We start from the raw sequence: 54822 nt of genomic DNA, 5'->3' as shown, positions 1-54822 counted from the left end.
CGGCTCGGAGGCGCGACGCAGCACCCGGCGCTCCGGATCGTTCAGGATGCCCAGACCCTGGTCCGAGACTTCCAGCGGGGCCTCGGCTGCATAGCCGCCGTCGGCGCTGCGCGGATAGGCGTAGTCGCGGGCGCCTAGGAAGACGAAGTGGTCGCTCTTGGCCCAGCGCAGGAAAGCGATGTTCTCTTCCAGCACGGCCGGATCGACGGCGGCAGGCGGCGAGGCCTCCAGTTGGGCGACGGCGTCGCGCATCAGTTGGACCATGGCGCCGTGGTCGGCCACGGCGGCGCGGACGTCGGCCATGGCCTGGGCCAGGCCTTCACCCAGGGCGTCGCGGCGCTCCTGCGGCAGGGGATCGATGACGACGATGATCAGGGAATCGCGACGGCCGGCCTCGACCTCGACGATCGGGTGGAACAGGGCCCGCACGGTGACGCCGGCCTCGGCCAGTTCGCCCAGAACGCTATCGACCAGGAAGGGCGCGTCGTCCTGCAGGATCAGGACGCTGTCATAGCCGGTCGGAGCGCCGTCGGCGCCGACCAGGGGGCTGACGCTGACACGGGCCGGCTCGCCCGCCTTGCGGTTCTGGGCCGAGCGCCAGGCCAGGCCCAGCAGGGCGGCCAGGTCGTCGCCGCCCAGTTCAGGGGTCTCGTCAGCCGCGTAGTCGTCGAAGGCCTGAGCCAGCAGAGACTTTTCGGCGGCGCCCGGCGGGCCGTCGACAATCCGCGCATAGGCCGCCTCCAGCGCCTCCAGATCAGCTGGGATGGCGGAAACGATGCGCGAAGCGGCGGACATGATGAAGTCTCGAACAGCACGGCGTGAAAGCCGCAGGATTGCCGCGCCACATTAGCGCGCCCGGCGCGACTGGCTAGGCCGTCCGAGGCGCAGAACGCCCTGTTTCTTCTGTGTGCGGCGCACCATGTTGCGCGAATGGCCCACAGCAAGGGTGTGATTTGGCGTCAGGCCCCGGGCCACAGGGACATTCGCCCCATTTCCGCCCCGTTCACGCATGCGAAGATGAGGTGAATTTCGCCCCAGAAACGAACAAGGCCGCCGGGCGAAAACGCTCGGCGGCCTGCTTCGGGTCCGGCGCAGGAGGGGGGAGGGAGCGCCGGTCCTCTGGACTTCGCGGCCGGGAGGGGGAGGGGAGGCCGCGTCGTCTGATTGGGTAGATAGTGGCCACTTATGGCGGATCAAGGGCAGGATCAGTCTTCTTTTCCGCCTTTTTCATGCGACCGCTTGCCGCGCCCCTTTAGGAAATTGAACCAAGACTTGCGTTTTTGTTCCGCCCGCGGATCAGACTTGCGCGGCGCATAGGGCTCTCCGTCGCCGGACAGCAGGACGGCGATCCAGCGCGAGCCCTTGAATTCCGCCAATATGGCCATGGCCATCACGGCCAGGGGCGTGGACAGGAACATGCCCGGCACGCCCCACATCTTGCCCCAGAGCGCCAGGGCCAGGAGGACGACCACCGGGTCGATATTCTGATTGTCGCCCTGCATGCGCGGCTGGATCATGTTGCCGACGACGAACAGCAGGACCTGGAGCCCGATCAGCAGGATGAGCGCCGGCCAGTAGCTCTCGAACTGGACCAGGGCGAACAGGGGCGGGGCGCAGCCGGCGATAGCGCCGCCCAGCACAGGAATGAAGCCGACGATGAAGATGACGAAGGTCCAGAACTCGGCGTTCTGAAGGCCCACGGCCCGCATCAGGATCCAGGCCACCAGGCAGATCATGGCCCCGGTCACGGCCTGGACCCACAGATAGCCCTCGACCCCGCCACGCACCCGGTTGAACACCTCCATCGCCTCGTTGCGGGCGCCCCGTTCGGGGAACATGGCGACGATCTTCTTGCGGAAGCCCGCCTGGGAGGCGAGCAGGAAGCCCAGATAGACCATGACGAAGAAGGCGCCCGAGGCCACGCCCTGAGCCTGCATCGCCGCCTGGGTCAGCCAGCCGCGCACGTCTATGCCGGCGATCAGATCCTGAAGCGTCGGCGGATCGGCCACGCCGACCAGGGCGCTGGCGTCATGAATGATTTGGTCCAGTCGAGGGCCGATGTTGGCGGAAACGCCCGAGGCGTCGGTGAAGAAGCCGGCCGCGCCGTCGACGATGATCCAGATCGACAGCAGGAAGCCGAGCACCACCAGGATCAGGGCCGCCGTCCCCGCGAACCGTGACGGCACGGGGGTGCGAGTCTCGATGGCCCGCTTCACCCCGTCAATCATGATCATCAGAAAGATGGCCATGGCCAGGGGCGTCAGGATGTCCCGCAGCCAGTAGAGGGCCGCCCCGCTCGCCACGACGGCGATCAGGACCAGGGCGTTGCGTGCGACCGATGAGGTCGGAACCGTGAGAGGCAGTTTCATGATCGGGACTGTCGTGGGCGTCGGCGACAGCGTCAATCGCTGTAAAGCCGCGCGGTTCCGCCTTGCGGCCCCGGCCCGGTCGGATAAGCATGCGGTCAGACGCAGGAGACCGCCCCGCATGACCGACAATCCCGCCGCCCTCTTCCTCGGCCAGTCCTTCGAGGGCGCCGCCGAAAACCTGCTGTTCAAGCGCGCCAACCGGCACGGCGTGGTGGCCGGCGCCACCGGTACCGGCAAGACCGTGACCTTGCAGATCATGGCCCAGGGCTTTTCCGATGCGGGCGTCCCCGTCTTCTGCGCCGACGTGAAGGGCGACCTGTCGGGCATCAGCCAGCCGGGCGATGTCCAGAAGTTCGGCGAACGCGCCGGCAAGATGGGGTTGAACCTGATGGGCAAGGCCGCGCCGGTCGTCTTCTGGGACCTGTACGGCCAGAAGGGTCACCCGATCCGCGCCACCATCTCCGACGTCGGCCCGACCCTGCTGGCCCGGATGCTGGAGCTGAACGACGTGCAGGAGGGAGTGCTGACCGTCGCCTTCCACGTCGCCGACAAGGAGGGCCTGCTGCTGCTGGACCTCGAGGACCTGCGCGCCCTCCTGGCCTATGTCGGCGAGAACGCCCAGACCATCGGCCGCGAGGTCGGCAACGTCTCGCCCACCTCGATCGCCGCCATCCAGCGCGCCCTGCTTCAACTGGAACAACAGGGCGGCAAGGCCTTCTTCGGCGAACCGGCCCTGCGGCTGGAAGACATGATGCGGACCTCGCTGGACGGACGAGGCCAGGTGAATGTCCTGGATTCGACGCGGCTGATGAACAGTCCCCGCCTCTACGCCGCCTTCCTGCTGTGGCTGCTTTCGGAACTGTTCGAGCAGCTGCCCGAGATCGGCGACCCGGAGAAACCGCGCCTGGTCTTCTTCTTCGACGAGGCCCACCTGCTGTTCAACGACGCGCCCAAGGGCCTGCTGGAGAAGGTCGAGCAGGTGGTCCGCCTGATCCGCTCCAAGGGCGTAGGCGTCTATTTCGTCACCCAGAACCCGGCCGACATCCCCGACACCGTCCTGGCCCAGCTGGGCAACCGGGTGCAGCACGCCCTGCGCGCCTATACCCCCGCCGAGCAGAAGGGCCTGCGCGCCGCGGCCCAGAGCTTCCGCACCAATCCCGCCTTCGACACCGCCGAGGCCATTCAGGCCCTGGGCGTGGGCGAAGCCCTGGTCTCGACCCTGGACGACAAGGGGGCTCCGACCGTGGTGGCCCAGACCAAGATCCGTCCCCCGGACTCGCGCCTGGGTCCGGCGACCGACGCCGAACGCGCGGCGATCATCGCCGCCAGCCCCGTGCGCGGAACCTATGACACGGCGATCAACCGCGAGTCCGCCGAGGAGGTCTTGAAGGCCCGTCGCGCCCAGGCCGACCGTATCGAGGCCCAGGCTCAGGCCGACGCCGCCGAGGTCAAGGCCACCGAAAAGGCCGCCCGCTCAGCCCCCGCTCCGGCGCGCGAACGCGCCCCGGCCCGCCCTCGCGCCTCCAGCCGCCAGACGCCGATCGAGGCCCTAACCAAGTCCGTCCTGCGCACCGCCGGCTCGACCATCACCCGCGAACTGCTGCGCGGCGTGCTCGGCAGCCTGAAGAAGCGATAGAGGATCTCAACCCAGGTCGACGGGACGACCTTCCTTGTAGACCTGGGACACCTTGATCCCGGCCAGGCGGTCGGGATCGATGCGGATCGGATCCGAGTCCAGCAGCACGAGGTCTGCCAGCTTGCCGACCTCAAGCGACCCCTTGCGGTCGTCCTCATAGTGCTGCCAGGCGGCCCAGAGGGTCATGGCCTTCAAGGCCGTCTCGACCGGAACGCGCTCGTCCGGCCCCAGGATGTCCCCCGAGCGGGTGCGGCGCGTGACCGTGGCCGACAGCACCCGCATGGCGTCGGGATTGGCCACGGGCGCGTCGTGATGGGTGGTGAAGCGCATGCCCCGCCTCACGGCGGAGGCGCAGGGCGAGATCAACTCCGCCCGACGCGGTCCCAGGACGGACTCCCTATGCCAATCGCCCCAGTAGAAGGTGTGCATGGGGAAGAAGGAGGGGACGATCCCCAGCATCTTCAGGTCGTCCAACTGGTCCAGCCGCGTCGTCTGGCCGTGGATTAGGACGGGACGACGATCCTTGACCCCGTGCCTGCGGCTCGCCTCGCGCACGGCGGCGATCAGGAGATCGACGGCGGCGTCCCCATTGGCATGGACCTCGATCTGCCAGTCGTTGCGGAAGGCCAGGTCCACGGCATCCAGGGCCTGCTGCTCCGTCACCGCCGGATAGCCGCGCCAGGACGCCGGCTGGCCTTCGGGCGGTATGAAATAGGGCTGGGACAGCCAGGCCGTCTTCGCCTGGGGCGAACCGTCCAGCGTCAGCTTGACCCCGCCTATGCGGAATCGACCCTCATAGCCCCGCCGATGCAGGGGCGTGGCCATAATGTCGGTGGACGTCAGGATGTCGGGGAAGGACAGGATGTCGATCGGCAGGGCGCCGGCCTCAGCCAGTTGGGCGATCATGCGGCAGGTGTCGGTCGACGATCGCCCGTCCTGAGCCGTGGTATAGCCGAACCGGGCGTAGAAGCGCGCGCCCTCGACGATCATCTGGCGGTTGGCCTCCGCGTCCAGGCGCGTGAACAGGGCGCCCATGACGGCGAAGAGGGCGGTCTCCTCCATCACCCCGTTCGGCTCGCGCGAACCGTCGCGACGCCGGAAGACGCCGCCGCTGGGATCAGGCGTGTCGGCGCCGACCCCCGCCGCCGCCAGAGCCGGCGTATTGGCCGCGCCCATGTGACCTGACTGATGCAGGAACAGGATCGGCACGACGTCGGAAACGGCGTCCAGTTCATCCCGCGTGGGATGACGCCGCTCCTTCAGTTGGGAATCGTCATAGCCGAAGCCGATCACCAGCCCCGTGTCGCGGACGAGCGCTTCATGACGGCTCATCCAGTCGCGCGTGATCCCCTGCAGGGCCGAGACGTCGGCGCCTTCTCCGTCCGGCGCCGGAAGAAGATTGGCGTAGCGCGCCTGCAGCCCGACCATGGAGACATGGCCGTGCGGGTCGAAGAAGCCCGGCAGCAGGGTCCGGCCCTCCAGATCCGCCGCCCGAGCGCCGCGCCCAGCCGTCGCTCGCACCTCGTCCAGGGAGCCCGCCGCGAGAATGCGGTCGCCGCGCACCGCGACCGCCTCCACGGCCGGACGGGCGTCGTCCATGGTCAGGATCGGCCCGCCGGAAAAGACCGTCACGGGTTCGGCGCGAGCCATGGCCTTGCCGCCGACGGCCAGTCCGCCGATCGCCCCGGCCACGAACAGACGACGATCCAGCAGGTTCGGCAGGAAGGATCTCATTGGGAGTCCGATGCTGAAGGCTTCAGCACCTCAATCCCTCGCCCGGAGCCGGGTTCCTCAGCCCCGGGGGACCAATCGCCACATGCGCAAGGGATGGCGCACCGCGCCTGCCTCATGCCCCGCCGCATCGCCGCGGCCGATATAGAGGTCGGCGCGGACAGGACCGCGGATGGCCGAGCCGGTGTCGAGCGCCATGACCAGGCCGCGATAGCTGGCCCGGGCGCCGGCCAGGTTTCCGCCGTCAGCCTCGATCCAGACCGCGTCGCCATAGGTCCAGCGCGAGGGATCGACGGCGATGGAACGACGCGCGGGCAGGGGAACGCCCGCCGCCCCGGTCGCCTCCTTGCCGTCGTCGGGGGCGACACCGAAGAAGATGTAGCGAGGGTTCAGGGCCATGATCGCCCGCGCTTCCGGCCCGCGATGCGCCGCCAGCCAGGCGCGGATGGCCTCGCCCGAGGTTCCGTTCTGGGGCAGCAGCCCACGTTCGGCCATTGGCCGGGCGATGCCGACGAACCGCGCCCCGTTGTCGGCGGCGTAGGCGGCGCGCAGGCGAGCCCCGTCCGGGAAGGTCAGGGTCCCCGAACCCTGGATCTGCAGGAAGAAGAGATCCTCGGCCCGCATCCAGGCCAGGGCGGAGGACTGAGCCGAGCCGGCCTCGATGGCCGCGCGGTCGCCGAGTTGTCCGGGATTGGCCGGGCGGCTGAGGACCGGAGCGTCGAACTCGGCGTCGGGAACGCGGCGCGCCTCGTACTCCGGCGCGAAATAGGCGGTCAGCAGACCCGCGCGCCCGTCGTCGGTTCGCGCTTCCGAGGCGACGAAATGGGTCTCGAGGAAGGTTCGGGCGTCGCTGGGCGAGGGCCGTCGCGCGGCCAGGGCCTGAGCCCGGGCGCAGGTCGCATCAGCCGTCGCGCCCCTGGCCGGGCGACAGCCGGCCGCATAGGCCTGGAAGGCCGCCAGGTGATCCTCTTCAGCCCAGCCGGGCAGGGCACTGAGGCTGATTTCGCCCCATGAGGGCGGAGGCGGAACCGAGGGACCGACGGGAGGGCCAACCGGCGGTCCGGGCGGAACCGGCGTGACAGGCGGCGTCGAGGCGCAGGCCGCGACGAACAGCAGAAGGAAAAGACCTCCGATCCTGGCCGCGCCCATCGGCTCGACGGGCGACGGCGACGAGCGGATGCGGCCGAGCATCAGGCGCTGGCCGGCTCGACGCGTGCCAGGGCCCAGTTCGGGTCGGCGGCGCCCAGGACGCGCTCGAAGGTCCAGACCTCGGCCGTGCGGCGCTCCTCGGTCACGGCCTCGCCGGCGGCCGGGGTCACGATGTTGCGCAGCTCGGCCAGGAAACGGACCTTGGCGACCGCACGGTCGTCGCGGACCGTGGCCAGTTCGAGGTCCGCGCGAGGGGTGTGGAGGAATTCGGTCTGCTCGCGGTCGCCGCGCGCCTCTCGCGCCGTGATGCCCGCCTCGAACGAGGTCATGACCGCCGGGGTCAGCAGCGGGCGCAGGGCGTCGCGATCGCCGGAGGCGTAGCCGCGCACGATGGTCTCATAGGCCTGGCGCGCGCCTTCCAGGAAACGGGCCGGATCGAAATTGGGATCGCGCGCCTTCAGCCCCGCCACGGCGGCGGCCGTCGCGGCGTCCAGGGCGGGGACGGAGACCGGCGCCTGTCCGCCGGCGGGGGCGGCCTGGGGCAGGCGGGCGTCCTCCTGCGGCTGACGACCGACCTTCTTGCCCAGCACATTGTAAAGCATGAACAGCAGCACCGCGGCGACGATGGCGAACATGACGATCTGGAATTGAACGGGCACGAGGCTTTCCTGAGGCGGCAGACGCCCCCGAAAACTTGCGAGGCGTCTTTGTAACCTCATGAGGATTAGGGGGCGATCCTGTCCGGCGCAAGGCGAGGGACGCTCCGAACGCCGGTCTCGACGTTGCGGCCTATAGCCTCGCCGTGGTAGTCGCCGGCCCTTCACCCCGGGCCGGGAGCGGTCCGGCGTCCCTGTTTTCCAGACTGACGGCTAACCTTCATGACCGACGCCACCGCCCCCGCCGACACCGCCGCCAACGGCCAAACCGAGCCGATGGAAGGCCAGGGCCAGCCCGCCGGTCCGGGCTTCCGCATCCTGGCCCAGTACGTCCGCGACCTGTCCTTCGAGAACCCGCGCGCGCCGGAAAGCCTGCGTATCGACGGCAAGCCCGCCATCGACATGGGCGTCGAAATGAACGCCGCCGGTCGTCCGGACGGCCTGTTCGAAGTGGACCTGAAGCTGTCGGTCAAGGCCACTGGCGACGACAAGAACGCCGTGTTTCACGTGGAACTCGTCTACGGCGGCCTGTTCGCCCTGAGCGGCGTCTCGCCCCAGGACATCGAGCCCCTGCTGCTGATCGAATGCCCGCGCTACCTCTTCCCCTTCGCGCGTCAGATCATCGCCCAGGCGACCTCGGACGGCGGCTTCTATCCGCCCTTCATGGTCGACCCGATCGACTTCGCCGCCATCTACGTCGCACGCCAGCAGCAGATCGCCGCAGCCCCGGCCGAAACCGGCCAGGCGTAATTCGCAGAGTAGGCGAGGCGCACGGCGCTTCGCTGCTTGAGCGGAAATTGGGAGGGGCGTCCGTTGGGGCGCCCCTTTCTCGTGTGGAGCATGAAATGCTGAAGGTCATCGCCGAGGACTTCATCAGACCGGAGCAGGTCAAGGACGTCATGCCCCTCTATGCCGAGCTGGTGCGGTTGACGCGCCAGGAGCCCCTCTGCCTCGCCTATGATCTTTTCATCGACCGCAAGCAGCCGGGCCATTTCATCTTCATCGAGGAATGGCCGGACCAGGCCGCGCTCGACATCCACTGCGCCAGCGAACATTTCCGTCGTCTGGTTCCTATGATCGACGCCTGTCAGGCGCAACCCGGAACCTACATCCTGATGGATCAGGCCTTCTGAGAGATCAGGCGGCCTCTTCGCCCTCGGTCGCGACCGTCACCCCATAGGCGGCCCAGAGACCATGTTCCTTCAGCGTCGCCTTCAGGAAGGCCGTATGAGCGGCCTGTTCCGCCTCGGTCGAACGCGGGGGTAGGGGGGTGGGCCGAGCGCCGTAGGCGACTCGTGCCGCCCCCGCGGTGGTCGTCTGGGTCGTGCGGGCCGTGGTGAGGTCAAGGGCGCGCTCCTTGCCTCCCCGCAGCTCAAGATAGACCTCGGCCAGCAGGCGGGAGTCGATCAGGGCGCCGTGAAGGGTCCGGTCGACCAGAGAAATCTTGAAACGCTTGCACAGGGCGTCCAGCGAGTTGGGCATGCCCGGGAAGCGCTTCTGCGCCAGCTGAAGCGTGTCGATCCACCGCTCCTGCGGCGGCGGCTTCTGACCGATGCGGTTGTATTCGAAGTCGATGAAATTGCGGTCGAAGTTGGCGTTGTGCGCGATCAGGGGCGCGTCGCCTATGAACTCTAGCAGGTCGGCGGCGATCTCGTGGAACTTGGGCGCGTCCTTGACGTGATCATCAGTGATGCCGTGAACCTTAATGGCCTCCGGCGGGATCAGGCGCTCGGGATTGACCAGGCGGTGAAAGGTCCGCCCCGTCGGCAGCAGATCGTGAATCTCGATGCAGCCGACCTCGATCAGACGATCGCCTGTCTTGGGATCGAATCCGGTGGTTTCAGTGTCGAGAACGATTTCGCGGGCCATGTCCCTTAATGCCGGGCTTCGGTTCTCTGCGAAAGGCTCAAGCCGCGTTCAGAGCCGCCTGAACGGCGCGACCCACAGCCAGACTGCGTTCGGCCTCGGCGACGTCGCCGTCCTCCAGATGCCAGGCCGCCGACAGGCAGGCGTGACAGAAGCCGTAGCCGAGGACCGTCGCGACGGGTCGCCGCACCGCCGGGCCCAGGACCTCGGCCAGGCGACGCGCCCGTGCGGGATCCGTGCGTAGATCCTGACGCTCCAGCGGATTGTACAGCAGGTTGGCGGCGTCATAGGCCGGATCGCCCAGGACGCCGTGCGGATCGATGGCCAGCCAGCCGCGCTCCCCGAACAGGATGTTGTCGTGGTGCAGGTCGCCGTGCAACGGCTGAACCGGGCCGCCGGCCAGGGTTTGCAGACAGGCGTCCGCCTCGGCGAACAGACCGCCTTCACGTCGGGCCGCTGACGTCAGGTCGGCGAAGCGATCCGTCATGGTCTGAAGGCCTTCCGCACCGCGAATCGAGGGCGAGTGCAGAAGACGCAGGACTTCGGCGGCGATGAGGGTCGCGGCGGCGTCTCCCTCGTGATCCAACACATGGGTCAGGGTTCGCGCGCCGACATCCTCCAGCATCTGCCAATCGCCTTCAACGCCCAGCAATCGCGCTGCGCCCAGACCCCCTCGCCAAGCGAGATAGGCCATGGCATGGGCGGCGTCCGACGCCGCCAGAGCGCTGACCCGCTTCACCACGACCCGTTCGCCGTTCAAGCGGCGCGCCCGCCAGACCTGGCCGCCGATCCCCTGAGCCAGAAGCGTGGTCTCAACGACGGCCCAGGTTTTCGGCAGGTCCGACGGCGTCATGATTTGCTGGGGGAGGGCTTGGTCCAGCCCGGCGATAGAACAGCCTCTACGATCCGGCGCACCTGTTCGCGCGCAGCGTCCAGCCCACGGCCGGTATCGACCAGGAAATCGGCGCGGCGGCGCTTCTCGGCGTCCGGCGTCTGGCGGTCCAGGATGGCCTCGAAGCGTTCGCGGGTCATGCCGGGGCGAGCCAGGACACGGGCGGCCTGAATCTCGGGATCGGCGGTGACCACGACCACGGCGTCCACGAAGGCGTCGCCGCCGGTCTCGAACAGCAGAGGGATGTCCAGCACCGCCAGCCGCACGCCTTCGGCCCGCGCCGCCGCCAGATCCTCGGCCCGATCCTGAGCCACCAGGGGATGGACGATCCGCTCCAGCCGTTTGAATGCGTCTTCATCGCGACCGAGCGCCTCGGCCAGACGGGTGCGGTCCACGACGCCGTCGACCACCACGCCGGGGAAGGCTTCGCCCAGGGGTTCGACCGCCGCCCCGCCACGCCCATAGAGGCGGTGCACGGCGGCGTCGGCGTCCCAGACCAGCGCGCCTTCGTCGGCGAACATCCGCGATGTCGTCGACTTGCCCATGCCGATCGAGCCGGTCAGGCCGAGAATGATCATGCGCCTTCCCCCAGATGGGCCAGCAGCAGGGCGCGTAGGTCCAGAGGCGGAGGCGGGCGACGAAACAGGGCGGTGAAGGAGGGCGCCGCCTGCCCGATCAGCATGGCCAGACCGTCCACCGTGGTCAGGCCGCGTGCGCGCGCCGCCGCCAGAAAGGGCGTCGTCACAGGCTTGTAGGTCATGTCCATGACCACGGCGCCCGGCTTCAACACCGACAGGTCGATCTCGGGCCGCACGCTGAGGGCGTTGATCACCAGATCAGCCGAGACAAGGGCGTCGGCATCGGCGACGCCGACCGCTGCCCCTAGATCGGCGGCCAGGGCCTCGGCCCGGTCCCGCGTGCGGTTCAGGATGCGGATGCGCGCGCCCGCGTCGATCAAGGCGCCGGCGCCGGCCCGCGCCGCGCCGCCCGCGCCCAGCATGACGACCTCGGCGCCCTTCAGGTCCAGATCCGGCGCTTGCTCGGCCAGGGCGTAGAGCACGCCGACGCCGTCCGAACTGTCGGCTCGCACGCGTCCACTCTCGAAGACCAGGATATTGGCCGAGCGGGTCGCCTGGGCGGCCTCGCTCGCCTCGTCGGCCAGGGCGAAGGCCTGTTCCTTGAAAGGCGCCGTGACGTTCAGGCCCAGGATCAGACCCGCTCGTCCAGCGGCGATCAGGGCTTCAAATCCGTCCGCGTCCTTCGGTGCGAAAGGGGTGTAGACACCGTCGATACCCCCCGCCGCCAGCCAGGCGTTGTGGATCACGGGACTCAGGGAATGGGCCACCGGCTGGCCGGCGATCCCGGCCAACAGGGCGGCGCCAGTGACGCGGTTGCGTACAGGGGAGGGTTTCATGAGACGATGGCCCCCGCTCGTCGCAGTTCGGTCAGGACCGGCCAGAGCGGCAGGCCGAGGACGGTGAAATAGTCCCCGTCCACCGCCTCGAACAGCTGGGCGCCCAACCCTTCCAGCCGATAGGAACCGACACAGGCCAGCAGGGCCTCGCCTTCGGCCGCCAGATAGGCGTCGAGGAAGGCGTCGGAAAAGTCGCGCATGCGCATCTGGGCCGTATCCACGCCGGACCACACCACTTGGCCGTTGCGCGCCAGGGCGACGCCGGAATGCAGTTGATGCGCACGGCCGCGCATGGCTGCCAGACGCTCCCTCGCCGCCGCCAGACTGGACGCCTTGGACACCAGGCCTCCGTCAAAGGCCAGGGTCTGGTCCGCGCCCAGAACCCAGGCGTCGGCATCATGGCGCGACACGGCCAGGGCCTTGGCTCGCGCCAGTTCGACCGCCAGCGCGATCGGATCGACGCCCGGAACCTTCAAGGCCTCCTCGTCCACGTCGGCGACCTGGACTGTGAAGGGGACGCCGGCGTTGGTCAGAACCGCCCGTCGAGCCGCGCTCTTGGAGGCCAGGATCAGGCGTTCTCCATCTGTCGTCACATCAGGGCTCCGGGTTTGACCGTTGAAGCGTCCTGGCGGCGGCTGCGCCTTTCGCTCAACAGGTTGATGATGGCCGCCGCGGTCTCCTCAACCGAGCGACGCGTGACGTCGATGGTGGGCCAGCCGCGTCGTTCGAAAGCCCGACGCGCCTTGACCGTCTCCTCACGAACGGCGTCGTGATCGACATAGTCAGAGGCCCGGCTGGCGTTCAGCCCTTCCAGACGATTGCGACGGATCTGCACCAGGCGATCAGGCGAGACCGTCAGTCCCACTACCAGGGGGTTCTTGAGGGCCGTCAGGCGTTCGCCGTCTTCCTGACCCGGAACCAGGGGCACATTGGCGGCGCGAATGCCCCGGTTGGCCAGGTAGATGCAGGTCGGGGTCTTGGAGGTTCGACTGACGCCGCACAGGACGACGTCCGCGTGTTCCAGTTGTTCCACCGTGCCCTGTCCGTCGTCATGGGCGATGGCGAAGTCCAGGGCGCCGATGCGGTTGAAATAGCCATGGTCCAGGGCGTGCTGGGCGCCGACACGGGTCGAGATATTGGTCCCCAGATAGCCCGACAGGGCGCCGACCAAGGGATCCAGGGCGCCGATCTGCGGCGTCTGCAGCCGGCGACAGCCTTCTTCCAACTGTTCCCGCAATTCCCGATCCACCAGGGTGTGCAGGACGACGCCTGGCGCGCCTGCGATCTCTTCCAGCACCCGCTCCATCTGCTTGGGCGAACGGACCAGGGCGTAGATGTGCTCGATAGGAATGACGCCGTCGAAACGGGCGATCACCGCCTTGGCCATGGCGTTGAGGGTTTCACCCGTCGAATCCGAGACCAGGTGGACGTGAAAATAGGTGGCCAGGCGGCTCGATCCGGGCAAACGGGCGGGACTCATGCTCTGGTCGTCTCCTCAACGCGGCCGCGAGGCGGTCGGACTCTTTCCCCGACACCTGTGCAAAAGCCAGGGCGCCGTTCGTCACGGACTGGGCGCCGAATCCTCTAGCAAGCTCAGGCGACGGTCGCGAGCGGGGATCACGGGCGCCGATGGCCGAACGGCGCCTGGAGTCGTTCATGCAGGCGCCGAATTTCTATCCTCACTGGGGGATAAGGCGCCTTGTCCAGAATTGGCGCCCGGCGCCTTTCCCACAAAGGCGCCCAGATCGGACTCCCGTCACAGCGGACTCAAAGCCGGTTATCCCCACAATCAACACACCATGACTGAGATCGCCAGATTCGTTCGCCCGAAATCGGGGAGAAACCTGTCGATCGACGGTATGACCGGATTCTGTCCCCGCATTCCAAGGCTCTGCTTCCATCCTCCAATTTTCTTTCAATTCTTAAATCTGAATAGGGATTGAGGCTTGGGGGTGTGCATCCTAAAGCCGAAGGGATGAGCACCCCTCTTCTGATCCAGGCTCTTCAGGGCCAGACTACGACCCGTCCGCCCGTGTGGTTCATGCGTCAGGCGGGGCGCTACCTGCCGGAGTACCGCGAACTGCGAGCCAAGGCGCCGGACTTCATCGCGTTCTGCATGAACCCGGAAATGGCGGCTGAGGCGACGCTTCAACCCATGCGCCGGTTCGGTTTCGACGCCGCCATCGTCTTCGCCGACATCCTGCTGATCCCGGGCGCCCTGGGACAGAAGGTCTGGTTCGAAGCCGGCGAGGGTCCGCGCCTGGGCGCCCTGCCGTCGGTGGAGTCCATGCGGGAGTTGGCTTCCGGGGCAGGGGAGGCGTTGAAGTCGGTGGGCCAGACCCTGAGCCTGGTGCGCGCCGAACTGGATCCGGCCAAGGCCCTGATCGGTTTCGCCGGGGCGCCCTGGACCGTAGCCACCTATATGCTGGACGGCGAAGCTCGCACGATCGGCAAGGGCGAGCGCGCCGCAGCCAGAACCTACGCCTATGCCGAGCCGGAGAAGGTTGCGGCTCTGCTGGAGGTTCTGGTCGAGTCTACCGCCCATTATCTGAAGATGCAGCAGGACGCCGGCGCCCAGGTGCTGAAGATCTTCGAGAGCTGGGCCGAGGGCCTCCCCGACGATCTGTTCAAAAGCCTGGTTCTGAAGCCTCACCAGGCGCTTGTGGCCCGCGCCCGGGCCCTTGGGGTCACCGTGCCGCTCATCGGCTTCCCAAGGGGCTCTGCGGCGCTTGCAGAGCGTTATGCGGCGGAGTGCGACGTTCAGGCCGTGGCGCTGGACACCGCCTGTCCTCTGGAGGTCGGCAAACGGGTTCAGGCCATCAAGCCGATCCAGGGCGCGCTCGACCCGCTTCTGTTGCGCGCTGGCGGCGATGCGCTGGACCGCCGCGTCGATCAGCTGATGGAGGCCTGGGGGCAGGGGCCGTGGATCTTCAACCTGGGTCACGGCATCCTGCCGGACGTGCCGATCGCCCATGTCGAGCAGGTCCTGCGCCGGATCGGCGCGCAATGACCATGACCGCCGAGACCAGTCGTCCGAACCGGCGTGTGGCCGTGGTGCTGACCAATCTCGGCGGGCCAGACGGACCGGACGCGGTCAAGCCCTTCCTGTTCAATCTGTTCAACGACCCGGCCATCATCGGATTGCCGGGCATCGTTCGCACGCCCCTGGCCCGGCTGATCTCCTCGCGGCGCGAGAAGTCGGCTCAGGCCAACTACGCCCTGATGGGCGGAGGATCGCCTCTGCTGCCCGAGACGCTGAAACAGGCGGCGGCTCTGTCAGACGCCCTCGCCGACGCGGCGCATGGCGACGAGACCGAGGTCTTCATCGCCATGCGCTACTGGCATCCTCTGACCGAGGACACGGCGCGCGCGGTGGCTGAGTTCCAGCCCGATCACGTGGTGCTGTTGCCCCTTTATCCGCAGTTCTCGACTACGACGACGGCGTCTTCGCTCAAGGCATGGCGCGAAGCCTACAAGGGACCGGGCGAGGTCCACGCGGTCTGCTGCTACCCCGACGCCGACGGCTTGATCGAAGCCCAGGTCCGATTGATCCGCGAGACCATGGACAAGGCTGAAGGCCGGCCAGTACGCGTGTTGTTCTCGGCGCATGGCATCCCGGAAAAACTGGTCGCGGCCGGGGATCCCTATCAGGCCCAGGTCGAGGCCACGGTCGCGGCTGTCGTCGCCCGGATGGGTTTGTCCGACTGGGCCGTCTGCTACCAGAGCCGGGTGGGGCCACTGAAATGGCTGGGGCCGTCGACGCCCGAAGCCGTTGAACAGGCTGGCCGGGACGGGGTCGGCGCCGTGGTCGTGCCGATCGCCTTCGTCTCGGAGCATATCGAGACCCTGGTCGAACTGGATCACGAATACGCCGAGCTGGCTGCTTCGGTCGGATGTGCGCCCTATCTGCGGGCACCGGCCGTGGGGGTGGAGCCTGCCTTCATCGCCGCCCTGGCGCAGGCGGTCGAGGCCGCGTTGGAAACTTCGGGCACAGCGCCGCAAGGCGCCTCCAAGGGTGGACCATGCGCCCACTTGAAAGCCTGCTCCGGCGGATGTTCAAAGGCGGCCTGATCGGCCGAGGGGGAGCGTCATGGACTATTACAATCTGGCCCGCGGATTTCACATCCTGGCGGTGATCGCCTGGATGGCTGGCATGCTCTTCCTGCCGCGCCTGTTCGCCTACGACGCCGAGCAGAACAACAAGCCCGAGCTCTTGCGCGGCGAGATGCAGGCCTTGCTGCGCACCTGGCAGACGCGCCTGCTGCGCATCATCATCAATCCGGCCATGATCCTGGCCTTCATCTTCGGCGGCTGGCTTTTGTGGCTGCGCAGCGGCGAGGGCGCTGATTGGTCCTTCGCCCACCAGCCCTGGATGGTGACCAAGTTGACCGGGGTCTTTCTCCTGGCCGCCTGGCACGGCTTCCTGGCCGGTCAGCGTAAGAAGATCGCCGCCGGGACCTCGAAATACTCGGGCCGCTTCTGGCGTATGACCAACGAGATTCCCTTCTTGCTGGCCATCATCATGGTCCTGTCCGTTACGCTTGAGTGGACTTTCTAGGGGGCGCTAACGCGTACCGCGGTCGCTTGCCGCTTGAGCGCTGGCCTTTCTGATACCACTTTGCTTGACGGCGCCCCGTCATTCGTGGTTCCGCTGACGGCGAACCGTTCGGCGTGATCCCATTGCGATCCGCAGGACGGTCCCTCTCTTCTCGCGACGCCTGCCGGTTCGATCCTGCGGGAGCCCGTCGCCTTCCCTCTGGCCGCAAGGCCGCGACATCGACAGACGAACCGCCCTCGACGCCTCATGGTGTCCGAGCGCGTGAGCGAGCACGCCATGACCGATACGCCCGAAAACAAAGACCAGAACCCAGAAGTCATTGAAACTGTTACGGAACGTCCCCGTAAAACCCTGACTCTGGGGGGCTCGCGCGCCGCCGCCGAGCGGACGCCGGAACCGGAGGTCGAGATCGAAGCGGTCGCGGAAATCGTCAACGACGACACCGGCGTCGACACCACGGCCGACGACGAGGACGAGGACGGCGAGCCGATCGTCCCCAACGGCCGCATCACCCTGCAGGAACTGAACGAGAAGACGCCGGAAGATCTGGTCGCCTTCGCCGAGGGTCTGGACATCGAGAACGCCGGCAACCTGCGCAAGCAGGACCTGCTGTTCGCCATCCTGAAGACCCTCGCCGACGAAGAGGTCGAGATCATCGCCTCGGGCGTGCTGGAGATCCTGCCGGACGGCTTTGGCTTCCTGCGCAGCCCCGACGCCAACTATCTGCCCGGCCCGGACGACGTCTATGTCTCGCCGTCGCAGATCCGCCGCTTCGGCCTGCGCTCGGGCGACACGGTGCACGGCGCCGTGCGCGGCCCGCGCGAGGGCGAGCGCTACTTCGCCCTGCTGAAGGTCGATACGATCAACTTCGAAGATCCGGAGATGGTCAAGACCAAGGTCCTGTTCGACAACCTGACGCCGCTCTACCCCGAAGAGCGCCTGCACATGGAAATCCAGGACCCGACGCTGAAGGACCGCTCGGGCCGGGTCATCGACATCGTCGCCCCGCTCGGCAAGGGCCAGCGCTGCCTGATCGTCGCCCCGCCGCGGGTGGGTAAGACGGTCATGCTGCAGAACATCGCCAAGTCGATTGAGCGCAACCATCCGGAAGTCTTCCTGATCGTCCTGCTGATCGATGAACGCCCGGAAGAAGTCACCGACATGCAGCGTACGGTGAAGGGCGAGGTCGTGGCCTCGACCTTCGACGAGCCCGCTTCGCGCCACGTCGCCGTCGCCGAAATGGTGATCGAAAAGGCCAAGCGCCTGGTCGAGCACAAGAAGGACGTGGTGATCCTGCTGGACTCCATCACCCGCCTGGGCCGCGCCTACAACGCCACCGTCCCTTCGTCGGGCAAGGTGCTGACCGGCGGCGTCGACGCCAACGCTCTGCAGCGGCCCAAGCGCTTCTTCGGCGCCGCGCGCAATGTGGAGCAGGGCGGTTCGCTGACCATCATCGCCACGGCCCTGATCGACACCGGCAGCCGGATGGACGAGGTTATCTTCGAAGAGTTCAAGGGCACCGGCAACTCGGAAATCGTGCTGGACCGCAAGGTCGCGGACAAGCGCATCTTCCCGGCCATCGACGTGCTCAAGTCTGGCACCCGCAAGGAAGACCTCATCACGCCGAAGGATCAACTGGCCAAGACCTATGTCCTGCGCCGTATCCTCAACCCGATGGGCCCGCAGGACGCGATCGAGTTCCTGCTCGACAAGCTGCGCCAGTCCAAGAACAACGGCGACTTCTTCCAGTCCATGAACACCTGATAGTGTCCCTATCGCCTCGCACGTGGTGCGAGGTTGCTTGAGGGACGTTCTCGCAAGCAGCCGCACGCCGCGCGTGCGGCGGTAGAGAGCCAGGAATGTGTTTCACGTGAAACAGGAGAGGGCGTCATGAAGCTGAACATCGAGATCGACTGCACCCCGGCCGAGGCTCGCGCCTTCCTGGGCCTCCCGGACGTGACGCCGCTCAATGACCACCTGGTCGCCGAGATGCAGAAGCGGATGGACGCCAACATGGCGGCCATGCAGCCCGATGAACTGATGAAGACCTGGACCTCCTTCGGGGTCCAGGCCCAGGACCAGTTCCGCCGCCTGATGGAAGCCGCCGTCACGGGCGCCTCCAAGCCTTGAGCCTGACGGCGTGAGCGAGACCATTTTCGCCCTCGCCACCCCGCCGGGGCGGGGGGCCATCGCGGTGCTGCGTCTCTCGGGGCCGGCCACGGAGACCGTGCTGGCGACGCTGGGGGCAGGGGAGCTGACGCCGCGTCTGGCCTCGGTGCGCGGCCTGCGCCATGAGGGCCGTCTGATCGACGAGGCCCTGGTGCTGCGCTTCGTGGCTCCGCGTTCCTATACGGGCGAGGACTCAGCGGAACTGCATTTGCATGGAGGGCGCGCCGTGGTCGAGGCGGCTAGCTCGGCCCTGATTGCTCTGGGCTTGCGCCCCGCCGAGCCGGGCGAATTCACCCGCCGTGCTTTCCAGAACGGCCGCATGGACCTGGCCCAGGCCGAGGCTGTCGCCGACCTGATCGACGCCGAGACCGAGGCTCAGAAATCTCAAGCCTTGGGTCAACTCGACGGCGCCCTGTCGGCGGCCTACGCCGGGTTCCGTCGCGATCTGCTGAAGGCCTTGTCTCTGGTCGAGGCCGAAATCGACTTTCCGGACGAGGAAGTGCCAGACAATCTGGCCCGCACAGCCGGGCCGGTTCTGGATAGCTTAGCCGCTGACCTGCGCGCGGCCCTGGCTGATTCCGATCGTGGGCGGCGCGTGCGCGAGGGCTATCGCATCGTCCTGATCGGCGAGACCAATGCAGGCAAGTCGTCGCTGTTCAACGCCTTGGTCGCCCGCGAAGCGGCCATCGTCACCCCCATCGCCGGGACGACGCGCGACGTTCTGGACGCCGACATCATGATCGGCGGTTACGCCGTCACTCTGTCGGATACGGCGGGTCTGCGCGAGAGCGACGACCCGGTCGAGGCTGAGGGCATCCGCCGCGCCCGCCTGCGGGCCGAGGGGGCCGATCTGCGGCTATGGGTCCGTTCGCCTTCGACTGACAGCGTCGAGGATCCGGCCTCCGCCTTCATCCGCACTTCTGATCTTCAGGTGCTGAACAAGGCCGACCTGGGCGTAGTGACAGAGGCGCCGGATCTCGAAGCCCTGAGCGTCAGCACGACCACAGGGCAGGGTCTGACCGAACTGCATGACTGGATTGCGGCTCGGCTCGCGCGCGACCTGTCCGGCGCGGACTTCCCTGCGGTGACGCGTGAGCGCCATCGCCGCCGTCTGGCCGAGGCCCTAGCGGCTGTTGAAGACGGGCGCCGTGCCCTCGATCTGGCGCCGGAGATGGCGGGCGACGATCTGCGTCGCGCTGCCGACGCCCTGGCTCGGGTCACCGGCGCCATCGGGGTGGAGGACATCCTGGGCGAAGTCTTTTCCTCCTTCTGCATCGGCAAATAGGCCCGGCTTTCGCCTGTTTCACGTGAAACAACGGCCTCGGCGCCGGTGGTGATTTCGGCCCGGATGGACTATGTGGACGCCATGAGTTCGACCCCCGATCATACCTTCGACGTCGTCGTCATCGGCGGCGGCCACGCCGGTTGCGAGGCCGCAACGGCGGCTGCGCGCGCCGGTGCTCGCACCCTGCTGCTGACCCAGAAGCTCGAGACCATCGGCGAGATGAGCTGCAACCCGGCCATCGGTGGTCTGGGCAAGGGTCATCTGGTGCGCGAGATCGACGCCCTGGACGGCGTGATGGGCCGCCTGGCCGACGTGTCGGGCATCCAGTTCCGCCTGCTGAACCGCTCCAAGGGCGCCGCCGTCCGGGGGCCTCGCAGCCAGATCGACCGCCGCCTGTACCGCGAGGCCATGCAGGCCAAGCTGGCCGACTATCCGAATCTTAGCCTGATGGCGGGCACGGCCGAAGGCCTGATCCTGAACGGCGACCGCGTCGTCGGCGTGACGACCGGGGCAGGGGAGACGATCCGCGCCGGCGCCGTGGTGCTGACGACCGGCACCTTCCTCAATGGCGTCATTCATCGTGGCGATCTGCGCATTCCGGCGGGTCGCTACGGCGAAGATCCGTCGACTGGTCTGGCCGGTGATCTGCACGCGGCCGATCTGATGATAGGGCGGCTGAAGACCGGCACGCCCGCGCGTCTGGACGGCCGCACCATCGCCTGGGATCGATTGGAGATGCAGGCGGCGGACGATCAGCCCGTGCCTTTCAGCTTCCTGACCGACAGGATCGAAGTCCCGCAGATCGCCTGCGGCGTCACCCATACGACCGAAGAAACCCACCGCATCATCGCTGACAACCTCGGCGAGAGCGCCGTCTATGGCGGCAGGTTGTCGGGTCGGGGGCCGCGTTATTGCCCCTCGATCGAGGACAAGGTGGTTCGCTTCGCCGACAAGACCAGTCACCAGGTCTTCTTGGAACCGGAGGGGCTGGACGACCCCACCGTCTATCCGAACGGCATCTCGACCTCGGTGTCGGATGCGACCCAGCTTGCCTTTCTCCATACCATGCCCGGACTGGAGCAGGTCGAAGTCTTCCGCTTCGGTTACGCCATCGAATACGACTATGTGGATCCGCGCGAACTGACCCCGGCGTTGGAGGTCAAGAAGCGGCCCGGCCTCTATCTGGCCGGTCAGATCAACGGCACGACCGGCTACGAGGAGGCAGGCGCTCAGGGCCTGATCGCCGGCCTCAATGCGGCCCGTGCCGCCGCCGGCTCCGACCCCCTGATCCTCGGCCGGGACCAGGCCTATATCGGCGTGATGATCGACGACCTGGTGACACGCGGCGTCACTGAGCCCTATCGCATGTTCACCAGCCGAGCCGAGTATCGTCTGACCCTGCGGGCCGACAACGCCGATCAACGGCTGACGCCGATCGGCCTTGCCGCGGGGATCGTGGGGGCTGATCGCGAGAAGGTATGGCTGGAGAAAGCCGACCAGTTGGACCGGGCGAACCATGTTTCACGTGAAACACAGTTCACGCCCAAGGAGGCGGGCGCCCTCGGCATTACGGTCAACGCCGACGGCCAGCGCCGCTCGATCCGGGATCTTCTGTCCTTCCCCAATGTGACCCTGGATCAGTTCATCGTCGTTCGACCAGAGATCGCCGACTGGTCGCCGTCCGTGCGGGAGCAGGTCGAGATCGACGCTGTCTACGCCGGCTATCTGGATCGCCAGGTCCAGGACGCCGAGGCGCTGCGTCGGGAGGAGGGACTGGCTCTGCCTGCTGACCTCGACTACGCCGCCATCGGCGCCCTGTCGAACGAGGTGCGTGAGAAGCTGGCGATGATCCGGCCCCTGACCCTGGGCCAGGCAGGGCGCATCGAGGGCATGACCCCGGGCGCGCTGACAGCCTTGCTAGCTCATGTGAAGAAGGCGAAGGGCGTGGCGGCCGATCTGGCGGCGGTCGTCGCCTGATGTCAGTCGCCATCGAGACCTTCCGCGTCCAGACGGGCGCGAGCGACGCCAACATCGCCGACCTGACGACCTTCCTCGCCATGCTGACCGAAGCGAACGAGGTGATGAATCTGGTTGGACCGGACACCATCCCGGACTTCTGGAACCGTCATGCCTGGGATAGCGCCCAGCTGCTGAGCTTGGCCCCCGAGGCCAGGACCTGGGCCGACCTGGGCGCAGGCGCGGGGTTCCCCGGCGTGGTCCTGGCGATCCTGTTGAAGGGACGACCGGGCGCCCATGTCTGGTTGATCGACAGCCTGGGCAAACGGTGCCGCTTCTTGCAGACCATCGTCGACGCCCTCGATCTGCCGGCCACGGTCATCAATGGCCGGGCCGAGGAGCAGAGGGTGGAGGTCGAGATCGTCACCGCACGCGCCGTGGCGGCGATGGAAAAACTCCTGGGTTATGCACAACCCTACTTCCAACGCGGTGCACAAGGTCTGTTTCTGAAGGGGGAGAAGGCCGAAGCTGAGTTGAAAGAGGCGACCAAGCTCTGGCATTTTGATAGCGACCTCTCCGTCTCGCGCAGCGACCCGCGCGGCCGCATTGTTTCTGTTCGGAGCCTTCGCCGTGTCCGCTGATCACGTGAAACAGACCCGAGTCCTGGCGGTCTCGAACCAGAAGGGCGGGGTGGGCAAGACCACGACCGCCATCAATCTGGGCACGGCTCTGGCCGCCATCGGCGAAAAGGTCCTGATCGTCGACATGGACCCGCAGGGCAATGCCTCGACGGGCCTGGGTGTTCCACGTGAAACACGTCGGGCGACCATCTATGACGTCATCGTGGATGGCCGACCTGTCGATCTATCGGCGGTGGAGACGGCGGTGCCCGGCCTCTTCATCGTGCCTGCCGATCCTGACATGTCGGGCGTGGAGATCGAGCTGAGCCAGGCGGATCGCCGATCCTATCGCCTGCGTGACGCCCTGGCCGCCCAGGGCGGCGACGGCCATACGCGGTATGACTATGTCCTGATCGACTGCCCGCCGTCGCTGAACCTGCTGACGTTGAACGCCATGGCCGCCGCCGATGCTGTCCTGGTGCCGCTACAGTGCGAGTTCTTCGCACTGGAAGGCTTGACCCAGCTGATGCGGACCATCGACATGGTCAAGCAGAGCCTCAATCCGGCGCTGGAAATTCAAGGCCTGGTGCTGACCATGTACGATCGTCGCAACGCCCTGTCGGGGCAGGTGGCGGCCGATGTTCGCGCCCACTTCGGCGACAAGGTCTATGACAGCGTCATTCCTCGGAACGTCCGCGTGTCCGAGGCGCCGTCCTATGGCAAGCCTGTGCTGATCTATGATCTCAAATGCACGGGCAGCCAAGCTTACCTGAAATTGGCGCGTGAAGTCGTCGCGCGCGAACGCCAACGTCGCCAGGCCCTCGCAGCCTGACGAGCACTTCCCAGTTAGTAGAACGGAATCAGCATCTTGTCCGAACGTCAGCGTGGTCTGGGTCGGGGTCTTTCGGCCCTTCTGGGAGAGAATGTCGCTGAGAGCGCCCCGGTGGACGGCGGTCCTCAGCCGACAGGCGTGCGCTCGGTCCCGATCGAAAGCCTGAAGCCCAATCCCGACCAGCCGCGGAAGCAGTTCAGCGCCGAGAATCTGGAAGAACTGACAGCTTCCATCCGCGACAAGGGCGTGTTGCAGCCCATCCTGGTCCGCGCCCAGCCGGGCGAGGAGGGGCTGTGGCAGATCATCGCCGGCGAACGTCGCTGGCGCGCCGCCCAGGCGGCCCGCCTGAAGACCGTGCCGATCATCGAGCGTCCCATGGACGACGTCGAGGTGATGGAGGTCGCCATCATCGAGAACGTCCAGCGTGCGGACTTGAACCCGGTCGAAGAGGCCATGGCCTATGGCTCGCTGATCTCGCGCTTCGGTCGGACCCAGGACGCCCTGGCCGGCATCGTGGGCAAGAGCCGCAGCCACGTGGCCAACACCCTGCGTCTGTTGCAACTGCCCGACCGGGTGCTGGAGCATGTGATGGAGAACCGGCTGTCAGCCGGTCACGCCCGGGCCCTGATCACGGCGCCGGATCCGGAGGGTCTGGCGGAACAGGTCCTTTCCAAGGGTCTGAACGTGCGCCAGACGGAGGCCCTGGCGCGTCGCGCGGCCGATGGACCGAAGCCGTCGAAGGCCAAGCCGGTTCTGAGCGGGGAGGGCGCCGCCGATATCGCCGCCCTGGAGCAGGATCTGTCTGACGCCCTGGGACTGAAGGTCCTGCTGAGCGACAAGGGCGGAAAGGGCGAACTGACCATCAAATACGGCGCCCTGGAACAGCTCGACGATCTTTGCCGTCGCCTGATGCGCGGCTGACGGGCCTTTTCAGCGCGGCCGTGCTATAGGGTGCGGCCATGACTGAACAGATTGACAAGACCAGCGCCGTCGAAGCCCTGAAACGCGCTCTGGCCGCCAAGAAGGCGGGGACGCAGTCGGGACCGGCGGGCGCCAAGGGCGGCGCGCGCGGCGCGGAAAAGGTCATGCAGCGCCAGGCGATGGCGATGAACAAGCCTGCCTTCCGCAAGGCGTCCAAGCGCGGCTAGCGATAAGGGGTCGTCTTCTGGCTTAAAGTCCAATCCGTCGGGCGCGAGCGGCGATCTCCAGCAGCAGACGTTCGGCGATCAGGGCTTCGGGCATGCCCGTCGTCTTGGTCATGACGTCCGCCGTGTTGACGCTGTCCTGAACCTCATCCAGGGACTCGAGCCGCCAGGAGCGGGCCTGCCGCAGCATTTCAGCCTCCTGTTTCCAGAAGACGCCTGCGGCCTTGGCCGCCTCCTTGGAACCTGCTCCGGCGCCTTGGAGGACGTTGATCCGACGCAGCTTGCCAAGGTGGATGGAGACCATCCGCACGGCCATGACGGCGCTTTCACCCTCCGCCAGGGCGCGACGCAGCCCGGATTGCGCGGGTCCCGGCCGTCCGCCGAAAGCCTGAAGCGCGGCGTCGGACAGGGAGGCGTCAGGCTCCACCCCCAGATGCTCTTCCAGCTCGGGCGCGTCGATCGTACGGCCGGAGCCGGGGCCGATATAGAGGATCAGCCGCTCGATCTCCTGCCGCATCAGACCGCGTTCGCGGGGCAGGCGAGCGACGAAACGCTCCAGGGCGTCGGCGGTCAGGCCCACCTTGTCGGCGCCCAGGGCTTCGCGTGTCATGCGGGCGACGTCGCCGACCTCGTCCTCATAGCAGGCGATGCCGACGGCGCCGGCGGCCTTCTCTGCGGCCTTTCGTAGGGCGGATTCGCGGCCCAGGGCCCCGGCTTCGACCACCAGCATGGCGTCGGGATTGTATCCGCCCTCAGCGTGGACGGTCAGGGCTGCGGCGATGGCCTTGTCCACGCCCACCTTGCCGTCGGACAGGCGAATGCGCACCAGGCGACGCCCGCCGATCATGCTGAGCGCCGTCAGAGCCTCCTCCAGCTTGATCGCGTCGCCGTCGATGTCGGTCTCGGTCAGGAAGGTGACGTTGAACGGGTCGTTCAGGTCGGGGGTGATCGCCTTGCATAGGGTCAGGGCGCGTTCGGCGACGCCCGAGCGATCCTTGCCGTGGATGACGGCGGCGCGGACGCCGGCGTCTGGCGCCTTCAGAAAGCGATCGACCTCGGGCCGTTTGGCCAGGATCACGCGGACATCCCTTTCAGAACAGGCTTCACCGGCCCGCCAGGGCGCGCATCATGTCCAGGCGGATCAGGCGCGCCAGATCAGCAGCGGCGCGATTCTCGCCGTCCTGCTGGGCGGCGATGGCGGCATAGGGCTGATCGGCGGCGGCGTAGGTGGTGACGGTCGTCTGCTCGCCCTTGAACGGCTCCCCGCCGGCGGTCGGCGTCAGGGTCCAGGCGGCGTGAACGGTCAGCTCGTAGCGGCTGGCGGTGTCGTCGATCCGACGGCCCAGGGGGCGACGCGACTGCTGTACCTCTGTCGTCAGGCGATAGAGGGGCGCGGCCGAGCCGTTCCAGCCGAAGGCGTCCTCAAGCTGTTCGCGCAGGCGATAACCCAGGCGATTGTCGGGCGCCGAGACGGCGATGCGCGACAGGTTCGAGCCTATCCCCGTCTCGCCGTACATGGGCGTGAACCCACAGGCCGAGGTCAGCAGGGCGCCGCAGACAACCGACAGGGACAGAACCCGACCACGCATCAGCCGGCCACCAGATTGACGATACGATCAGGCACCACGATCACCTTGCGCACGCTGAGATTGTTGGCGGCAAGGTAGGCCTGAACCGTCGAATTGGCGAGGGCCGCGGCCTCGACCACGGCGTTGTCCGACCCTCGCGGCAGGACGACCTCGCCCCGGCGCTTGCCGCCGATCTGGACGGGCAGGGTCACCTGATCATCGGCGGCCAGGGCCGGATCATAGACGGGCCAGGGCGCGTCCAGGACCATGCCGTCCTGACCCAGGCGGCTCCAGCCCTCCTCCGCCAGGTGGGGGGTAAAGGGGGCGATCAGGCGGGCCAGGGCCGACAGAGCGGTCATGCGGGCTTCGGCGCCCGCCTTGTCATGCTGCTTGATGGTGGCCAGGAAGGCGTAGAGCTTGGCGATGGCGGAGTTGAAGCGGAAACCTTCGACGCCTTCCGACACGGCCTTGATGGCCTTGTGGGTTTCGCGCACCAGGCTGGCGTCCGCGTCCGGATCGGCCGGAGCGGAGGCGTCATAGCCGTCGAACTCGGTCCAGACGCGCTGGACGAAGCGACTGGCGCCTTCCACGCCGCCGGTCGACCATTGCACGTCGCGCTCGGGCGGGCTGTCCGACAGGACGAACAGGCGGCCGGCGTCCACGCCGTAGGTCGCGATGATGTCCTGAGGAGCGACGACGTTCTTCTTCGACTTGGACATCTTCTCGATGTCCCCGATCGTCAGATCCGCGCCGTTGGACAGACGCGTGGCGACCCGGCGGCCGTCCACCGTCTCGATGCGCACGTCCGAGGGTTCGACCCAGTGCGGCTTTCCGCTGGCTTCATGGCCTTCGTAATAGGTCTCGTGGACCACCATGCCCTGGGTGAACAGGCCGGCGAAGGGCTCCTTCACGTTCATCAGGCCGGCGTCCGACAGGGCGCGGGTGATGAAGCGGGCGTAGAGCAGGTGCAGGACCGCGTGCTCGATGCCGCCGATATACTGATCGACCGGCAGCCACTTGGCGGCGGCGGCCTTGTTGATCGGTTCCTCCGCCTTCGAGTCGGCGAAGCGGGCGAAGTACCAGGAACTGTCGACGAAGGTGTCCAGGGTGTCGGTCTCGCGACGGGCTTCGCCGCCGCACGACGGGCATTTGACGTGTTTCCACGTCGGGTGGCGGTCCAGCGGATTGCCCGGAACGTCGAAGGTCACGTCCTGGGGCAGTTCGACCGGCAGTTGATCGGCCGGAACTTCCACGGGACCACAGGCCTCGCAGTGGATGATGGGGATGGGGCAGCCCCAGTAGCGCTGGCGGCTGACGCCCCAGTCGCGCAGGCGATAGATGGTCTTGGCCTCGCCGGTCGCTGCCGCCTCGATGCGGGCGATCGCCTCGGCCTTGGCCGTCTCGATGTCGAGGCCGTCCAGGAAGTCGGAATGGAAGATGGAGCCGGGGCCGGTATAGGCCTCATCAGCTACGGCGAAGTCGTCGCCGGCGCCTTCGGGCCGGACCACGGGGATCACCGGCAGGCCGTATTTGCGGGCGAAATCCAGGTCGCGCTGGTCATGGGCCGGGCAGGCGAAGATGGCGCCCGTGCCGTATTCCGACAGGATGAAGTTGGCGATCCAGACCGGGATCTCGGCGCCGGTAAAGGGATGGACGACCTTCAGGCCCGTGTCCCAGCCGATCTTTTCGGCCTGTTCGATCTCGGCCTGGCTGGCGCCGCCCTTGCGGCACTCGGCGACGAAGTCGGCGACGCGCGGGTCGGCCTCGGCCAGTTGCTTCGAGATCGGGTGATCGGGGGCCAGGCCGACGAAGCTGGCGCCGAACAGGGTGTCGGGACGGGTGGTGTAGACCTCCACCGCCTCATGACCGGCCGGGGCCGCGCCGGGCGCGAAGGCCCATTTCATCTGCAGGCCCCTGGACCGGCCGATCCAGTTTTCCTGCATCAGGCGGACCTTGTCGGGCCAGCGGCCTTCCAGTTCGGCCAGGCCGTCGATCAGATCGTCCGCATACTGGGTAATGCGCAGGAACCACTGGTTCAGCTTGCGCTTCTCGACCAGGGCGCCCGAGCGCCAGCCGCGTCCGTCGATGACCTGTTCATTGGCCAGGACCGTGTTGTCGACCGGGTCCCAGTTGACCACCCCGTCCTTGCGATAGACCAGGCCGCGCCGATACAGCTCCAGGAACCAGGCCTGTTGCTTGCCGTAATAGGCGGGATCGCAGGTGGCGAACTCGCGCGACCAGTCCAGCGACAGACCCAGCAGTTTCAGCTGTTCGCGCATGTTGGCGATGTTGGACCAGGTCCAGTCGCCGGGGTGGACGCCGCGTTCCATGGCGGCGTTCTCGGCCGGCATGCCGAAGGCGTCCCAGCCCATGGGGTGCAGAACGTCGAAGCCCTGCGCACGCTTGTGACGCGCCACCACGTCGCCCATCACATAGTTGCGAGCGTGACCCATGTGGATGTTCCCGGACGGATAGGGGAACATCTCCAGCACATAGTATTTCGGCCGACCGGTGTCGGCGTTGGACACCGAAAAGGCGTCTGCTTCGGCCCAGCGCGCCTGTTGGCGGGGTTCGGCGGTCTTGGGCTCGTAGCGAGTGGTCACGGCGTATCCTGGGGCGACGCCGCCTCAGGCGCGAAGCTTGAGGCGGGCCTGAGGACAGCGTGAAGGGTCAAGGTAAGGTAGAGGACGGCTCTCTTAGCGAGCCGCGTTGGCGAGGTTGAGCTGGCGCGCCTTGGTCAGGATGGCGTTTTCCAGGTCGGTTTCCGTCTGGGCGGCCACGGGCGCGGCGGTCCAGGCGCCGGCGGCGTCCTTGACTTCCTTCGTCACCGAGACGTTCAGGGCGTCCGCGCGCAGGCGGCGGTCCAGGATGAAGACGGTGGCCTTGAAGCGCTCATTGGGCGCCTGGGGATTCACGTACCAGTCGTAGTTGACCACGCCGCCCCAGGGGTCGGCGCTGGCCAGGGGCATGAAGGCCAGGGTGTCCAGCGTGGCGCGCCACAGATAGGCGTTCACGCCGATGCCCAGTTGGGCGTCCGCCTTGGGCGTCTTCGCCTTGGCGCCGACGAAGGGCAGGCTGGAGCAGCCGCCGAGCATCAGTCCCGACGCAATCAGGGCGACAGCAGCGCCGCGAACAAGGGCCATTCCGAGATCTCCGTAGAAGGTTCGAGGTCGAAACGTGGAACGAGCCTCGGGCGCACGCGCCTGATGACCCGCGCACGTCTGCGCCGCAGCTATGCTCTATAACACGGCGAAAAGGGGCCATGACAAGGCGAAGCCGCCACAGTCGCGACGGAAGTCGTCGAATTGGCGTGACGTCAGCGCCACAGGAGTCGCCAGAGTCGTCGGAATCGGATGCGAAAGGGCCTGTGGATGATTAGCTTCCGTTGACCGGACCGGGCGGCGGTGTCTAATCGCACAGTTCGCGCGCTTCGGCTCGAGGACCATGAACAGGGATCGGCCGACTAAGGCCGGTTCGAAGGGTTGGAAGATGCGTTTCGTTGCGCTCACTGCTGCGATTGTCGGCGCCCTGGCCTTGGCCGGGACGGCCGGCGAGGCCGTGGCCCAGTCGCGCCGCGCGCCCGCCGTCTCCCTGACCGAAGCCCAGGCCTCGACCTCCAATCTTCAGCCTGCGCCGCAACGTCGCGGCCTGCGCTGGAACGAGAGCGGCCGCTGGGGCCTGAACTTCAACCTGAATCAGCCCGTCGGCCGCGAAACCGACTGGGGCGACGTCGAGGCCGGCGCCTATTACCGCCTCAGCCCGCGTCTGCGCGTCGGCGCCGCCGCCAACCTGGCCTCGCCCGAGGCTGACCCGGCCCGCGCCGCCGAGAGCAGCGATCGCCGCGCCCAACCGCGCGTCCGCCTGGAAACCATCTTCAAATTCTGATCGGCCTTCAGCCGAAGGCTGTCTGGATCGCCTCGACGCCGGCCAGGCCGCATGCGCCTGATCCTATGAGCCTGGGCGCGTTCGCCGCCGTGAGGCCGCCCAGAGCGTAGACTGGACATGCGGCCTGGGCTGCGAGGTCCGGAAAAGCTTCGACGCCCAGAGCGGGCTTGGCAGCCGAGGCGCCGCCCGCAGGAAAGACCGGCGACAGAACGAGGGCGTGCAGGTCGCGCGCGGCCCGAATCGTTCGCGCTGAATGGGCCGCGCCCGTCAGCAGCCAGTCGGGCCGCCGCCCAGACAGGGCGTAGGCGGCGCTCAACGCGCGTTCGGGCAGGTGAACGCCGTCCGCGTCGACCCGTTCGGCCAGGTCGGCGTCCAGGCCGATCAGCAGCCGCACACCTGAAACCAGGCTGGCCTCGCGCAGCCGCCGGCCTGTCTCAAGCCGGTCGGGCGCGCCGAAATGGCGATAGACGACCCCGGCGCCGGCGGGCAGGCGCGCCGCGATCTCCCACGGGCGAGGCGTGCGCAGAGGGTCGGTGAAGAAGAGCAGGGGAGGCAAGGCGGCGCCGTTCGGGCTGACAGCGGCCGCGCCAAGGGCTAGAGCTTGGGCCGTCTCCCACAGGACGCGTCTCTCTTCGGACTGCACTTCGGATGGGGCGCCAGACAGGGTCATGACCGCCAGTACTCCCGCTTCTCCGTTCCCGTCCATCGCCGACCGTTTCGCCGCGGTCCGCGGGCATGTGGTCCAGGCCGCCGTCGAGGCGGGGCGCGACCCCGCCTCCATCGTTCTGACGGCCGTCAGCAAGACCCAGGGCGAGGCGGCGCTTCAGGCCGCGCTTGACGCGGGCCAACGCGTCTTCGGCGAAAATCGGGTGCAGGAGGCCTACGCCCATTGGGTCGACCGTCGCGCGGCCTTTCCTGATCTGGAATTGCGGCTGATCGGCCCGCTGCAGACCAACAAGGCGACGGAGGCTGTCGCTCTCTTTGACGTCATCGAGACCCTGGATCGCGAGAAGCTGGCCGCCGCCCTTGCGGCCGCGATGAAGAAGACCGGTCGTCGCCCGCAGGTCCTGATCCAGGTCAACACCGGCGCCGAACCCCAGAAGGCCGGCGTCCTGCCCGATCAGGCGGACGGCCTGATCGCCTCGGCGCGCGACGCCTACGGCCTGACGGTCGAGGGGCTGATGTGCATTCCGCCCGCCGATGCGCCGCCGGAGCCTCATTTCGCCCTCCTGGCCGAGATCGCGGCGCGCAACGGCCTTCGGGTCCTGTCCATGGGCATGAGCGGAGATTATCAGGCGGCGATCCGCCTCGGCGCCACCCATGTGCGGGTCGGTTCGGCCCTGTTCGGGGAACGAAGGACGCCGTAGAGGCCTCTTAAGAACGATGAAATCACGGGACGCCCTTGGCGAACCCGCAAAGCCTCGCCATTCTCATAGCCATGCCGACGCCCAAGACCATCCTGATCATCGACGACGACGACGACCTGCGCGAGGCCTTGGCCGAGCAATTGGCGCTCCATGAGGAGTTTCGTCCCGTCCAGGCCTCGACCGCGACCGACGGGGTGCGTCAGGCGCGCGAGGTGCGCGCCGACCTGATCCTGCTGGACGTCGATTTGCCGGACATGGACGGGCGCGAGGCCTGTCGCCTCATCCGCAAGGCGGGGGTCTCGACCCCGGTCATCATGCTGACGGCCCAGTCGTCGGACGCCGACGCCATCCTGGGCCTGGATTCTGGCGCCAACGACTACGTCACCAAGCCCTTCCGCTTCGCGGTCCTGCTGGCCCGCATCCGCGCCCATCTGCGCAGCCACGAACAGTCCGAGGACGCCGTCTTCCAGATCGGCCCCTACGAGTTCCGTCCGGCCTCCAAGATGATGGTGGACGACAAGGGCAAGAAGGTCCGGCTGACGGAGAAGGAAACCAACATCCTGAAATACCTCTATCGCGCCGGGGCAAAGCCCGTGTCGCGGGAGGAGCTGCTGACCGAGGTCTGGGGCTACAACGCCGGGGTCACGACCCACACGCTTGAAACCCACATCTATCGCCTGCGTCAGAAAATCGAGCCCGAGCCCGGGCAGGCGCGCCTGCTGCTGACGGACGCAGGCGGCTACCGCCTCCAGCCTTGACGCAGGCATGAGCGAACGTCGCCCGACCCCGCCTTTGGTGGCGCTGCGGGCGTTCGACGCCGCCGCCCGCCTGGGCAGCTTTCGCGAGGCGGCCGAGGAACTGGGCGTTACGCCCGGCGCCGTCAGCCGCCATATCAAGGCGTTGGAGATGCGGCTGGGTCTGCGTCTGTTCGATCGCTTCAACCGTTCCGTGGTCCTGACGGCCGACGGCCGACGTCTGGCCCAGGGCGTCGCCGACGCCTTCGAGCGGCTGGAGGCGGCGCTGGACGCCGTCCGGCCCGGCCGGTCGCGCCAGTTGCGGATTTCGGCCCTGCCGTCCCTGGCGGGCAAGTGGCTGTCGCCGCGCCTGCACCGTTTCAGCGAGGAAAACCCCGACCTGGACCTGATCGTCTTCGCCGAGGACCGCTTGGCCGACCTGTCGAACGGCGAGGCGGACGTGGCCCTGCGCTACGGCGAAGGCCCTTATCCGGGTCAGGCGGCGCGCCGATTGATGAGCGAGCGCCTGATCCCGGTCTGCGCGCCTTCCTTCCTGACCGGGCGCAGGCTGAACCGGCCCGCCGATCTGCTGGACGCCGTGCTGATCCATGAAACCTGGCACGACATGCCCTATGCGGATCGCATGGGCTGGAAGGCCTGGTTCGAGAGCGCGGGGGTGGACGACCCTCGCCTGCGCCAGCTGCGCGGCCCTCACTTCAGCCATAGTCACCTGGCGCTGGAGGCGGCGCTTTCGGGACGCGGCGTGGCCCTGACTTCCGCCCCCCTGGCCGCCGACGACCTGAGGGAAGGCCGGCTGATCCAGCCGGTCGATCACGCCCTGACCAACAACCTAGCCTATTGGGCGGTGGTCCTGCCCGAACGGGCGGACGAACCGAAGCTGAGACGTTTCCTGAGCTGGATCGAGGCCGAGGCGCACAGGGAGGCGTGATCTAGATCGAGTGATCTAAGCTCACGCGACCTAGCCTAACCGTGGTTTGTCCACAGGGCGCGACGGCGCCATCTTCAGCCTGTTCGGATCTCCCCGCCGAAGAGGATAAAGCCATGAAACTCGTGCATCCCCGCGCCAACGCCTTCAACTTCGAAGCCGTGGTCGTTTTCACCGGCAGCGTCACCCTGATCCTGCTGGGCGTTCTGGCCGGCGCCAAGCTGTTCGGCGCCGCCTGACGCGTAGGGCAGGCGACCGTCCCTCCCCCTCCCGGTCGCCTGCCGCCTCGCTCAACTGATCCTAGACGTCCAGGTCCATGACCACGGGCGCATGGTCGCTGGGCCGTTCCCATTCGCGCACCGTATCCAGGATGCGCGCGCTTCCCCTGACCACGGCGGGCGTCAGGCCCGGCGAGGTCCACAGATGGTCCAGTCGCAGGCCCCGGTTCGACACCCGGAAGTCCTTGGCGCGATAGCTCCACCAGCTCGCCAGCTTGACCGGGTCCGGGATCTGGTCGCGCACCACGTCGGCGAAACCGCCGGCGTCCTGTAGACGGCGCAGGGTCTCGATCTCGCCCGGCGTATGGCTGACCACCTTCAGCATGAACTTGTGATTGAAGACGTCGTTGTCGCCGGGCGCGATGTTGAAGTCGCCGGCCAGGACCAGCGGGCGCTGACGGTCGCGGGTCTTCATCTCGGCGGTCAGCCGTTCATAGAAGTCCATCTTGTGATCGAACTTCGGGTTCAACTGGCGGTCGGGAATGTCGCCGCCGGCGGGGATGTAGAAGTTCTGGATCTCCACGCCGTTGACGAGACCCGAGACGCAGCGGCCGTGGCCCTCGCGGCAGACATCGAGGGTCGCGCCTTCGCCGTCGAGGATGGGCAACCTGCTGGCGATGGCCACGCCGTGCCAGCCCTTCTGGCCGCGGATCTTCAGATAGGGCAGGCCCATCGCCTCAAAGGCTTCCCGAGGGAACTGGTCCTCGGTGCACTTGATCTCCTGCAGGCACAGGACGTCGGGTGCGTACTCGGCGACGAAGCGGGCGATCTGGTCGACGCGCAGGCGGACCGAGTTGATGTTCCAGGTGACGATGCGAAGGGTCATGGCCTGGCCTTAGCATGCTCAGGAGACGAAAAAAGCGCCCGGAACGGGTCCGGGCGCTGATCAGGTGTCTCTCTCGCCGCCGGGAGGGGATATTCCATGGCGGACAGAGCGGCCGCCGCCGCTCCTGTGCCTAAAGTGTCACGGCGAAGAAAAAACGTCAAATCACGAGATTGCGTCAGCGATTCGTGTTCTTTGTGACGCAGTCGCTGAAGGCTTGAATCGATCTTGTCCTAGTTCCGGCCCGGACGGCGCGTGGGGTCGCGAAGCTGGAACAGGCTGGCCGCCAGACCGGATGCGGGTTGAAGCGACGTCAGTTGCACGCGCGTGCGCGACCCTTGCGCGTCGGTGATGGTCCATTCCTGCAGGCGCAGAGGCGAGCCGGCGAAGGCCAGGATGACCGAGCCTTCGTTCGGACGACGCGAATCACGGGCGGTGATGGCGAAGGCGCCGGAGTCCATGCGGGTCACGCGGTCGATGCGGACGCCCTGGTCCAGACGGACTTCGCGAGCCAGGAAGGTGGACAGGGGCGTCTGACCCAGGGGCGCCTGGCGGAAGACGTTCAGGCGCGGATCATAGCGTTTGACGTTGCTGCCGTCGGCCACGACCAGAAGCCCGGCGGGCTCCGTATATTCGAAACGCATCTTGCCCGGGCGCTGCAGCCAGAAACGGCCCGTGCGGCGCTGGCCGCCCGGACCCGTCTCGACGAAGTCGCCCTGGGCGGAGGTCAGTGCGGTCAGATAGGTCTGGGCCTGACGCAGCACGGCCTGATCCTCGGCCGAGAGACTGGACTGGGCCAGGACGGGCGCAGCGGCGAGAGCCAGGACGGCGGCGGAGCCGAGGCCGAAGGCGCGGCGTGAAACGGTCATGTCTTTTCTTCTCCCGTTCTGAACGGTTTTCGACCCCGCCAGACTGGGGATCGGACTTGTCGAGCTGATGACGCCAGCCTGACCATATTCCGGCGCTCCGATGAAGCGCTGTTCATTGTTTTTGGCCCTATCGTTCGCGACGCGGTCACTCACTGCTTGAGGGACATGGTTTTTGGCGTCCTATCGCTCGCCGCGCGGCGGCTCGCTGCTTGAGGACGCGGGCGTTTCAACGGACGTAAGTCGCCGGCTGTTCCGTCCAGCCCGGCGCGTTTCGGCGCTGAAGCAGCGAGGCTCCGCGAGCCGAGCGATAGCGCCCGGCGGCGCAGCCGCCGCTTCGGCCGCTAGGCTGAGCCTACATAGGAGGCGGCCCGGCCAGGATGTCGCGCTTGCCGGCGTGGTTGGCGGGGCTGACCACGCCTTCCTGCTCCATGCGCTCGATCAGGGTGGCGGCGCGGTTGTAGCCGATCTGCAGGCGGCGCTGGATGTAGGAGGTCGAGGCCTTGCGGTCGCGCGTGACCACGGCCACGGCCCGGTCGTAGAGGTCGTCGCCCGACATGCCGTCCTCTCCGCCCATGGCGTTGTCGCCGTCGCCGTCCGGTTCGTCGGTGATCAAATCCAGGTAGTCCGGCTCGGCCTGGGCTTTCAGGTGCTTGCAGACCTCCTCGACCTCCTGGTCGCCGACGAAGGGGCCGTGCAGGCGGGTGATGCGGCCGCCGCCGGCCATGTAGAGCATGTCGCCCTGACCCAGCAACTGCTCGCCGCCCTGCTCGCCCAGGATGGTGCGGCTGTCGATCTTCGACGTCACCTGGAAGGAGATTCGGGTCGGGAAGTTGGCCTTGATGGTGCCGGTGATGACGTCCACCGACGGGCGCTGGGTGGCCATGATCAGGTGAATGCCGGCGGCGCGGGCCATCTGGGCCAGACGCTGGACCGCGCCTTCCACGTCCTTGCCGGCGACCAGCATCAGGTCGGCCATCTCGTCCATGACCACGACCAGATAGGGCATGGGCTCGGGGCGGATCTTCTCGGACTCGTAGACGGGGCGGCCCTGTTCGTCGAAGCCGGTCTGGACGGTGCGTTCGAAATGCTCGCCCTTCTCCTGGGCCTCGCGGGCGCGTTCGTTGTAGCTGGCGACGTTGCGGACGCCGAGCTTGGACATCCGGCGATAGCGGTCCTCCATCTCGCGTACGGTCCACTTCAGGGCCACGACCGCCTTCTTGGGATCGGTCACGACCGGCGCCAGCAGGTGCGGAATGCCATCATAGACCGACAGCTCCAGCATCTTGGGGTCGATCATGATGAAGCGGCACTCGGCGGGCGAGTGGCGATAGAGGATCGACAGGATCATGGCGTTGACCCCGACCGATTTGCCCGAGCCGGTGGTGCCCGCGATCAGCAGGTGGGGCATCCGCGCCAGGTCGGCGACATAGGGCTCGCCGCCGATGGTTTCGCCCAGGGCCAGGGGCAGAAGGTGGCTCTTCTTGTCGTATTCGCCCGAGGCCAGCAGGTCGCGCAGGAAGACGGTCTCGCGCTTGGCGTTGGGCAGTTCGATGCCGATGGCGTTGCGGCCCTGGACCACGCTGATGCGGCAGGCGCGGGCCGACATGGAGCGGGCGATGTCGTCGGCCAGGGCCACGACCCGGCCGTGCTTCACGCCGGGCGCCGGAACCAGTTCATACAGGGTGACGACCGGGCCGGGGCGGATCTGGTCGATCACGCCGCGCACGCCGAACTCCTGCAGCACGCCCTCCAGCATCTTGGCGTTGGCCTTCAGCGACTCCTCGTCCACCGTTCCGCCGCGTTGGGTCGGCTTGGCCAGGATGCCGAGCGAAGGCAGTTCGAAGCCGTCGCCGCCCTCGAAGTCGAAGGCCTGCTGGTCGGCGTCGCTGCGCACCGGCTTGGGCGCCTTGACCGCCGCCACCTTGGGTTCGACCGATCGGGGCCCTCGCGCCGAGGGCGGGGGGACCGGAGCAGGGGCGGCGTCTTCCCACGGCGGGGCGTAGGCGGCCTCCATGTCGTCGTCCTCGTCCATGGCGGGCATGAAGGCGGCTGCGGCCTCGGCCGGCGCGCGAGCGGCGCTTTGAGAAACGGGGGCGGCCGACGGCGTCTCGGCCATGTCGCCGTCTTCAGGCAGGCGATGGCGCGGCTTGCGGGCGGACGCGTTCGGGGCGGCCTCGGCGACGGCGCGGGGCGCCTTGTCGGGACGTTCGGGGCGCGCCGCGCGCCGGGCGGCGTTCTTTTCGGCGGCCCAGCCCGCGGTGTCGGTGAAGTCGCGCAGGCGCAGACCCACGGCGTAGCCCAGGCCCCACAGACCCAGAACCAGGAACAGACCCCCGGCGATCCAGCGTCCGCCCGGGATGTGCAGGGCGGCCAGCCCTTGGGCCGACAGACCGGTGACGGCGTCGCCCCACAGGCCGCCCAGGCCCGAGGCCAACGGCCACTTGGCGGGCGCCGCCAGAGCCGAAAGCGCGGCGGACAGCAAAAGGACGCCCGCGATCGAGCAGAAGACCTTGAAGGCCGTCGGCTGCAGCCGGTGCTGCAGGGCGTCGCCGATCGCCACGGCCAGGCCGAAGGCGATCAGCAGCAGGACGGCCGGCCAGGCGGCCAGCCCCAGGGACTGCATCATCAGGTCGGCGAAGCTCGCTCCGACCCCGCCCAACCAGTTGGTCGGCGCCTGGGTCGAGGCGGCGTTCAGACTGGGGTCGGCCGGGTTCCACGAGATCATGGCGACCAGCAGCAAGGTCGCCAGCAGGGCTTGCAGCACGCCGCGGAAACGCACGGCGAAGGGCGCGTTCCAGACGATGCGGGCGGTGGACCAGGCGCGTTGGCCGAGCGCGAGGGCGGGGGACATGAAGGCGAACCTCAGGAGACTAGGCCTCCCTTGTCGCGCGACAGGGTTAAGGGGCTGTTTACCAGGCGGGAAGTGGCGAGTGGTTAGTGGCGAGGGATACGGCAGCCCTCGGACCTTCTCGTCACTCGCCACCCGTCACTCGCCACCCGTCACTCGTCACTCGTCACTTTGTCCCACTGGACGTAGGCGGCCATTGGCGCGACACAGGCCACATGGCTGATACCGACTACGACATCATCATCGCGGGCGCGGGACTGGCGGGGGCGACCTTCGCCCTGGCCGCGGCGCAGGGCGGACTGAAGCCGGTCCTGGTCGATCCCCAGCCGTTCGACGCCCAGCTGGCGCCGACCTTCGACGGGCGCTCGACCGCCATCGCCTATTCGACCTTCCGCATGCTGGACGCCCTGGGCCTGGGCGAGACCCTGCGGCCCCACGCCTGCCGCATGGACCGGATTCTGGTGACGGACGGTCGTCGGCCGGGGGCGGCCAGCCGTCCGCCTTCGCCCGCCTACATCCGCTTCGACGCAGACGAGATCGGCGACCGCAACGGCGGAGAGCCCCTGGGCTACATGCTGGAGAACCGCCGGATCCGCACGGCCCTGGCCGAGGCGGTCATGGCCGCGGGCATAGAGGTTCGCGCACCCGCCGCCGTGGCTTCGGTCGATGTCGGTCCGGGCGCGGCGACGGTGACCCTGAAGGACGGCGCGACCCTTCAGGCGCCTCTTGTCGTGGGGGCCGAGGGGCGGGGATCGACCGTGCGCCGAGCGGCGGGCATCGACACCTTCGGCTGGGGCTATGGCCAGAGCGGAGTGGTGGCGACGGTCAGGCTGGGTCGCGACCACGGCAACGTCGCGCATGAGTATTTCCTGCCGGACGGCCCCTTCGCCATCCTGCCATTGACGGAACAGCGCGCCAGCCTGGTCTGGACCGAGAGCACGCGCCGGGCGGACGCGCTGAAGGTCGCCTCGGACGAGGCCTTCCACGCCCACCTGATGCGGCGCTTCGGCGAATTCCTGGACGGCGTGGAAGTCGTCGGGCCGCGCTTCGTCTATCCGCTGTCGCTCAGCCTGGCCGAGAAGCTGGTCGCGCCGCGCATCGCCATCCTGGGCGACGCCGCCCACGGGGTGCACCCGGTGGCGGGCCAGGGGCTGAACATGGGGCTGAAGGACGCCGCCGCCCTGGCCGAGGTCCTGACCGACGCCGTGCGCATTGGCGAGGACATCGGTTCGGAGCTGGTGCTGGAGCGCTACGCCCGCTGGCGTCGCTTCGACAACGCCGCCCTGGCGGCGGGCTTCGACGGCTTCGTGCGGCTCTTCTCCAACGACATCGCGCCGGTGCGGCTGGCGCGCGATCTCGGCATGGCGGCGGTCAACCGCATCGCCCCCCTGCGTCGGGCCTTCATGCACGAGGCGGGCGGCGCCACGGGGGACCTGCCTCGCCTCCTGCGGGGCGAGAGTCTTTAAAGAGGGCCTATCGCGCTTCGCGCTGCTTGAGGCCCATCTGAGACGTTGGCGATCAGTCGCGGGCGTGCAGCAGGACGTCGCCGCCGTCACGGCGATCGGCTTCCTCCACGGCGCAGCGCAGGGCGGCGGCGCGGCTCTGGAACAGGCCGAAGAACAGGCCGTCAGAGGAGGCGAGCCGCCAGACCCGGTCCAGACGCTGGATTTCGAACAGGACCGGCGCGGCCTCGCCCGGCTGAAGGGGAAGGCCGCTCATGCCGATCGCCTCGTTTCGGCGTCGACATGGTTCAGCCGGTCGGCCTGGTCCTGAAGCTGGCGGGCGATGCGCAGGGCGGCCTCGCGGTCGCGGAAGGGGCGGGTGGCGCAATCCTCCACGACAACGCACCAACCGCCGTCGCGCTCGATCACGCCGTAGGCGCGGGCCGGATGCGGCCGGGCCTGGCTCTGATGCCGGTCGGGATAGCCGCTCATCATCGCGAACGGCTCCGCTGGTCGTGGGGGCGGGGCGTGCAGCCCAGGTAGAGGGTCAGCACGGTCTGGGCCATGCGCCAGACGCCCGGCGAGGGCTCGGGGGCCTTGGTCAGGCTCTGGTTCAACAGGGCGCGTCTGCTCATGGCGGTCTCCTTTACGCCGGGCAGGAAACACCCGGGCGGCATAAGGGCGCGATGAGGAAAGACGGCCGGGACCTAAGGCCGGCGTAAGGGCGCGGTCAGTCCAGGGGGCGGGCGTCCTCGACCAGCATGATCGGCACGCCGTCGCGGATGGGGAAGGCCAGCTTGGCCCCGGCCGAGACGAGTTCGTTGCGTTCCCGGTCATAGGACAGGCGGCCGCGCGTCACCGGGCAGACCAGGACCTCCAGCAGGCGGGGATCGACCGAGACGGGGGTGTTGAAGGCGTCGCTCATGATTTAGGTGCCCTATCGCTCGCGCCGCGGGCGCTCGTTGCTTGAGGGCGGTTAGGCCCTGTCTCTCTCGTCATCGCTCGCCGGGGGCGGCTGCGGTTCATAGCGCCGGGACGGAAGCGCGCCAACTACTGCATCGCAGGGCCGTCGTCGTCGGAGGCGGCGGCGTCGATGCGGAGCAGGGCGGTCAGGGCCTCGGCGCGGGCGTCCAAGGCGGATGCTTCCAGCAGGGCCTGCTTCTCCGGCGGTTCAAAGGGCAGGGCCATGGACAGGCTGTTGATCAGGGCCTCGGGCGGGGCCGCCTCGGCCGTGTCCCAATCCACGTTCAGTCCCCGGGGCTCCAGATAGGCGCGCAGGGCGTCCAGGAAGGCGGGGCGGTCGAAGCCGGCGTAGGGCTCCTGTCCCCGCAGATCGCGCTCGAAGGGCAGGAAGTCCGCCCTGACCTGGCGATAGGGGGTCCGCACCTGAATCTCCGACGCCACCTGATACCGGCACACCCCGGTCAGGGTGATCAGATAGCGTCCGTCCGAGGTCTCGGCGAAGCTGGTGATCCGCCCGGCGCAGCCGACCCGGGTCAGCGGCGGATGGGGATCGCGCCCCATCACGGCCTGGGGCTGGATCATGCCGATGATCCGGTCCCCGGCCATGGCGTCGTCCACCATGTTCAGGTAGCGCGGCTCGAAGACGTTCAGCGGCAACTGGCCGCGCGCCAGCAGGATGGATCCCGGCAGCGGAAAGACCGGGATCACCTGGGGCAGCTCCACCGCCTTGACGTAGCCCTGCGCCATCGCGTCGTTCCGATCAGGCGAAGAGGATGGAGGAGAGGCGTCGTCGGCCGTCGCGGGCCACGTCGCTGTTGGGACCGGCGGCTTCGAAGACGGTCAGAAGCTGCTTGCGGGCGGCCTGTTCGTTCCACTCCCGGTCGGCCTGGACGATGGTCAGAAGGTGATCGACCGCGCCTTTCAGGTCGCCGGCGGAGGCCAGGGCCTGGGCCAGGTCGAAGCGGGCCTGATGGTCGTTCCTGTCAGCGGCCAGCCTGGCCTCCAGCTCGGCGGTCGCGCCCGTCGGGGCGGCCGAGGCCAGGGCCAGCTGGGCGCGCACGGCCTGGACGGCGGGCTCCTTGGAATCGGCCGGAGCCATGGCGATGGTCTGGCGCGCCTGTTCGGCGTCGCCCTCGGCCAGATAGACGCGTGCCATGCCGGCGACGGCCTTCTGATTGTCCGGCTCAATCGTCAGGACATGGGCGAAGGCCTGGGCCGCGCCGCCCAGGTCGTTCAGGGTCAGCGACTCCTCGCCCAGGGACAGCAGCTGCTCGACATCGGCGTTGACGCCTTCGCCGCCGGTCAGCTTGTCGATGAAGGCCTTGATCTGGCTGTCGGGCACGGCGCCCTGGAAGCCGTCCACCGGCTGGCCGTTGACGAAGGCGTAGACGGTCGGGATCGACTGCACCCGCAGCTGGCCCGCATAGGCCGGGTTGGCGTCGACGTCGATCTTGACCATCTTCACCGCCCCCTTGGCGGCGCGCACGGCCTTCTCCAGCGCCGGACCCAGGGTGCGGCACGGTCCGCACCAGGTGGCCCAGAAGTCGACGATGACCGGCTGCTGCATCGAGGCCTCGACCACGTCCTTCATGAAGGAGGCGTCGGTGCCGTCCTTGATCAGGTCGGGCGGCGTGGTCAGCGACGGGTCGGCGAAGGTCATGGTCGGATCCGTGGAGGAGTCGAGGAAGGAGTAACGGACCAGATGGCGTCGGGATGCCTCGCCATCAAGCCGAAAGCGCGCCTTGCCGCAGGCGAAGACGACGGGATCGGGAAAAACAGGGTCTGAATCGTCTGAAATCTCCTTCTTGCCGCTGCACGAGCCGTCTTTTCCCTCAAGGGGAGAAGGATGAAAAATACAGTCTGAATTGTCTGAATCGTCTGAAACCCGGGGCGCGAGGGCGGCGGTTTCGGCCCGTCATAGCAGGGCGATGCGTCAGAAGAGGACGGCTACAGCCGATCCATGCGCAGCCAGCGGGCGTCGCCCAGCCAGGCGGTCCTGAGGGCCTGGTTCGCGGCTTCGGCCTCGGCGGCGTGGCCCTGGGCGGCTTCGGCGCGAGCCAGGCCGTAGAGGGCCCAGCCGTTGTTCGGCGTCTGCGCCAGGGCCAGGCGAAAGGCGTCGGCGGCCTGGTCCGGACGGCCGGCCTGATAGAGGGCGGCGCCCAGGGACTGATGCACCGGATAATACCAGTAGGCCGGCTCCATATAGGGCAGGCCCGCCTCCAGATCGGCGGCGCGGCGATAATGGTCCGCCGCCTCGGCGTGACGGCCGCGCGCCGTCGCCAGCCGTCCCCGCGCCACGGCCTCGGCCAGGTTCAGCAGATCGGGGGCGGGCACGCCCTGGGCGACCATGTCGGCGAAGACGTCGGACCCGCGCAGCGCCGCCAGCGCCGCCAGTTCTCGATCGAAGCCTCTCTGGTTCCCTTGCCGGGCGTAGGCGACGGCGCGGGCGTAGTGGCGCATGGCGACGGCGTAAGGCAGGCGGGCGTCCGCTTCGGGCGCGGCCAGGATGGCGCGCGGCTCGGCGAACTGGGCCAAGGCCTGATAGGGGGCGGCGTCGATGACCTGGACCCAGGCGATGCGGGCCGAGGTTTCCGGGTCCAGCACCGTGCGCAGGCGTCGCGCCTCGCGCAGGGTCGTCGCCATGTCGCCCGCCATCTGGGCCGAGGCGACGATGAAGTGGATGTTGTGCGGATAATAGCCGTAGCGGACCAGGCTCTCGTCGTCCGTGTCGCGGATGAAGGCCTCGTCCGCGCGCGCCGCCGCGACGTTCAGGCGGATGGACTCGGCGTAGCGGCCGCGTCGCACATAGATGTGGCCGGGCATGTGGACCAGGTGCCCGGCGCTGGCGGGACGCGAGGCGGCCATACGGTCGGCCGCCGCCTCGGCGCGCTCGGGATCGGAGGCCTCCATCAGGTGGATGTAGAGATGGGCGGCCTGGGCGTGGGCGGGGCTGCGGGTCAGGACGGTCTCGATCAGGCGGGTCGCCTCGCCGATGCGGCCGATGGGGGTGCGCCGGTCCGCCTCCCAATAGTTCCAGGGCGTGGTGTCCATGGCGGCCTCGGCGGCCAGGACGGCGATGTCGTCGTCCTGGGGGAAGCGGCGGGCGACGGCCAGCATGGCGTCGGCGTAGGCGGCGTCCAGGGCGGCGCGGTCCGCCGTCGCGTCGTCGGAGTATCGCAGGGCCAGGGCTTCGATCAGCGCCTGCTCGTGCGGCGCGGCCCGGTCGCGCAGGGCCAGGGCGCGCTTCAGGGCCCTGAGCGCCGCCGCCCGGTCGCGATCGTCCATCGGCGCATTGATGTTGGAGCCCAGGGCCATGGCCTCGCCCCACCAGCAGGCGGCGCAGTCGGGGTCGCGCGCCTGCGCCTCGCGGAACGAGCGCACGGCCCCGGCGTGGTTGAAGCCATAGGCCAGGGTCAGTCCCTGGCTGAAATAGGCCTGGGCCTGGGGATCGTCGGTGGTCGCCCTGAACGGCGAGGTCGTCAGGTCCGGGTAGAGGGGGATGGGACGCGCCTGGCCGGCGGGCGCCGCGACGGCCGAGGCGAACATCAGGCTGCGGGTCAGGCCGCCGCCGCCCGCGCCCGGGCCGCAGACGGCGCCGAACAGCCGGTCGGGCCGCAGCGGGCTCGCGGCGTCGAACGAGGGAAGGGCGGTCGGCGGGCCCGCCAGGACCAGACCGGCTCCGCCCACGGCGAAGGCGTTCCAGAACAGTCTCATGCACCGTCCCCTTCAGGGCCTGACGCGATGGATCCGCCCTACTCGCGGCGATGATCGAACGCCGATACTACGCCTCGTCGTCTCAAAGAAACAGCGCGGAAACAGGGCTTTCCTCAGCGGCGGAAAGTCCGTCGCCCTAGGCCGCCGCGCGACGTTCGTCGGGGCGCAGGGTCAGGACGCGGACGCCGTCGCGGGTGACGGCGACCGTATGTTCGAACTGGGCGGACAGTTTTCCGTCCGCCGTGACCACGGTCCAGCCGTCGTCCTCGGTGCGGACGGTGCGGCGGCCCTGGTTCAGCATGGGTTCGATGGTGAAGACCATGCCCTCGCGCAGGGTCAGGCCCGCGCCGGGACGGCCGAAGTGCAGGACCTGGGGCGCCTCATGCATCTCGCGGCCGATGCCGTGGCCGCAGAAGTCGCGCACGATGGAATAGCCGCGGCGCGTTGTGTGGCGCTCTATGGCGTGGCCGACGTCGCCCAGGGTCGCGCCTGGGCGGACGGCGCGGATGCCCTTCCACATGGCCTCATAGGTCGTCTGGACCAGACGGCGGGCCGGGGCGGCGACCTGACCGATCAGATAGGTCTTGCTGGAGTCGGCGATGAAGCCGTTCTTCTCCAGGGTGATGTCCAGGTTGACGATGTCGCCGTCCTTCAGGACGTCGTTCCTGGACGGCACGCCGTGGCAGACGACCTGGTTGGGCGAGACGTTCAGCACGAAGCCGTAGCCGTACTGACCCTTGCTGGCGGGGCGGGCGGCCAGGTCGCCGGTGATGAAGGCCTCGACCCGGTCGTTGATCTCCAGCGTGTTCATGCCCGCCAGGGGCAGGCCGTCCAACCAGGTGAAGACCGAGGCCAGCAGACGGCCGGACTCGGCCATCAGTTCGATCTCGGCCGGGGTCTTGGTCATGCGGCGGCCCGGTCGGGCGCGAAGTCGGGGGCGACGACGCCGGCCGCCTTCAGCTCGCGCGCGGCCAGTTCCTGAAAGGTCAGGCCGGGGTTCAGTTCGCCCAGCATGCCGATCCTGATCCAGAAGGCGGCCTGGGCGTTGATCGAGCGGCAGGAGACCTTGCTGGCCCGGCGCAGCTGCTCGTGCAGTTCATCCTCGATGTTGACGATGCCCATGGCGTCCATCCATATACGATCTGTATATGAATCGTATCGTCTGAGGCGGCTTCAGTCCAGCGCCGCGAATTCCCTGACGATGGAGCGGGACGCGCCGCCATCGGCTCGTAACAACCATGGACAAAGGTTCACTGGACCGCGCGCGCAATTTTCGGCCCTGTCCCGCTCATTCGCTTCGAGGGGGAAGTTCATGTCCAGGTCCTGGTTCGCGGTCGCTCTGGCGATCGCCTCATCCGTCGTCGCGGCGCCCGCCATGGCGCAGTTCCCCGGCGGCGACGCCGGTGCGCGACCGGATCCCGCCGCGGTCTGTCATGTCGGCCTCTATCGCCTGGCGGACGGCGGCTGGGTGGATGTGGCGCCGATCGACGGCAAGGGGCTGCGCTGGCGTCGCCTCGACGGTTCGACCGGACGCATGACCCAGGACGCCGAAGGCCGCTGGACCAGCACGCGCGGCTGGACGGATCGGGTCGAGGGTCCGCAGCCCCAGTTGGGAAGCTGCGCGGAAGGGCGTCTCGTCTTTGAAGGCCAGGTCGGCGAACGGGCCGCGTGGAACGCGCAGGAGACGACCTTCGTCGGCCACGGCGGCGTTCGCCTGAAGGGCCGGCTGATCCTGCCGCCGGGCGACGGCCCGGCGCCGATCATGGTGGAGGTGCACGGATCGGAAGCCGCCAGCGCCCTGGACTTCAACGCCTATCAGAGGTTCGCCCCGGCGTCCGGGGTCGGGGTCTTCGTCTACGCCAAGCGCGGCTCGGGCGGGTCCGAGGGGCGCTATACCCAGGACTTCCACATCCTGGCCGAGGATGCGGCCGCGGCGGTGCGCGAGGCCCGGCGGATGGCCGGAAACCGGGCGGGCCGCGTCGGCCTGCACGGCGGCAGCCAGGGCGGCTGGATCGCGCCGCTGGCCGCCAGCCTGACGCCCGTCGACTTCGTCAGCGTCGGCTTCGGCCTGGCCTATGGCGCCCTGGCCGAGGACAGCGACCAGGTGATGCTTGACCTTCAGGCCAAGGGCTGGGGACCGGACGTCCTGGAGAAGGCGCGCGAGATCACCGCGGCCACCGGCGCCTTCACGGCTTCGAACGGCCGCATCGGCTTCGCGGGTCTGGAAGCCGTGCGGGCCAGGTACGGGGCCGAACCCTGGTTCGCCGACATCAAGGGCGAGTTCACCGGCATGCTGCTGAACGCGCCCAATGAGCAGATCATGGCCCTGGCGCCCAAGTTCGACGTGGGGACGTCCTGGGACTATGACCCCCTGCCGGTGCTGAACGCCCTGAACACGCCCATGCTGTGGATCCAGGCGGCGAACGACACCGAGGCGCCGCCCGAGGCCACCCGGCGCCGTCTGGTCGACCTGTCCGCGCAGGGGCGGCCGATCACCGTCCTGGAATATCCGAACACGGATCACGGCATCATCCGTTTCGAGATCGGCCCCGACGGCCGACGCTCCGAGATCGGCTATGCGCCCGGCTATTTCCAGGCGGTCCTGGACTGGGCGCGCACCGGCCGCCTGGACCCGGCCTATGGCGACGGCCGTTTCCTGGCGCGGGCGGGAGGGACCGCGCGCTAGATTCTAGTCCAGCGCGTCGAAGTCCACGACGATCGGTTCGCGGTCCAGCCGCTTCAGCACCTGACGAAAGGCCGCCTGATCTAGGGCGGTGGTCGCGGTGTTGGCCAGAGGGTGGAAGTTGACGACAGCCGCCTCCCACAGGCGGCGGTCCAGGACGAAGGTCACGCGACGGTCCACGTCGTTGATCAGGCCGAGCGCCGTCACCGAGCCGGGGCGGACGCCCAGGGTCTCCCACAACAGGGTCTCGTTGCCGAAGGACAGGCGGTCCGAGCCCATGGCGCGATGGGCCCGCTTCAGGTCGATGACCGTGTCCTGGGCGGCCGAGATCAGCCACAGCCGGCCCTTCTTGTCCTTGAGGAACAGGTTCTTGGTGTGGACGCCCGGCATGTCCGCCTTCAGATCCAGGCCTTCCTCGACGCGGAAGACGGCGGGATGGTCGTGCGTGACCTGGGCGATCCCGTTCTCGGTCATCCAGGCCAGCAGGCGTGCGCGGTCATAGGCGGGGACGGACTCTGGGACGGTCTGTTCGGGAAGAATGTCGGTCATCTCGGCCTTGTCGGGCGGGCGGTGGGGGCGATAGGGGAGGAGGCTGCAATCGTTAGCCTCTGTTCGACTTCTTTGGGAGCCCGCGTCTTGGAACTGGAATGCTATCCGATGACCACCCGGCCGTGCGATCTGGTGCCCGGTCGCCAGTCGCGCAACTGGATGGACGCCTTCGCCAGTCGGCATCCCTATCGCTGCCTGCCGCTGAACATGGCCAACACCACGGGGTGGGAGATCCTCTGCCCCTTCGGCTTCACGGCGGAGTGGAACGGCGGTCCGGCCCAGTCGGACATCAAGATCACGCCGGACCGGCATCAGCCGGAGATGGACCACTTCGTCACCTCGCACTTCTCGCGAGGCGTGCTGACCATGCACCCGCAGTACCTGTTCCGCACCCCGCCTGGCTGGGGCATGCTGGCGCAAGGGTCCCCCAACCACGTCAAGGACGGCATCCAGCCGTTGACGGGCCTCATCGAGACCGACTGGCTGCCCTTCCCCTTCACCATGAACTGGATCTTCACCCGGCCGGGCAAGATCAAGTTCGAGAAGGGCGAGCCCTTCTGCTTCATCCTGCCGGTCGAGCACCGCAAGGTGGAGGCCTTTGAGCCCGTGATCCGTTCGCTGGACTCCAACCCGGGCATGAGGGGCCAGTTCGACGCCTGGAACCGGGCGCGCACCGATTTCAACACCCGCCTGGCCTCGGGCGATCCGGACGCGGCCAAGGAGGCCTGGCAGCGCTTCTACTTCAAGGGCGAGGTGCCCGAGGACCTGGGCTCCGCCCCCGCCACCCACGCCAACAAGCGTCGCCTGAAGACGCCTAGGGTCGGCTGACGCCGACCCTAGGCTCGTTCTTAAGGGGCCTACCGCGCTTCGCGCTACTTGAGGCCGTCTTTAGGGGGCCTGCCGTCCTTCGGGCTGCTTGAGGCCGTCTTTAGGGGCCTATCGCCTTTCGGGCTGCTTGAGGCCGTGCTTGCAAACAGAAGAACGCCCGCCCCATTGCTGAGGCGGGCGTTCCACAAGCATCCTGCGCTCAAGCAGCGAGCGACCGCGTCGCTCGCGATAGCGCTCTTACTTTGCGACAGGCCGCGTCACGCGGGGGCCGAGGTTGTTGATGACCTCGCGGGCGTCGAAGGCGTTGACGTCGCCGGAGGGTTTCGGACCCCGACCCATGACGATCTCGGCCGTGGCCTCGTAGCGATCGACCTGGCGGACGTCGAAGTCATTGCCCCAGGTCGGGCCCCAGGGGCTCCAGTAGCCGCGACGATAGAAGCGCCACGACGGACCCCAGTAGGGGCCGTAGCGGTCATAGTAGAAGGGATCGGGCGTGCTGTAGAAACGGGTGTCCCGGTCGGTCGCGCGCGTCACGGTCGAGAACCAGTCGTAGCCGTTTTCAGCCGTCAGCTCCGCCGCGCGCAGCAGCAGGGACATCTCGACCTGATCGCGCGAGGTGACGGAATTGCCCGAGAAGCTGACGTTGAAGCGGTTGGCTTCCAGACGCTGTTCGGCGTAGCCGCCGCGCTGGCCGTTGAAGCCCGCGGGCTGATAGGGGGTCGCGGTCGCGCAGGCGCCCAGCGCAAGGGCGCCGGAGAGGGCCGCCAGAACCGCCGTCTTGCGAAGATTTCTCATTGGGGTTCTCCTTCAACGCTCATTGAACGTCTCCGCATCTGAACGAGGCGTGAACGGCCAAGTTCCTTGTTGCGGACACAGATGATCTAACCCTGCAATCTGGTGACGATCAGGATCGCCGCAAGGATCAGCAGGACGCCGACGAAGACGCCGAACCCGCGCTTGAACCGGGGTTCGTTCATCCGGTCGGCCAGGGCGGCCCCGCCCAGGCCGTAGGCGCTCATCGAGGTCATGTCCATGGCGACGGTGGTCAGGGCGAACAGGGCCAGTTGGGGCGCGACCGGCCGGTTCAAGTCGATGAAGGGCGGCAGGACGGCGGTGAAGAAGAGGATGGCCTTGGGATTGGCGATCTGGACCGTGAATCCGTCGACCAGGGCGCTGCGTCCGCGCCGGATCTCGGCATGCTCCGGCTGCCCGGCGGAAGTGAAGGCGCCCCGCAGCGACTTGATCCCCAGCCAGGCGACGTAGAGCGCGCCCAGGACGGCGATGATGCGGAAGACCTGAGGAAAGGCCGCGACCAGGGCGCCCAGGCCCAGGGCCGCCGCGCCGAACCAGACCAGGGTGGCGGCGTTCATCCCGACCACGGCGGTCAGGGCGGCGGCGCGTCCCTTTTCCATGCCGGTCGCCACGGCGAAGACGTTGGCGGGTCCCGGCGTGATCGCCATCACGGCCATAACGCCGAGGAAGGCGACGTAGAGATGCGGATCGACGGGAAGCGCGGCCATAAGGCCGTTTCCGGCGCGAAGGCCGTCAGGTCAAGCGGGTTTGCTCCGCCGCTCAGATTTCGTCGTCGTCCGGCGTCGGCTGGGCGAACGCTTCCTTCACCGTGTCGACGACGTCCAGCGACTGGCCCACGGCGTAGTCGGCCACCAGGCCATAGGTGACCATCTGGTCCGGATCGGGCTGGGCCCAGGCCCCGTTGGTCGTGAGGCCCTGCAGCATCGGCCCGACGCTGGCGAGGGCTTGATCGACCACGGCTTCCAGATCGACTTCAGCCAGGGCCTGTTGCGCGATCACGCCGGCCTGCTTCGTCGCCATGGCGGTGAAGGCCGTGACGTGGGGCTGGTATTCGGTCCAGAGGGTCGCGACTTCCAGCTCCTTCTGCATGTCGGTCAGGGCGCTGTCTTTCTGGATGCGCTCGGCGCGTTCGCCGAACTCCTCCATCTTCTTCTCGAAATCGGCCGAGGCGGCGTCGAGTTGAATCTCGGCTGAGGTCTTGTTCGCCTGGGCGACGGCGGCCGAGACGGGCAGCAGGGCCAGGGCGGCGGCGAGCGACAGGGCGGCGGCGAGCGACAGGGCGCGGATCATGACGGATCTCTCCTTCGACGGACGCCGCAAGGTCTGCCGAAGCGGGCGTGCGCTCAAGTGAAATCGCCGTAAGGCGACGAAAGCAGGGTCCGGAAACGCGAACGGCCCCGAGTTCTGCTCGGGGCCGAAGCGGAAGGATGATCAGAACCGATGGGCTCTAGTTGGGGGTCGCCGGGGCCGCAGGGGCGGCCAGGGCCTGCTCGATGCTGGTGCGGACCTGGGCGGGGACGCCTCGGATCTGGGCCGGAGCAGCTTCGGCTGCGGCCAGGAGCTGAGCCTTCTGTTCAGCGTTTTCCGGCTTTTCCGCCATGACCTTCAGGAAGGCGGCCAGTTCGTCGGCGAAGGCGCCGAACTTGGGCTCGTACTCGGCCAGGACGGCGTCGGTGCGGCTCTTCTTCGCGGCGGCGTCCAGCGCGGCGTCGCCCATGATGGTCTCCAGCTTGCCGCCCATGGCCTGGGCTTCCGCTTCGAAAGCCTCGCCGCGAGCCTGGAAGGCGACTTCTTCCGGCGAAGGCGTGCGGGCGGGCGCCTGGGCGGGGGCGGCGGGGGCGGCGTCCTGAGCGACGGCGGGGGCGGCGCAGACGAAGAGAGCCGCGGCGGCGGCGGCGAGAGTCAGTCGGGACATGGCGTCCTCCGGCAGGGACAGGATCAGGCCTGTCGGTGTGAGCGCCGGCCGATCGACCGGACGGCCGGCAGATTGGCCTTGCCACTTGAGGAGCGCAAGCGGCAGCATGGCCTCATGAAGCCGATCCTGTTCGCCGCCGCCCTCGCCCTGCCGGTCGCCCTGGCCTCCGGCGCCGCCGGCGCGCAGACCCCGTCCGCCGCGCGAACCTACGCCGTTCAGGGCGATTGCGCCGGTCGCCCCGCGGCGGCGGTCCGCATGGCGCCGGGCTATTGCCTGGGCCTGGTCTGGCAGGGACGCGGCGACGAGGGACCGCGCATGCCGCGCGGCCTGCTGGCGCTGGATCATGGCGACTGGCTGGTCACGGATCTGGGCGGTTGGGAGGCGGGACGAGGGGCCGTCTGGCGGCTGTCCTTCGCCTCGGACGGCGGCGCGCGCTGGCGTCGTCTGGCGACGGGCCTGTCCATGCCGCACACGGTCGCGCGCGGGCCGGACGGCCGCATCTATGTGTCCGAGATGAACCGCATCCTGACCCTGGATCCGAACGCGGCCGATCCGGCGGCGACGGTGCGAACCGTGATCGGCGACCTGCCGGACAATCGCCTGCACGACAATCGCCATCCTCTGTCCAGCTTCGTCTTCGACGGAAACGGCGACCTGCTGGTCAATGTCGGGGCGCCCAGCGACCGGTGCCTGGACGCGCCGGCCAAGCCGAAGACGGATGCGCGCGGCGCCTGCGCGGAGGAGGCCGCGACCGCCCAGGTGCGCCGCCACGCCTATCTCGGCGACGGCCGTTGGGCCGAGGACAGCACGGTCTTCGCCTCGGGCCTGCGCAATTCCATCGCCCTGGTCCGGCACCGCTCGGGAACCGTCCTTCAGGCCGAGAACTCGGTCGATCTGGACACGCCCGACCATCCCTATGACGAGATCAACCTCCTGACCCAGGGCGGCCATTACGGCTGGCCCTATTGCGTGGATCTGACGACGCCCCTGCCGGGCTGGAGCGCGCGTCAGGCGCGGTGCGCCGACCGCGATCAGCCGATCGCCCTCCTGCCGCCGCACGCCGCGCCGCTGGACATGATCTATTATGACGGCGCCATGTTCCCGGAGCTCCGGGGCCGCCTGCTGATGACCTGGCACGGCTTCCGTCGCACGGCCGGTCGCGTGACGGCGGTCGAGACGGACGAGCGGGGCCGCCCGCTGACGGACGTCGGGGGCCGCTACGCCGTCTATCCGCGCGGGGCCATGCCCTATCCGGCCGGCGCGCCCAGCGTGAAGGGCAGGGTGCTGACGCCCGGATGGGACCGCGTCGTCGGCCGCCACCCGCGAGGCTCGCCGGTGGTCCTGGCCGTCGCGGCGGACGGTTCCATCTGGGTCACGGACGACAGAAGCCGGGCGATCCTGAGGATCGCCCGGCCCTGAAGGTTCAGGTTGTCGGAGGGGTCTAGCCCTCGCGGCCGTCCCGCTTGGCCAGGACGCGCAGGCGCAGGGCGTTCAGCTTGATGAAGCCCTCGGCGTCCTTGTGGTCATAGGCCTGGACGCCTTCCTCGAAGGTGACGAGGTCCTGGTCATAGAGGCTGTAGGGGCTCTCGCGGCCGATGACCGTGACATTGCCCTTGTAGAGCTTGACCCGGACGACGCCCGAGACCTTCTCCTGGCTCTTGTCGACGGCGGCTTGCAGCATTTCGCGCTCGGGCGAGAACCAGAAGCCGTTGTAGACGAGGTGGGCGTACTTAACCGCCAGTTCGTCCTTCAGATGCATGGCGCCGCGATCAAGCGTGATGGACTCGATGCCGCGGTGGGCGGCCAGCAGGATGGTGCCGCCCGGGGTCTCGTAGACGCCGCGCGACTTCATGCCGACGAAGCGGTTCTCGACCAGGTCCAGGCGACCGACGCCGTTGTCGTGGCCGTACTGGTTCAGGGCGGTCAGCAGGGTGGCCGGCGACATGGCCTCGCCGTTGATCGAGACGGCGTCGCCCTTCTCGAAGCCGATCTCGATGACCGTGGCGACGTCAGGGGCGGCTTCCGGCGAGATGGTGCGCTGGTGCACGAACTCGGGTGCCTCGACGGCGGGGTCTTCCAGCACCTTGCCCTCGGACGAGGAGTGCAGAAGATTGGCGTCGACCGAGAAGGGCGCCTCGCCGCGCTTGTCCTTGGAGATGGGAATCTGGTGGGCTTCGGCGAAGGCCAGAAGGGCTTCGCGCGAACGGAATTCCCACTCGCGCCAGGGGGCGATGACGCGGATGTCGGGGTTCAGGGCGTAGTAGCCCAGCTCGAAGCGGACCTGGTCGTTGCCCTTGCCGGTGGCGCCGTGACAGACAGCGTCGGCGCCGAGCTGGCGGGCGATCTCGATCTGGCGCTTGGCGATCAGCGGGCGGGCGATCGAGGTGCCGAGCAGGTACTGGCCTTCATACAGGGCGTTGGCGCGGAACATCGGGAAGACGAAGTCGCGCACGAACTCTTCGCGCAGGTCGTCGATGAAGATGTTCTCGGGCTTGATGCCCAGTTTCAGCGCCTTCTCCTTGGCCGGCGCCAGTTCCTCGCCCTGGCCCAGGTCGGCGGTGAAGGTGACGACCTCCGCGCCGTATTCCGTCTGCAGCCACTTCAGGATGATCGACGTGTCCAGCCCGCCCGAATAGGCGAGGACGACTTTCTTGATCGGCCGGTCTTGGGGGGCGGGCGAGGTCATGGGTCGAAAAATCCTTTCGGGCCGCGGGGAGGCGTGTCTGGCGCGCTTAAAGGGCCAGACGTCCCGTGATGCAAGGGCATGATTGTGTCGTGAGGCCCAGATAGGAAAAAGGCGCCGCAGCCGAAGCCGCGACGCCTTCCTCTATTCAGGCGGGCGTCGGCCTCAGACGAGGGCTTTCAGCCTGTCGACCAGGTCGGTCTTCTCCCAGGAGAAGCCGCCGTCGGCGTCGGGCGCGCGGCCGAAGTGGCCGTAGCGGGCCGTGCGCTCGTAGACCGGCTTATTCAGGCCCAGGTGCTGGCGAATGGCGCGCGGGGTGGCGCCGCCGATCAGGGCGGGCAGTTCGCGTTCCAGAACCGTTTCGTCGATCTTGCCCGTGCCGTGCAGGTCGACATGGACCGACTGGGGCTGGGCCACGCCGATGGCGTAGGACAGCTGGATGGTGCAGCGGTCGGCCAGGCCCGCCGCCACGACGTTCTTGGCCAGGTAGCGCGCGGCATAGGCGGCCGAACGGTCCACCTTGGTCGGGTCCTTGCCCGAGAAGGCGCCGCCGCCGTGCGGGGCCGCGCCGCCGTAGGTGTCGACGATGATCTTGCGACCGGTCAGGCCGGTGTCGCCGTCCGGGCCGCCGATCTCGAAGATGCCGGTCGGGTTGATGTGCCAGACGGTTTCATTGGTGATGAAGCCCTGGGGCAGGATGTCTTCTACGACCGGACGCACCACGGCCTCGACCTCGGCGGCCTTGCCCTTGGCGTGCTGGGTCGAGACGACGATCGAGGTCGCGCGCACCGGCTTGCCGTCCTGGTACTGCAGGGTCACCTGAGCCTTGGCGTCCGGCTCCAGGATCGAACCGCCCTTGTGGCGCAGGGCCGCCAGGCGCTTCAGGATTTCATGGCTGTAGGCCAGGGTGGCCGGCATCAGCTCGGGCGTCTCGTTCGAGGCGTAGCCGAACATGATGCCCTGGTCGCCGGCGCCTTCGTCCTTGGTTTCAGTCGAGTCCACGCCCACCGCGATGTCGGCCGACTGGCCGTGCAGGTGGTTGGCGAAATCGAAGGTCTCCCAGTGGAAGCCGTCCTGCTCATAGCCGATCTCGCGCACCACGCGGCGGACGATCGTCTCGATTTCCTCGCCCACGCCCGGCTCCCAGGCGTCCTTTTCGCTGTTCCAGACGCCCTTGCCGCGGATCTCGCCGGCCAGGACCACGCGGTTGGTGGTGGTCAGGGTCTCGCAGGCGACGCGCGCCTCGGGGTCGCGGGACAGGAAGAAGTCGACGACGGCGTCGGAAATCTGATCCGCCACCTTGTCGGGGTGACCTTCCGAAACGCTCTCGGACGTGAACTGGAACGACGAACGGGCCAAGGCAGGCTCCTGCAAGACGATGAAGGCTGCAGACATATAAAGATATGCTTATACGTGCAAGAGATGTCTGCGCGCGAGCGTTTCCGCCGCGCGAACGGCAGTGCCGAAGAACATGCGAGATCCAGTGCATCGCCCGGCTTTCAGGCGCGACTCTGGCGGCGGCTCTTTGGATTCATGATGCGGGAAGAAAAGATGGCGCCGCTTAGGTGACTCGAACACCTCATTACGAATTTGTCGGAAGAGAAGTCGTCAAACCCAGCCGAGGCAAAGGTTCTAG

Annotated in this window: 58 protein-coding genes (1 of these 58 only partly in view); 23 read left to right on the top strand and 35 right to left on the bottom strand. The window is 68.1% G+C overall.

Features of this window, described 5'->3' with window-relative positions; genetic code table 11:
* Both ABIE19_RS10675 and ABIE19_RS10670 read right to left on the bottom strand, forming a co-directional pair.
* Positions 1-795: the start of an NAD-glutamate dehydrogenase gene (locus ABIE19_RS10675; protein ID WP_354089161.1), read on the bottom strand. The gene continues 4065 nt to the left of window position 1, outside the view; only the first 795 of its 4860 coding nucleotides appear in the window; its start codon is at positions 793-795; the stop codon falls past the left edge of the window.
* 410 nt (positions 796-1205) lie between these two features.
* The gene (locus ABIE19_RS10670) at positions 1206-2369 is read right to left on the bottom strand and encodes an AI-2E family transporter (RefSeq protein WP_354089160.1); all 1164 of its coding nucleotides are present in this window, start codon (positions 2367-2369) and stop codon (positions 1206-1208) included.
* 118 nt (positions 2370-2487) lie between these two features.
* Here ABIE19_RS10670 and ABIE19_RS10665 point away from each other — a divergent pair, with 118 nt between their 5' ends.
* Positions 2488-4005, top strand: coding sequence for a helicase HerA-like domain-containing protein (locus ABIE19_RS10665; RefSeq protein ID WP_354089159.1), 1518 nt, complete (start codon positions 2488-2490; stop codon positions 4003-4005).
* Between the two features lie 6 nt (positions 4006-4011).
* On the opposite strand, the gene ABIE19_RS10660 is transcribed toward ABIE19_RS10665, so the two are convergent.
* The 3 genes from ABIE19_RS10660 to timA are packed head-to-tail and all read right to left on the bottom strand — an operon-like array spanning position 4012 to position 7544.
* On the bottom strand, positions 4012-5739 hold the full coding sequence (locus ABIE19_RS10660) for an amidohydrolase (RefSeq protein ID WP_354089158.1): 1728 nt from the start codon (positions 5737-5739) through the stop codon (positions 4012-4014).
* Between the two features lie 57 nt (positions 5740-5796).
* Complete coding sequence (locus tag ABIE19_RS10655; protein WP_354089157.1) at positions 5797-6927, bottom strand: MltA domain-containing protein; 1131 nt, start codon at positions 6925-6927, stop codon at positions 5797-5799.
* Positions 6927-7544, bottom strand: coding sequence for a TIM44-related membrane protein TimA (gene timA, locus ABIE19_RS10650; protein ID WP_354089156.1), 618 nt, complete (start codon positions 7542-7544; stop codon positions 6927-6929). The genes ABIE19_RS10655 and timA overlap by 1 nt, the downstream gene beginning before the upstream one ends.
* 219 nt (positions 7545-7763) lie before the next feature.
* Here timA and secB point away from each other — a divergent pair, with 219 nt between their 5' ends.
* The gene (secB, locus tag ABIE19_RS10645; protein ID WP_376854274.1) at positions 7764-8291 is read left to right on the top strand and encodes a protein-export chaperone SecB; all 528 of its coding nucleotides are present in this window, start codon (positions 7764-7766) and stop codon (positions 8289-8291) included.
* A 95-nt stretch (positions 8292-8386) separates the two neighbouring features.
* Positions 8387-8674 (top strand): putative quinol monooxygenase, encoded by a 288-nt coding sequence (locus tag ABIE19_RS10640; protein ID WP_354089155.1) that lies wholly within the window; start codon positions 8387-8389, stop codon positions 8672-8674.
* 4 nt (positions 8675-8678) lie between these two features.
* On the opposite strand, the gene dnaQ is transcribed toward ABIE19_RS10640, so the two are convergent.
* The 6 genes from dnaQ to ABIE19_RS10610 are packed head-to-tail and all read right to left on the bottom strand — an operon-like array spanning position 8679 to position 13193.
* A complete protein-coding gene (gene dnaQ, locus ABIE19_RS10635; protein ID WP_354089154.1) occupies positions 8679-9410 on the bottom strand; it encodes a DNA polymerase III subunit epsilon in 732 nt (243 codons plus the stop codon).
* A 37-nt stretch (positions 9411-9447) separates the two neighbouring features.
* Entirely contained in the window at positions 9448-10260 is an 813-nt protein-coding gene (locus tag ABIE19_RS10630; protein WP_354089153.1) for an aminoglycoside phosphotransferase family protein, read from the bottom strand.
* Positions 10257-10877: a dephospho-CoA kinase gene (gene coaE / locus ABIE19_RS10625; protein WP_354089152.1), complete on the bottom strand. Its 621-nt coding sequence runs from the start codon at positions 10875-10877 to the stop codon at positions 10257-10259. The genes ABIE19_RS10630 and coaE overlap by 4 nt, the downstream gene beginning before the upstream one ends.
* Entirely contained in the window at positions 10874-11713 is an 840-nt protein-coding gene (locus ABIE19_RS10620) for a shikimate dehydrogenase family protein (protein WP_354089151.1), read from the bottom strand. The genes coaE and ABIE19_RS10620 overlap by 4 nt, the downstream gene beginning before the upstream one ends.
* Positions 11710-12306, bottom strand: a complete 597-nt coding sequence (locus ABIE19_RS10615) for a Maf family protein (protein WP_354089149.1) — start codon at positions 12304-12306, stop codon at positions 11710-11712. Before ABIE19_RS10615 ends, ABIE19_RS10620 begins: the two co-directional genes overlap by 4 nt.
* On the bottom strand, positions 12303-13193 hold the full coding sequence (locus ABIE19_RS10610) for a pyruvate, water dikinase regulatory protein (protein WP_354089148.1): 891 nt from the start codon (positions 13191-13193) through the stop codon (positions 12303-12305). The genes ABIE19_RS10615 and ABIE19_RS10610 overlap by 4 nt, the downstream gene beginning before the upstream one ends.
* A gap of 495 nt (positions 13194-13688) precedes the next feature.
* On the opposite strand from ABIE19_RS10610, the gene hemE reads away from it, so the two are divergent.
* The 11 genes from hemE (at position 13689) to ABIE19_RS10555 (ending at position 24281) form a co-directional block, all read left to right on the top strand.
* The gene (hemE, locus tag ABIE19_RS10605) at positions 13689-14723 is read left to right on the top strand and encodes a uroporphyrinogen decarboxylase (RefSeq protein WP_354089147.1); all 1035 of its coding nucleotides are present in this window, start codon (positions 13689-13691) and stop codon (positions 14721-14723) included.
* A complete protein-coding gene (hemH, locus tag ABIE19_RS10600; protein ID WP_435521145.1) occupies positions 14720-15784 on the top strand; it encodes a ferrochelatase in 1065 nt (354 codons plus the stop codon). Before hemE ends, hemH begins: the two co-directional genes overlap by 4 nt.
* Before the next feature lie 19 nt (positions 15785-15803).
* Positions 15804-16271: a CopD family protein gene (locus ABIE19_RS10595; RefSeq protein WP_354089146.1), complete on the top strand. Its 468-nt coding sequence runs from the start codon at positions 15804-15806 to the stop codon at positions 16269-16271.
* A gap of 276 nt (positions 16272-16547) precedes the next feature.
* Entirely contained in the window at positions 16548-18035 is a 1488-nt protein-coding gene (gene rho / locus ABIE19_RS10590) for a transcription termination factor Rho (protein ID WP_354089145.1), read from the top strand.
* A gap of 126 nt (positions 18036-18161) precedes the next feature.
* The gene (locus tag ABIE19_RS10585) at positions 18162-18401 is read left to right on the top strand and encodes a DUF6489 family protein (protein ID WP_354089144.1); all 240 of its coding nucleotides are present in this window, start codon (positions 18162-18164) and stop codon (positions 18399-18401) included.
* A gap of 10 nt (positions 18402-18411) precedes the next feature.
* A complete protein-coding gene (gene mnmE, locus ABIE19_RS10580) occupies positions 18412-19725 on the top strand; it encodes a tRNA uridine-5-carboxymethylaminomethyl(34) synthesis GTPase MnmE (protein WP_354089143.1) in 1314 nt (437 codons plus the stop codon).
* A gap of 63 nt (positions 19726-19788) precedes the next feature.
* The gene (gene mnmG, locus ABIE19_RS10575) at positions 19789-21702 is read left to right on the top strand and encodes a tRNA uridine-5-carboxymethylaminomethyl(34) synthesis enzyme MnmG (protein WP_354089240.1); all 1914 of its coding nucleotides are present in this window, start codon (positions 19789-19791) and stop codon (positions 21700-21702) included.
* A complete protein-coding gene (gene rsmG, locus ABIE19_RS10570) occupies positions 21702-22322 on the top strand; it encodes a 16S rRNA (guanine(527)-N(7))-methyltransferase RsmG (protein ID WP_354089141.1) in 621 nt (206 codons plus the stop codon). The genes mnmG and rsmG overlap by 1 nt, the downstream gene beginning before the upstream one ends.
* Positions 22323-22326: 4 nt before the next feature.
* On the top strand, positions 22327-23133 hold the full coding sequence (locus ABIE19_RS10565; protein WP_376854422.1) for a ParA family protein: 807 nt from the start codon (positions 22327-22329) through the stop codon (positions 23131-23133).
* A 36-nt stretch (positions 23134-23169) separates the two neighbouring features.
* A complete protein-coding gene (locus ABIE19_RS10560) occupies positions 23170-24054 on the top strand; it encodes a ParB/RepB/Spo0J family partition protein (RefSeq protein WP_354089139.1) in 885 nt (294 codons plus the stop codon).
* Between the two features lie 38 nt (positions 24055-24092).
* Positions 24093-24281: a hypothetical protein gene (locus ABIE19_RS10555; RefSeq protein WP_354089138.1), complete on the top strand. Its 189-nt coding sequence runs from the start codon at positions 24093-24095 to the stop codon at positions 24279-24281.
* Positions 24282-24303: 22 nt separating this feature from the next.
* Here the strand turns inward: ABIE19_RS10555 and holA are convergent, their stop codons facing one another.
* The 4 genes from holA to ABIE19_RS10535 form a co-directional block, all read right to left on the bottom strand.
* Positions 24304-25356: a DNA polymerase III subunit delta gene (gene holA, locus ABIE19_RS10550; RefSeq protein ID WP_354089137.1), complete on the bottom strand. Its 1053-nt coding sequence runs from the start codon at positions 25354-25356 to the stop codon at positions 24304-24306.
* 25 nt (positions 25357-25381) lie between these two features.
* Positions 25382-25867, bottom strand: a complete 486-nt coding sequence (lptE, locus tag ABIE19_RS10545) for an LPS assembly lipoprotein LptE (RefSeq protein ID WP_354089136.1) — start codon at positions 25865-25867, stop codon at positions 25382-25384.
* Positions 25867-28449 (bottom strand): leucine--tRNA ligase, encoded by a 2583-nt coding sequence (gene leuS / locus ABIE19_RS10540; RefSeq protein ID WP_354089135.1) that lies wholly within the window; start codon positions 28447-28449, stop codon positions 25867-25869. The genes lptE and leuS overlap by 1 nt, the downstream gene beginning before the upstream one ends.
* Positions 28450-28542: 93 nt before the next feature.
* Entirely contained in the window at positions 28543-28989 is a 447-nt protein-coding gene (locus ABIE19_RS10535) for a DUF3576 domain-containing protein (protein ID WP_354089134.1), read from the bottom strand.
* 346 nt (positions 28990-29335) lie between these two features.
* Between ABIE19_RS10535 and ABIE19_RS10530 the strand changes: the two genes are divergently transcribed.
* The gene (locus ABIE19_RS10530) at positions 29336-29731 is read left to right on the top strand and encodes an NtrZ family periplasmic regulatory protein (RefSeq protein WP_354089133.1); all 396 of its coding nucleotides are present in this window, start codon (positions 29336-29338) and stop codon (positions 29729-29731) included.
* 7 nt (positions 29732-29738) lie between these two features.
* On the opposite strand, the gene ABIE19_RS10525 is transcribed toward ABIE19_RS10530, so the two are convergent.
* Entirely contained in the window at positions 29739-30401 is a 663-nt protein-coding gene (locus ABIE19_RS10525; RefSeq protein ID WP_354089132.1) for a thiamine phosphate synthase, read from the bottom strand.
* Between ABIE19_RS10525 and ABIE19_RS10520 the strand changes: the two genes are divergently transcribed.
* The 4 genes from ABIE19_RS10520 to ABIE19_RS10505 all read left to right on the top strand — a co-directional run bounded on the left by ABIE19_RS10520 (position 30400) and on the right by ABIE19_RS10505 (position 33017).
* Positions 30400-31098: a YggS family pyridoxal phosphate-dependent enzyme gene (locus ABIE19_RS10520; protein ID WP_354089131.1), complete on the top strand. Its 699-nt coding sequence runs from the start codon at positions 30400-30402 to the stop codon at positions 31096-31098. The genes ABIE19_RS10525 and ABIE19_RS10520 overlap by 2 nt on opposite strands.
* 71 nt (positions 31099-31169) lie before the next feature.
* Positions 31170-31856 carry a response regulator transcription factor gene (locus ABIE19_RS10515; RefSeq protein WP_354089239.1) on the top strand — a complete coding sequence of 229 codons (687 nt, stop codon included), beginning with the start codon at positions 31170-31172 and terminating at the stop codon, positions 31854-31856.
* Positions 31857-31863: 7 nt separating this feature from the next.
* Entirely contained in the window at positions 31864-32781 is a 918-nt protein-coding gene (gcvA, locus tag ABIE19_RS10510) for a transcriptional regulator GcvA (RefSeq protein ID WP_354089130.1), read from the top strand.
* A gap of 113 nt (positions 32782-32894) precedes the next feature.
* Complete coding sequence (locus ABIE19_RS10505; protein WP_354089129.1) at positions 32895-33017, top strand: hypothetical protein; 123 nt, start codon at positions 32895-32897, stop codon at positions 33015-33017.
* 61 nt (positions 33018-33078) lie between these two features.
* Here ABIE19_RS10505 and xth read toward each other — a convergent pair whose 3' ends face one another.
* The 3 genes from xth to ABIE19_RS10490 form a co-directional block, all read right to left on the bottom strand.
* Positions 33079-33882: an exodeoxyribonuclease III gene (gene xth, locus ABIE19_RS10500; protein ID WP_354089128.1), complete on the bottom strand. Its 804-nt coding sequence runs from the start codon at positions 33880-33882 to the stop codon at positions 33079-33081.
* 230 nt (positions 33883-34112) lie between these two features.
* On the bottom strand, positions 34113-34748 hold the full coding sequence (locus tag ABIE19_RS10495) for a LolA family protein (RefSeq protein WP_354089127.1): 636 nt from the start codon (positions 34746-34748) through the stop codon (positions 34113-34115).
* Between the two features lie 352 nt (positions 34749-35100).
* Positions 35101-37599 carry an FtsK/SpoIIIE family DNA translocase gene (locus ABIE19_RS10490; protein WP_354089126.1) on the bottom strand — a complete coding sequence of 833 codons (2499 nt, stop codon included), beginning with the start codon at positions 37597-37599 and terminating at the stop codon, positions 35101-35103.
* A 212-nt stretch (positions 37600-37811) separates the two neighbouring features.
* Between ABIE19_RS10490 and ABIE19_RS10485 the strand changes: the two genes are divergently transcribed.
* Positions 37812-39062 (top strand): UbiH/UbiF/VisC/COQ6 family ubiquinone biosynthesis hydroxylase, encoded by a 1251-nt coding sequence (locus ABIE19_RS10485; protein WP_354089125.1) that lies wholly within the window; start codon positions 37812-37814, stop codon positions 39060-39062.
* 52 nt (positions 39063-39114) lie between these two features.
* Here ABIE19_RS10485 and ABIE19_RS10480 read toward each other — a convergent pair whose 3' ends face one another.
* The 9 genes from ABIE19_RS10480 to ABIE19_RS10440 all read right to left on the bottom strand — a co-directional run bounded on the left by ABIE19_RS10480 (position 39115) and on the right by ABIE19_RS10440 (position 44837).
* A complete protein-coding gene (locus ABIE19_RS10480; RefSeq protein ID WP_354089124.1) occupies positions 39115-39315 on the bottom strand; it encodes a hypothetical protein in 201 nt (66 codons plus the stop codon).
* A complete protein-coding gene (locus tag ABIE19_RS10475; protein ID WP_354089123.1) occupies positions 39312-39530 on the bottom strand; it encodes a hypothetical protein in 219 nt (72 codons plus the stop codon). Before ABIE19_RS10475 ends, ABIE19_RS10480 begins: the two co-directional genes overlap by 4 nt.
* Positions 39530-39673 carry a hypothetical protein gene (locus ABIE19_RS10470; protein ID WP_354089122.1) on the bottom strand — a complete coding sequence of 48 codons (144 nt, stop codon included), beginning with the start codon at positions 39671-39673 and terminating at the stop codon, positions 39530-39532. Before ABIE19_RS10470 ends, ABIE19_RS10475 begins: the two co-directional genes overlap by 1 nt.
* A gap of 95 nt (positions 39674-39768) precedes the next feature.
* Positions 39769-39963, bottom strand: a complete 195-nt coding sequence (locus tag ABIE19_RS10465; RefSeq protein WP_354089121.1) for a Trm112 family protein — start codon at positions 39961-39963, stop codon at positions 39769-39771.
* Between the two features lie 125 nt (positions 39964-40088).
* Positions 40089-40748: an LON peptidase substrate-binding domain-containing protein gene (locus tag ABIE19_RS10460; protein ID WP_354089120.1), complete on the bottom strand. Its 660-nt coding sequence runs from the start codon at positions 40746-40748 to the stop codon at positions 40089-40091.
* A 13-nt stretch (positions 40749-40761) separates the two neighbouring features.
* Entirely contained in the window at positions 40762-41661 is a 900-nt protein-coding gene (trxA, locus tag ABIE19_RS10455) for a thioredoxin (RefSeq protein WP_354089119.1), read from the bottom strand.
* Positions 41662-41948: 287 nt separating this feature from the next.
* Entirely contained in the window at positions 41949-43715 is a 1767-nt protein-coding gene (locus ABIE19_RS10450) for a tetratricopeptide repeat protein (protein ID WP_354089118.1), read from the bottom strand.
* Between the two features lie 136 nt (positions 43716-43851).
* Positions 43852-44622, bottom strand: a complete 771-nt coding sequence (gene map, locus ABIE19_RS10445; protein ID WP_354089117.1) for a type I methionyl aminopeptidase — start codon at positions 44620-44622, stop codon at positions 43852-43854.
* Positions 44619-44837 (bottom strand): ParD-like family protein, encoded by a 219-nt coding sequence (locus tag ABIE19_RS10440; RefSeq protein WP_354089116.1) that lies wholly within the window; start codon positions 44835-44837, stop codon positions 44619-44621. The genes map and ABIE19_RS10440 overlap by 4 nt, the downstream gene beginning before the upstream one ends.
* A 190-nt stretch (positions 44838-45027) precedes the next feature.
* On the opposite strand from ABIE19_RS10440, the gene ABIE19_RS10435 reads away from it, so the two are divergent.
* Positions 45028-46401: an alpha/beta hydrolase family protein gene (locus tag ABIE19_RS10435; RefSeq protein ID WP_354089115.1), complete on the top strand. Its 1374-nt coding sequence runs from the start codon at positions 45028-45030 to the stop codon at positions 46399-46401.
* 3 nt (positions 46402-46404) lie between these two features.
* Here ABIE19_RS10435 and ABIE19_RS10430 read toward each other — a convergent pair whose 3' ends face one another.
* On the bottom strand, positions 46405-46947 hold the full coding sequence (locus tag ABIE19_RS10430; RefSeq protein WP_354089114.1) for a prolyl-tRNA synthetase associated domain-containing protein: 543 nt from the start codon (positions 46945-46947) through the stop codon (positions 46405-46407).
* An 87-nt stretch (positions 46948-47034) separates the two neighbouring features.
* Between ABIE19_RS10430 and ABIE19_RS10425 the strand changes: the two genes are divergently transcribed.
* Positions 47035-47775: a DUF6065 family protein gene (locus ABIE19_RS10425; RefSeq protein ID WP_354089113.1), complete on the top strand. Its 741-nt coding sequence runs from the start codon at positions 47035-47037 to the stop codon at positions 47773-47775.
* 237 nt (positions 47776-48012) lie between these two features.
* On the opposite strand, the gene ABIE19_RS10420 is transcribed toward ABIE19_RS10425, so the two are convergent.
* From ABIE19_RS10420 to ABIE19_RS10405, 4 genes are all read right to left on the bottom strand, one after another.
* Complete coding sequence (locus tag ABIE19_RS10420; RefSeq protein WP_354089112.1) at positions 48013-48570, bottom strand: CC0125/CC1285 family lipoprotein; 558 nt, start codon at positions 48568-48570, stop codon at positions 48013-48015.
* 86 nt (positions 48571-48656) lie between these two features.
* A complete protein-coding gene (locus tag ABIE19_RS10415) occupies positions 48657-49295 on the bottom strand; it encodes a LysE family translocator (protein ID WP_354089111.1) in 639 nt (212 codons plus the stop codon).
* Positions 49296-49347: 52 nt separating this feature from the next.
* Complete coding sequence (locus ABIE19_RS10410) at positions 49348-49878, bottom strand: hypothetical protein (RefSeq protein WP_354089110.1); 531 nt, start codon at positions 49876-49878, stop codon at positions 49348-49350.
* A 157-nt stretch (positions 49879-50035) separates the two neighbouring features.
* Positions 50036-50503: a translation initiation factor IF-2 gene (locus tag ABIE19_RS10405; RefSeq protein ID WP_354089109.1), complete on the bottom strand. Its 468-nt coding sequence runs from the start codon at positions 50501-50503 to the stop codon at positions 50036-50038.
* Positions 50504-50617: 114 nt separating this feature from the next.
* On the opposite strand from ABIE19_RS10405, the gene ABIE19_RS10400 reads away from it, so the two are divergent.
* Positions 50618-51922 (top strand): PQQ-dependent sugar dehydrogenase, encoded by a 1305-nt coding sequence (locus tag ABIE19_RS10400; RefSeq protein WP_354089108.1) that lies wholly within the window; start codon positions 50618-50620, stop codon positions 51920-51922.
* A 22-nt stretch (positions 51923-51944) separates the two neighbouring features.
* On the opposite strand, the gene ABIE19_RS10395 is transcribed toward ABIE19_RS10400, so the two are convergent.
* Both ABIE19_RS10395 and metK read right to left on the bottom strand, forming a co-directional pair.
* Positions 51945-53189, bottom strand: coding sequence for an argininosuccinate synthase (locus ABIE19_RS10395; protein WP_354089107.1), 1245 nt, complete (start codon positions 53187-53189; stop codon positions 51945-51947).
* 162 nt (positions 53190-53351) lie between these two features.
* Positions 53352-54545 carry a methionine adenosyltransferase gene (gene metK / locus ABIE19_RS10390; protein ID WP_354089106.1) on the bottom strand — a complete coding sequence of 398 codons (1194 nt, stop codon included), beginning with the start codon at positions 54543-54545 and terminating at the stop codon, positions 53352-53354.
* Positions 54546-54822 lie beyond the last annotated feature (277 nt).

This window comes from Brevundimonas faecalis, from assembly GCF_040549405.1.
In the GTDB taxonomy this organism is placed as follows: domain Bacteria; phylum Pseudomonadota; class Alphaproteobacteria; order Caulobacterales; family Caulobacteraceae; genus Brevundimonas; species Brevundimonas faecalis.
Note: the sequence above shows the minus strand (reverse complement) of the source record. Positions and strands in the feature narration are given on the sequence as shown.

Coding starts and splice junctions, on each gene's coding strand:
- xth (WP_354089128.1), bottom strand. CDS start 33,882: ATGACCCTTCGCATCGTCACCTGGAACATCAACTCGGTCCGCCTGCGC.
- ABIE19_RS10460 (WP_354089120.1), bottom strand. CDS start 40,748: ATGGCGCAGGGCTACGTCAAGGCGGTGGAGCTGCCCCAGGTGATCCCG.
- ABIE19_RS10585 (WP_354089144.1), top strand. CDS start 18,162: ATGAAGCTGAACATCGAGATCGACTGCACCCCGGCCGAGGCTCGCGCC.
- ABIE19_RS10410 (WP_354089110.1), bottom strand. CDS start 49,878: ATGATCCGCGCCCTGTCGCTCGCCGCCGCCCTGTCGCTCGCCGCCGCC.
- ABIE19_RS10670 (WP_354089160.1), bottom strand. CDS start 2,369: ATGAAACTGCCTCTCACGGTTCCGACCTCATCGGTCGCACGCAACGCC.
- rsmG (WP_354089141.1), top strand. CDS start 21,702: ATGTCAGTCGCCATCGAGACCTTCCGCGTCCAGACGGGCGCGAGCGAC.
- ABIE19_RS10430 (WP_354089114.1), bottom strand. CDS start 46,947: ATGACCGACATTCTTCCCGAACAGACCGTCCCAGAGTCCGTCCCCGCC.
- ABIE19_RS10490 (WP_354089126.1), bottom strand. CDS start 37,599: ATGTCCCCCGCCCTCGCGCTCGGCCAACGCGCCTGGTCCACCGCCCGC.
- rho (WP_354089145.1), top strand. CDS start 16,548: ATGACCGATACGCCCGAAAACAAAGACCAGAACCCAGAAGTCATTGAA.
- hemH (WP_435521145.1), top strand. CDS start 14,720: ATGACCATGACCGCCGAGACCAGTCGTCCGAACCGGCGTGTGGCCGTG.
- ABIE19_RS10525 (WP_354089132.1), bottom strand. CDS start 30,401: ATGACCCTGTCTGGCGCCCCATCCGAAGTGCAGTCCGAAGAGAGACGC.
- map (WP_354089117.1), bottom strand. CDS start 44,622: ATGACCAAGACCCCGGCCGAGATCGAACTGATGGCCGAGTCCGGCCGT.
- ABIE19_RS10610 (WP_354089148.1), bottom strand. CDS start 13,193: ATGAGTCCCGCCCGTTTGCCCGGATCGAGCCGCCTGGCCACCTATTTT.
- dnaQ (WP_354089154.1), bottom strand. CDS start 9,410: ATGGCCCGCGAAATCGTTCTCGACACTGAAACCACCGGATTCGATCCC.
- ABIE19_RS10520 (WP_354089131.1), top strand. CDS start 30,400: ATGACCGCCAGTACTCCCGCTTCTCCGTTCCCGTCCATCGCCGACCGT.
- ABIE19_RS10555 (WP_354089138.1), top strand. CDS start 24,093: ATGACTGAACAGATTGACAAGACCAGCGCCGTCGAAGCCCTGAAACGC.
- ABIE19_RS10505 (WP_354089129.1), top strand. CDS start 32,895: ATGAAACTCGTGCATCCCCGCGCCAACGCCTTCAACTTCGAAGCCGTG.
- ABIE19_RS10415 (WP_354089111.1), bottom strand. CDS start 49,295: ATGGCCGCGCTTCCCGTCGATCCGCATCTCTACGTCGCCTTCCTCGGC.
- ABIE19_RS10420 (WP_354089112.1), bottom strand. CDS start 48,570: ATGAGAAATCTTCGCAAGACGGCGGTTCTGGCGGCCCTCTCCGGCGCC.
- ABIE19_RS10515 (WP_354089239.1), top strand. CDS start 31,170: ATGCCGACGCCCAAGACCATCCTGATCATCGACGACGACGACGACCTG.
- ABIE19_RS10595 (WP_354089146.1), top strand. CDS start 15,804: ATGGACTATTACAATCTGGCCCGCGGATTTCACATCCTGGCGGTGATC.
- mnmG (WP_354089240.1), top strand. CDS start 19,789: ATGGACTATGTGGACGCCATGAGTTCGACCCCCGATCATACCTTCGAC.
- ABIE19_RS10405 (WP_354089109.1), bottom strand. CDS start 50,503: ATGTCCCGACTGACTCTCGCCGCCGCCGCCGCGGCTCTCTTCGTCTGC.
- ABIE19_RS10465 (WP_354089121.1), bottom strand. CDS start 39,963: ATGAGCGACGCCTTCAACACCCCCGTCTCGGTCGATCCCCGCCTGCTG.
- coaE (WP_354089152.1), bottom strand. CDS start 10,877: ATGATCATTCTCGGCCTGACCGGCTCGATCGGCATGGGCAAGTCGACG.
- ABIE19_RS10620 (WP_354089151.1), bottom strand. CDS start 11,713: ATGAAACCCTCCCCTGTACGCAACCGCGTCACTGGCGCCGCCCTGTTG.
- ABIE19_RS10655 (WP_354089157.1), bottom strand. CDS start 6,927: ATGCTCGGCCGCATCCGCTCGTCGCCGTCGCCCGTCGAGCCGATGGGC.
- ABIE19_RS10450 (WP_354089118.1), bottom strand. CDS start 43,715: ATGAGACTGTTCTGGAACGCCTTCGCCGTGGGCGGAGCCGGTCTGGTC.
- secB (WP_376854274.1), top strand. CDS start 7,764: ATGACCGACGCCACCGCCCCCGCCGACACCGCCGCCAACGGCCAAACC.
- ABIE19_RS10395 (WP_354089107.1), bottom strand. CDS start 53,189: ATGACCTCGCCCGCCCCCCAAGACCGGCCGATCAAGAAAGTCGTCCTC.
- ABIE19_RS10665 (WP_354089159.1), top strand. CDS start 2,488: ATGACCGACAATCCCGCCGCCCTCTTCCTCGGCCAGTCCTTCGAGGGC.
- gcvA (WP_354089130.1), top strand. CDS start 31,864: ATGAGCGAACGTCGCCCGACCCCGCCTTTGGTGGCGCTGCGGGCGTTC.
- ABIE19_RS10400 (WP_354089108.1), top strand. CDS start 50,618: ATGAAGCCGATCCTGTTCGCCGCCGCCCTCGCCCTGCCGGTCGCCCTG.
- ABIE19_RS10435 (WP_354089115.1), top strand. CDS start 45,028: ATGTCCAGGTCCTGGTTCGCGGTCGCTCTGGCGATCGCCTCATCCGTC.
- ABIE19_RS10630 (WP_354089153.1), bottom strand. CDS start 10,260: ATGACGCCGTCGGACCTGCCGAAAACCTGGGCCGTCGTTGAGACCACG.
- hemE (WP_354089147.1), top strand. CDS start 13,689: ATGAGCACCCCTCTTCTGATCCAGGCTCTTCAGGGCCAGACTACGACC.
- trxA (WP_354089119.1), bottom strand. CDS start 41,661: ATGACCTTCGCCGACCCGTCGCTGACCACGCCGCCCGACCTGATCAAG.
- ABIE19_RS10470 (WP_354089122.1), bottom strand. CDS start 39,673: ATGAGCAGACGCGCCCTGTTGAACCAGAGCCTGACCAAGGCCCCCGAG.
- ABIE19_RS10440 (WP_354089116.1), bottom strand. CDS start 44,837: ATGGGCATCGTCAACATCGAGGATGAACTGCACGAGCAGCTGCGCCGG.
- ABIE19_RS10495 (WP_354089127.1), bottom strand. CDS start 34,748: ATGACCGTTTCACGCCGCGCCTTCGGCCTCGGCTCCGCCGCCGTCCTG.
- lptE (WP_354089136.1), bottom strand. CDS start 25,867: ATGCGTGGTCGGGTTCTGTCCCTGTCGGTTGTCTGCGGCGCCCTGCTG.
- ABIE19_RS10480 (WP_354089124.1), bottom strand. CDS start 39,315: ATGAGCGGCCTTCCCCTTCAGCCGGGCGAGGCCGCGCCGGTCCTGTTC.
- ABIE19_RS10660 (WP_354089158.1), bottom strand. CDS start 5,739: ATGAGATCCTTCCTGCCGAACCTGCTGGATCGTCGTCTGTTCGTGGCC.
- ABIE19_RS10530 (WP_354089133.1), top strand. CDS start 29,336: ATGCGTTTCGTTGCGCTCACTGCTGCGATTGTCGGCGCCCTGGCCTTG.
- ABIE19_RS10475 (WP_354089123.1), bottom strand. CDS start 39,530: ATGAGCGGCTATCCCGACCGGCATCAGAGCCAGGCCCGGCCGCATCCG.
- ABIE19_RS10485 (WP_354089125.1), top strand. CDS start 37,812: ATGGCTGATACCGACTACGACATCATCATCGCGGGCGCGGGACTGGCG.
- ABIE19_RS10535 (WP_354089134.1), bottom strand. CDS start 28,989: ATGGCCCTTGTTCGCGGCGCTGCTGTCGCCCTGATTGCGTCGGGACTG.
- ABIE19_RS10640 (WP_354089155.1), top strand. CDS start 8,387: ATGCTGAAGGTCATCGCCGAGGACTTCATCAGACCGGAGCAGGTCAAG.